A 55,188-nucleotide genomic window follows, 5' to 3' on the forward strand; every position below is an offset into this window, starting at 1 on the left:
GTGTCCGAGCGCGCGTTGTCGGCCTTCTGCCCCGACCGGGTGTCGATGCCCAGCATCAGGATGTCGAACGCGCCCTTGAGCGCCGACGCGTCGGGTGCGGCCGACCCCGACGGCCCCGCGAGCACCTCCGGCGCGGCGACCTCGACGCTGTCACGCAGCGTGTCGGCGAAGGACTTGACCGCGATCAGGCTGCCACCGGAGATCATCATCAGCAGCGCCCCGAAGGTCACGGCGAGCTTGCTCCACAGCGGCGCGCGGCGGCGGGCAGGAGGCGGGGCGGCTTTGGCGGATGCACGGCGGCGGCGCTGGGACACAGGTCGCTCCTCTCGACGGGCGACGCGCCGCGCCGCCCACTCCTCTTGAGGACGGGTCCACCACCGCCGGATGTTGCCGCGATCCGGGAACGAATCTGTGCCGTCCACACCGGATGATCGGGGTGACGCGACCTGACCGGCGTCGATACGGCATTCTCGATGTGGAGCCGGACGAGGGAGGATCGACGTGGCGAAGGTGCGCATCGCGGTGCAGGACCCCGACGACGACGTGTCGCGGGAGCTGACCGCCGAGTTCCTCGCCGACATCGGCGAACGTTACGAACGGTCCGGCACGACCTCGGCACCGGCCCTGGACCTCTCGGAACTGCGCGCACCCGATGGCACCTGGCTGGTGATGTACGACGGCGACGAACCGATCGGCTGCGGCGGCCTGCGCCGCTGCGACGACCACAGCGCCGAGGTGCGGCGGGTGTTCCTGCGCCCCGCCGCGCGCGGACGCAACCTGGCCCGCACCATGATGGTCGAGCTGGAGGACGTCGCCCGGCGGCGCGGCTACCGGCGCATCCGCCTCGACACCGGCGACCGCCAGCCCGAAGCCCTCCAGCTGTACCGGACCGGTGGCTACCACGAGATCGGCGACTACAACGGCAACCCGTACGCCCGGCACTGGCTGGAGAAGGACCTCGCGCCGCGGCCCGGCGACGTGCGGTTGGTGGCCCGCAAGTACGACGGCCGCCTGCACTGGCACGCCACCATGCCCCGGCTCGGCGAGGACGAGCACGGGGTGTGGCTGGGCGCGACGACGCACACGCCGTGGCGGCGCGGCGCGGAGCCGGCCGTGTTCTTCCCGGTCGCGCACGTGGTGCTGATCCCGCACGAGGGCGACTGGGTGGCCGCGTTCAACGCCGCCCCGCACCGCACCGAGCTCTACATCGACGTGTCCGACCGGCCCGTATGGCACGGCCCTGACGAGGTCGTCTCCATCGACCTGGACCTCGACGTGGTGCGCCGCCGCGAGACCGGCGAGGTGGAACTGCTCGACGAGGACGAGTTCGACGAGCACCGGGTCCTGTTCGCCTACCCCGACGACGTCGTCGCCGGAGCCCGGCGCAACGCCGAAGAGCTGCTCGCGGCGGTACGCGCGCACGCCGAGCCCTTCGGCGAGGCGAGCCGACCTTGGCTGGAGCGGATGACCTGAGACCGCCGCAGCGCGCGAAGCCCGGCCGTCACGAGAAAAGCCCTCTGTCCACGCAATCCCAGAGGGCTTCCCAGGAGAGGTGACCGCATTCGCCGGTTCTCAGATCGACCGTGATCGGCGGGTTGCCCCCCAGCTCGGCGTCCTTGATGCCGTGATCGATGCGATCGACGGTGTCGTACGGCACGACGAGCTGGTGGCCGTCGAGAAAGGCGTGCTCCGGCCAGACCCGGATCTCGCCGACGCTGTCCGGATCCTGCTCTGCGAGATATCGGGCGGCCGCTTCGATCGCACTTTGTCGGTCCAGCATCCGGCGATCCTCGCACCCGTCCGCGAACACGATGTCGCAGGCCCGCGACCGCTCATTCGGCGGTGAGGTAGCGCTGGATCGTCGGGCCGAGCCAGGTCACCAGGTCCTCCTCCGACATGGCCACCACCGGCGGGAACTGCAGGATGTAGCGGGCCAGGCCGATACCGAGCATCTGCGCGCTGACCATCGCAGCACGTACGGGTGCGCTCGCCGGGTCGCCGGTGAGCTGGGCGATCTTCGGGGCGAGCTGCCCGGCGAAGATCTCGCGCATGCGTTCGGCCGCGCCGTCGTTGGTGATGCCGGTCCGCAGCAGCACCTGCAGGGATTCACCGGCCTGCCATTGGCGCAGGAAGTGCCGCACGAACTCCGCTCCGAGCTGCTCGCGCGGCACGTCGGCCAGGGCGTCGAACCGCAGGTCGAACTCGGCCGCCGCCGCGAACAGCTTCTCCTTGCTGCCGAAGTAGCGCATCACCATCGCCGGGTCGATCTTCGCGTCGGCGGCGATGGACCGGATGGTGGCGCGCTCGTAGCCGTCCGCGGCGAAGCGCTCCCGAGCCGCCGCCAGGATGATCGACTTTGTTTCCTCCGAGGTGCGCCGCATGTCAACAACTGTAGGCCAACACGTGTTGACAATCAACTCGACCCAGGGCTAACGTTGAAGTCAACAAGTGTTGGCCAACGATCGTTGACCTGGAGGAAAAGATGTCCACCCCGACCGTCGACGTCCTGATCGTCGGAGCCGGCCCCGCCGGGCTCACCGCCGCCGTCGTGCTGACCCAGCGCGGACACACCGTCACCGTCGTCGACACGCAGGCCGAGGGCGCGAACACGTCCCGCGCCGCGGTCGTGCACGCCCGGACCCTGGAGGTGCTCCAGCCCTACGGCGTCACCGAGGAGCTGACGGCCCGCGGCATCCACGCGGGGCGGTTCACCATCCGCGACCGCGACCGGCTGCTCGTGCCGGTGCCGTTCGGCGGGCTGCCGACGCCGTTCCCGTACACGCTGATGATCTCCCAGGCCGAGACCGAGGCCGTGCTGCTGGCCCGGCTCAAGGAACTCGGCGGCACGGTGCTGCGCCCCGCCACGGTGGCCGCCGTCCGGCAGGACGACACCGGCGTCACCGCCACCCTCGACGGCGGACGCCAGATCCGGGCGACCTACCTCATCGGGGCCGACGGCATGCACAGCACGGTCCGCCAGAACGCCGGGATCGGCTTCACCGGCAGCACGTACGCCGAGTCGTTCACGCTGGCCGACGTCCGGCTCGACGGCGCGGTCTCCGACGCCGAGGTCGTCCTGTACTTCTCCCCCGCCGGAATGGTCGTCGTCGCGCCGCTGCCCGACGGGACGTTTCGGATCGTCGCCACCGTGGACAGCGCCCCGGAGGTGCCCGACGTCGCGTTCGTGCAGCACCTGCTCGACACCCGCGGGCCGAAGGCCGCGCCGGTCGCGGTGCGCGAGGTGGTGTGGGGCTCCCGGTTCCGGGTGCACCACCGGGTCGCCGACACGTTCCGCGACCGCCGGGTGCTGCTGGCCGGCGACGCCGCCCACGTCCACTCCCCGGCCGGCGGGCAGGGCATGAACCTCGGCATCGACGACGCGGCCGCGCTCGGTGACGCGCTGTCCCGCGTGCTCCAGGGAGCCTCGCCCGAGATCCTCGACGAGTACGCCGCCACGCACCGCGCGCACGCGCAGAAGGTCGTCGCCTTCGCCGGGCGGCTCACCACGCTGGCGACCATGCCCGCATTCGTGCGGCCCGCCCGCAACCTGGTGCTCGGGCTGCTCGGCCGCAGCGCCGCCTTCCGCCGCCGCCTGGCCTGGCAGCTCGCCGGCCTGGACCGCCGCCGGTGACCCGGCCCGCTTCAGCAGTGCGAAGTTGGGAAGGGCACCTTCTACAACGCGGAGCGTTGTGAAGGTGCCCTTCCTTTCTACAACTGCAGGCGAAGGCTGGGGTGGGCGAGGATGACGGGGCAGTTCGCGTGGCGGGCGGCCTCGTCGAGCAGGCGGCCGTGGTCCAGCCAGGAACGCAGGTGGGTCAGCACCAGCAGCTTGGCTCCGGCGCGGGACGCGAGCCGGCCCGCGTCGCCCGCGGTGAGGTGGCGTGGCACACCGGTGTCGTCGAAGCCGGCACCCTCGGCCAGCAGCACCTCGCAGCCCTGGGCCAGCTTGTCCAGCGCCTCGCAGGGGGCGGTGTCGCCGGTGTAGCACAGGGCGTCGCCGACCCGGTACGCGTACGACTCCATGCCGTGCTCGACCGCCGCGAACGAGACCTCCAGCGAACCGAGGCGGGGCAGCTCCGAGGGCAGATCGTGGAACACGAACTGCGGGGCCGGGTGCCGCCAGTTCAGCTCGGCGCGCAGGTTCGCGGGGCCGTACACGTTCAGCGGCGCGGCCTTGACACGGTCTCGCAGATAGGCGATCGGGGCCAGGTCGGAACAGTGGTCGCCGTGCGCGTGTGAGATCAGCACCGTGTCCAGGAGCGCGGGGTCGCAATAGCGTTGCAATGGCCCGACCGCGCCCGTGCCCACGTCCAGAAGCAACCGGCGCCCGTCGTGCTCTACCAGGTAGCAGGACCCGGCGCTGTCCGGGCCGGGCACCGACCCAGCACACCCCACCACCGTCAGCTTCATCGTTCGACCTCTCCGCCGGTGCCACCAAATGCCTCGCTCAGTGTTGTCGATCGCTCCCACAACACCGCACAGTGACTGCTCCCCCGTTGAAGGCGAGGGGTTCGCGCAAGCCGGTCAAGGCTTGGGCAGAGACGCCAGCCCGCGCCTCAGGATGTTGATCGCAGCCACCATGTCGGCATGACCAGCATGCCCACACTCTTGGCAGCAGAACTCCGCCTGCGACTGACGGTTGGCTGCCGCTACGTGACCACAGTTCGGGCAGGTACGAGACGTGTTGGTCGGGTTCACTGCGATCGCCGTCCGTCCGGTACTCTCAGCCTTGGCGAACAGGATCGCAATGAACGATGACCAACCGGCGTCGAGGATGCTCCGGTTGAGCCCAGATTTTTGGGACACGTTGGTGCCTGGCTCGTCGAGCGTGCCAGACGCGCTGCGGGTCATGCTTCCGACTGAAAGGTGTTCTACAACGATCAAGTCGTGGTCCCGCACGAGAGCGAGCGCCGTCTTGTGGTGGAAGTCGTTTCGCTGACGGCGCACTTTGCTATGAATTGCCGCAACTCGGGCGCGCGCACGACGACGGTTGTTCGACCCGTGTTTCTTTCGCGCGAGCACCTGCTGTGCAGCCGCGAGATTTTCGGCGGCGTTCGCAAGGAATCTCGGATTTAGGACCTGGGCCCCATCGGAGGTGGTAAGGAACGACGCCACACCCATATCCACTCCGATAACCACCCCAGCTGCGGGCAGCGCCTGGACAGGCATGTCATCGCAGGACACGATCACAAACCACTTCGCGCGCCGGCCGACACCCTCACGCTTGACGCTGATTGTCTTTACCCGCCCTTGCACGTTCCGGTGAGCACGGACCTTGACGTGTCCCACACCCGGCAAGTAGACACGCAGATGTTCGCCATCGGGCCGACTATCCCACTTGCAGCCGTCGCCGTTCTTGGGCCATTCAACGGAATGAAACCAGCCCACCCCTTTGAACCGGGGACACCCGCCCCGATGGCCCTTCCTTACACGGCTAAAGAACGCGTTGAACACCTTATTGAGACGACGCAGCGTTGCCTGCTGAGAAGAGAACGACCATCGACCCTGACCGTCCAGGTCACCCGAACGGATCTCCTTCAATTGCCCCGATTGGCTCTCGTAACTGATTGATAACCGGGCTCTGCTCCACGCATCGCGTCGCTCCTGCAGCGCAGCGTTGTAGAGCATACGATGATCGGTGAGACACGCCTGCAGGCGAGCGGACTGACCGCATGTCGGATTGAGACGAATTTGAAAGAACGCCTCATCCAATCGCCAGATCTGCGGGTCCGGACGGCAAGCGCTCGCTGGTCCTGCGCCAGGGACGCTCATACTGCGTCTGGATGTAGCGCTGAACCGTTTCCCCGGACACAACGCCGACCGAACCCACAAAGTACGACGACGACCATAGGGTCGGCAGTTTCGAACGCAGGTGCGAGAACTCATGTCGCAGGACTCGCGAGGTTCGGCTCTTCACCTGGCTTGCCACCAGGGATGGCGCGGACTTCGGATCGGGCCTCACCACGAGGTGAACGAAGTCGGACATGACCTCTAGCGCAACGACATCCCATCCACGCTCGCCGCAGACACCACGTACCAGCTCGTCACACCTAGCTGCAACGTCACCGGTGAGGACAGGGCGACGGTATTTCGAGCACCACACGACGTGCAGGCCAAGGTCGTAGACCCCGCCCGCGAACTTCCGGACGCGTCGTGTCGTCATCGGACAAGTATAAGACGGCTACCCATATACTCAAGTCCAAGGGCCTCCACGGTGGCGATCCGGAGCTTCGCTCCTGGCTGATGACATGCAGCCCTACCCTCGGTCTGTTGCACCAACTAACGAAAGGACCTTGGCCATGTCCCGGTTCCCTGAGGTCGTCGAGCGGATGGCGATCGACCCCGAGTTCGCCGCGTTCGCCCGCACCAACCCCGACGAGGTCAGCGCCGAGTACGGCCTGAGCCCAGAGGAGGCCGCTCAGATGCTGGCGTTGACCGACGCCGGTTCGGGTGGCCCGACCGAGCTGGACCAGCGCCTTTCCAAGAGCGGCATCGGCAGCGGCGGCCTGGCCGGCCTGCTGGCGGGACTCGACCGGTCCAAGAAGGACGACGCTGAGAACGCCACCGACCGGCCGCTGGGCCGCTGGGTCGGGCCGGGCGCCAACGACAAGTGACCGGAGGTCACAGGCTGCGTTTGAGCATCGCGTCGGCGAGTGCGTCGGCGCACTCGGCCAGGCGCAGCCCGACCACGTCCAGGCGGCGCAGCAGCTCGCGCTGCTTGAGCACGGGGCCGGTGACCTCGCCGCTGAGCAGCTCGGCGAGTTCCTGGGCGTAGAGGTGGCGCACCCGGCCGGAGCGCTTGTGCGCGGCCAGCGCCGCCTCGGCGGCCTCGGCCGGGCGGTCGACGAGCCGGTCGAGTGCCCGGCGCAGGTCGCGCAGGCCGATGGCGACCTGCTCCAGCATCGCGACCGCGTGGTGGTCCAGGCGTACGCCGTAGAGGTCCGTCTCGCGCACGTAGTCGCGCAGGTGGTCGAGCACGTCGTCGACGGAGCGGGACAGCCGGAACAGGTCCTCGCGGTCGATCGGGGTGGCCAGTGTCGCGGCGAGTTCGGCGACCAGCCGGCCGCGGTGGGCGTCGCCGTCGTGCTCGATCTCGGCGATACGCAGCCGGGCCAGCGGCGGCTCGATCTCGCCGATGGTCACCATCACCGCCAGCGCCACCCCTTCCAGGGCGGCGTCGATCTGCGCCAGCACGATCGCCAGCACCCGTTTCGGGGCCCGCCCCGCGAGGTCGTCGAGCACCCGCCGCAGCCTGATCACAGCGTGCTCCGCAGCGCCAGGCCGGCGGCGTAGCCGAGGGTGAGGCTCGCCGGGACGGTGACCAGCCAGGCCGTCAGCACGGGGGTGGCGAACTGCCAGCGGATGCGGCGTACGCCGGTGCTGGCGCCCGCGCCGACCAGGCCCGCCGTGGCGGACTGGGTCATGCTGACGGGCACGCCCATGCCCGCGCTGCCGAACACCGCGGTCGCCGACGCGACCCCGGCCGTGACCAGGGTCCACGGACGCTGCGGGGTGAGCCCGCCGGTCGCGCCCCGGGCCATGCGGCGCAGGCTCAGCACCGCCCCGGCTGCGAACACCAGCGCCGTCGCGCACAGCAGCAGCAGGGGCGGGGCCTGCATGCCGGGGGCCCGGTGGGCGACGCCGAGCGCGACCCCGACCACGGCGAACATCTTCTGCCCGTCGTTGGCGGCGTAGGCCAGGCTCTGCCCGGCGAACGCGGTGACGTGCGCGTACCGCATCGCGCGGGGCAGCCGGGACGTCGTGGGAAGGCGCCGGGCGGCCAGTCCGAGCAGGTAGCCGAGGCCGCCGCCGAGCAGCGGCGCGAGTGCGGCGACCGCGAGCACGACGGCCAGTGTGGACCAGGCGGGCGGCACGCCCAACCCGGCGCCGACCCCGGCGAGGCCGCCGAGCACGGCCAGGGTCACGCTGGTCGGCACGCCGCGCCAGGCCAGTGTCAGGACGAGGGCGAGCGCGACGCCGACCCCGGCCAGCACGACCAGGGGTCCCCGGACGCCGCCGGCGTCGACGAGGCGGTCGGTGAAGGTGTGCGCGACGGCGAGGCCGAACAGCGCGGGACCGGCGATGATCGCGGCGAGCAGCACGGCCAGTACGCCGTAGAGGGGCAGTTCGCGCTGGCGCAGGGCGAGGGCGAGCAGGGCCGCGCCGTCGTTGGCGCCGCAGACGAAGACGAACCCGGTGGCCAGCATCGCAAAGCCGATCACCACGGCCGACCACCCCCGACTCCACCAGGAGTTCACCGTACTTGATCAACTGAGTTCGCGCGGTCGGAATCCCGATTGCCGCTCGACCGGGTGATCGTCTAGCGTCACTCGCCGGGAGGAACACTGATGGCGAAGCTGAACCAGATCATCGCGGTCGAGAAGGGCATCAAGAGCCGCTCGTTCCAGGACCTGACCGAGGCCCACCACGCCGTGCAGAAGCCGGCGCTGCTGTCGGGCATCTCGCGGACGTACCAGGCCAAGGACGAGGAGGGCGAGCAGCTGCCGCCGGAGTCCACGAAGGTGCAGACCCGCGCCGAGGACGTGCTGCGCCAGATCGGCACCACCCTGACGCGGCTGTTCGACGTGACCGCGACCAAGGACGCGACCAACTGCACGGCCCGCGCCGACGTGGTCGTCGACGACCGGGTGCTGCTGTCCGACGTGCCGGTGACGTACCTGCTGTTCCTGGAGAAGCAGCTCACCGACCTGCACACCTTCGTCAAGAAGCTGCCGGTGCTCGACGCCGCCGAGTCGTGGGTGTTCAGCGACTCCGCCGACTGCTGGTCCACCGAGCCGGTGCGCACCATCCGCACCAAGAAGGTGCCGCGCAACCACGTCAAGGCCGAGGCGACCGAGAAGCACCCGGCGCAGGTCGAGGTGTACTACGAGGACATCGCGGTGGGTTACTGGACCACGGTGAAGTTCTCCGGCGCGCTGCCGGCCAAGCGGGTGTCGACGCTGCTGGAGCGGGTGGAGAAGCTGCAGCAGGCGGTCAAGTTCGCTCGCGAGGAGGCCAACAACGCCGAGGCGGTCGACAAGCACGTCGGCGACCGCGTCTTCGGTTACCTGTTCGCCTGACCACCAGACTCCCCCGCCGGAGGGCGGGGGTGCGCGAGGAGCGCAAGCTGAAGCTGAAGCCGAAGCTGAACAACGCGGTGACAGTGTGGGTTCGAGTCCCACCCCCTGCACCACCTGCGGGGGTAGCCCAACTGGCAGAGGCAGCCGCGATCAATCTCAGATTCTCGCTCCAGACTCAGCATTCGCCACCGATCACCAGGTCGACCGCGTACGGGCGAAATCCCCGAGGTGCCGGTTCGAGCCCGGCCCGCTCCTCTTCCTGGGGCGGTAGTCCAAACGGTAGAGACGCGGGGTCTTGATACTGACCCGTTCGCTTAAACGTACTGGTGTGTGCAATTCGGTGGCACCCCGAGGCCCGGGAGAAGGACAGTCTCCCGGGCCTCACCATGTCCGGCGGCAGGCCGTGTCGGCGAATCCCTTGGCCGCGCCCGTGACCGTGTTGTCGCAGGCGACGACGTTGCCGGCGACGGGTACGAGGTGGAAGCCCCAGCCGGGGCCGTCGACGGCGGCGCTGTTGGCGGTGAACACGTTGCGATCACCCCAGCCGTCGGCGACGCGGTGGGTCTGGAAGCCGTCGCCGCGCGAGTGCCGGCCGGTGTTGGCCTTGATCAGCCAGCCGTTGCCTTTCACGTCGACCCACGAGTCGGCGTACGAGCCGGTCATGGCCGCGCCGTCGAACGTGTTGGCCTCGACGGTCCCGCCGGTGGTGCCCTCCTTGACGTCGACGGGTTCGGCGGTGGTGCCGCTGATCCGGTTGCCGCGGATCACGTTGCGGTCGCTGCGGTCGGGCTCGCAGGCGGTGACGTCGCACCAGTTGCTCTCGGCACTGCCGACGTAGACGCCCTCGCCGAACTTCGCCCGGCGCAGGCCGGTGTCGCGGACGACGCTGTCGCGCACCAGGTTGTCGGAGCTGAAGGCGCGCAGGTGGATCGCCTCGTCGCCGATGTGCTCCACGATCAGGCCGGTGAGCACGGCGTGGCTGGTCCGGTCGAGCATGACGCCCTTCTGCGCGTTGCGCACCGTGAACCCGGTCAGCCGCCAGTGGTCCGCGCCGTCGAGGTGCAGCCCGTACCCGTGGCCGGTGCCGCCGCCGTCGAGCACCGCGCCGCGGCCGCCGCACAGGTGCACGGGTTTGGAGGCGGTGCCGGACGTGGTGGCGGCGAAGCGGCCCGCGTACACCCCGTCCTTGAGCCTGATGCTGTCCCCCGGCTTGGCCCGCGCCAGGGCGGTGGCCAGCGCCGACGCGTCCGCCACCGTCACCGTGGCGGGCGGGCAGGCCACTGCGGCTCGGCTCGGTGACGGGGCCGCGGCGGAGCCGGAGCGGGAGACGTCCGGGGTCGGGCCGGCACTGGATGCCGCGCCGACGTCCGGTCCCAGGCAGCCGGCCATTGCCATGAGCACCAGCACGACGATCCCCGCCAGCAGGGACGTCGCCGCGAACGGCAGGATCGGACCCCAGCCGTGGTGGCGTGCCCGAGGGCGGACCGCGCCGGGCAGGGCCGGGCGGGGCGTCGCGGGCCGGGGACTCGGTCGGCGCGGAGTCGGCGCGGTCACTCGGCCATCACCACCCGGGCGCGGCCGCGGGCCGTCTCGCGCGGGCTGGGTCTACCGGGGCCGGACCGCGCCGGGGGCGGCTCGCCGGGGAACAGCGGTTTCGTCGCCGCGTACGGGTGCCCGTGGTCCTCGCGCCGGCGGCGGAACGCCAGCACGACGATGAGCAGCAGGATCGTGGTCCACAGCAGCGTCATCGGGCTGGCGTAGTGGCGCACCCGCGCCCAGAGCGTGCTGGTGTCCAGCCACGCGTCGGTCTGGTTGTCGCGCACCGTGAGCTTGCCCTCGGCGCGGCCGGTGTCCACGGCGCTGGGGCCGATGCCGGTGATCGCGTTGCCCGCGGCGACCGAGCCGCCGACCGCGCCGACGAAGGTGACGCCGTGGCTGTTGGCGTCGTGGATCGTGTTGCCACGCACCTCGGCGACGGAGTCGCGCACGTACACCCCGGTCTGGGTGCTCTCGATGAGGTTGCCGTTGACGCGGGCCCCGGCGACGCCGTCGCGGATCGCGATGGCCTGGCGGCGCTGGTCGGAGAGCCGGTTGGCGGTCAGCGTCAGGTCGCGTACGCCGAGCCGGGCCACGATGCCCATGTCGCCGCCCTCGATCTGGTTCTCCTGGATGCTGACGGACAGGCCGCCGAGGATCTCGAAGCCGTAGTGGCCGTTGCCGCGGGCGGTGCTGTGCGAGACGGTGTTCGCGCCGTAGCTGGCGGTCGACTGCCCCGACGCCGAAGGGCCGTCGGCCAGCGGCCGGCCGCTGAGGGTGAACCCGTTGCCGCCGTTGCGTTCGGCGGTCGTGTTGGTGATCCGGACCTGCTGCGTGGCGCGCGAGAGCAGGAAGCCGTCGCCGCCGTTGTGCTGGGACACGGTCCGTTCGATGACCGCGTTGGTGGCGAAGCGGTGCAGCACGACGCCGTGCTGCATGCTGTCGCGCACCTTCGTATCGGTGATCTTTATGCCGTCGGCGCTGGACACGAACAGCCCGTACGCGTTGCCGACGAACTCGCTGTCGCTGATGGTCCCGGACACGTAGGACAGGCTCGGCACGGTGAAGCGGCTGTCCGGGCTGGCGACCCGGCCCCCGGACAGCACCCGCACCTCGCCGGGCAGGATGCGGCCGGGCGTCGCCGCCGACGGGCCCTCGACCGCGCCGGTGTCGGGCCGGTCGGTGCCGGTCAGGCTGACCCCGCCGGTGCGGCCGCTCCAGAACCCGAGGTGGGCGGCGCGGGCATGGCTCATCGCGAAGTTGCCGCCGATCGCCCGCAGGTAGGCCCGGCCGTCGCGGACGTCGGTGTCGGGTTTGCCGGTCCGCGGATCCCAGCTCGTGACACGTACCGGCGCCTGCTTGGTGCCCTCCAGGGTCAGGCCGCCGCCGAACGACACGATCGCCACGAACCCGCTGCTGCGGCTGGCCAGGCGCAGTTCCAGGCCGCCGGGGTGGGCCAGCTTCAGCCGCGCCCCGGAGTTGATGTAGATGTTCTCGGTCAGCAGGTAGGCGCCCTGCTGCTGCCGGACGAACGTCTGCGGCGCGAGCCGCAGCAGGTCGTCGACCGTGTACGCGGCCGTGCGCGCGGTCAGCACCAGCGTGTAGCCACCGGCGGTGTCGAGCCGGTAGGGCCGGTCCCACCTCTGCGTGGTGCTGCCCGGCGGGCGGCTGAGCAGGTCGCGCAGCGGAGCCACCGCGGTCACCGCCCGGACCTGGTTGAGCCACCGGTCCTCGGCGGCCACCAGCGCGGCCTGCCGCTCGGCATCGGCCGGCGCGGCTTCGGCGGCGGCGGCGCGATGGGCCGCGGGTCGGGCCGCGGCCGCGGGCATGGCGGACGCGCCTGCCGTGGCGGCGAGCAGGACGGCGGTGGCGGCGGCGGCACGGACGAGCACGGACCCGACCCGCCGAAAGGGCGCGGCTGCCCAGGGCCGGTTCACGCGATCTCCGACGAGACGGCCACAGCCCGACGCCGGGCGGGGGTGGGCGCCGACAGGGTGCTCGCGCCCTGGCCGTCGCCGCCGATGCGGTCCGCGCCGCGGGTCAGCCAGCCCTGCCGGTTCATGGTCGCGAACGCGTACAGCTTGATCGGCAGCGAGATCCCGATGACCACCGCCGCGATCAGCGGCAGCATCAGCAGTTCCCGGGGATGGCGGCGCAGGTGCGACCAGCCGCGGATGCCGCGCCCGGCCAGCAGCCAGAACAGCACCACCACCGCCCCGCGCGGGCTCAGCTCCAGCCGGGACAGCAGCAGGTAGCCCAGGGCCATGCCCATGGTGACCGGGGTCAGCAGGATCTGCAGCACGGTGATCTTCGTGACCAGCGGGGTCCGCCACAGCCAGCCCTTCCACAGCGCGGTCAGGTAGCAGCGGTAGGAGTTGCGGCTCCACCGCACCCGCTGCTTGACGAACGCCCGCAGCGTCGACGGGAACATCGACATCGCCCGCGCCGAGGACTGGTGCACGGTGCGGTAGCCCGAGGCCAGCACCAGCCAGGTCAGCCTGCCGTCGTCCCCGGCCACGCAGCGCCGGCCGAGGAAGAACTCGTTCTCCAGGTGGTCGAGCACCGGCAGGACCACCGAGCGCCGGTACGCCGCGGTGCGTCCCGACAGGCAGGCCACCGCCCCGGCCCGGCCCATCGCCGGCACGTAGTCGTAGTAGCGCAGGTTGACAAGCCAGTCCGCGACGCGCCGCCAGACGCTGGTGGTGCGCTGGTGCACGTTCTGCTGGGTGCCGACGCCGCCGACGGCCGGGTCGGCGAACGGCATCTGCACCGCTGCCAGCAGCCCGCGCTGCCAGCGCGTGTCGGAGTCGACCAGCACGACGAGCTCGCCGCGGGCGGCGCGGATGCCGACGCCCAGCGCCGAGCGCTTGCCCCGGTGCGTGAACGGCAGCACCCGCAGGCGCGGGTCGTCGACAGCGGCCAGCCGCCGCAGCACCTCGGTGTCGCCGACGTCGGGCACGAGCACGACCTCGTCGGGGTTCTGGGCGAGCCAGCTGTGCAGGCACTCCAGCAGGATGTCCGGGTCCTCGCGGTAGGACGGCACCACCACCGACACCGACGTGCGGTAGTCGTTGAGGACCGGCCGGTCCAGCCGGGACAGCAGCACCCGGTAGAACCACAGCCCCCATACGAACGCGCCGGCCAGGCCCAGCGGCATCAGCTCGCGCCACGAGGTCTCAGCGGCCGCGGCCACCAGCCACGACCAGACGCCGTCGAAGAACCGGGACAAGGGCCGCCTCCAGCGATCCGGCGGGCCGCCGCGGCCCGCTCCACCGCTGTAAACCGGCGTACGCCCGGAAACGGGCCGCCCCGTCCGGGCGTTTCTCATCCGTCCGCGCCGTCGCGCCTGATCGTTCGACTTGCCGGGCACCTGTGCGTATCTTGAGCGCGGTTTCGCCCATGTGCCGGGCAAGTCGAGCGATCTTGAGCGGCATGGGTCAGGGCTACCGGCCGGAATTAGCTCCGCATTAGCCCCGCTATGTGGTGGTCTGGAGTAAATTCATGTTATGACCGAACCCGCGAGGGCGCGGCATGGCGTGCCGGGCCTCGCTCTCGGCGCCGCGATGCTCGTCGCCGAACGACTCCGCAGGCTCACCGGCCCGGTCGACCCGGCCGAACAGGCCCGCATCGAAGACCTGCTCACCAGCGGCGTCGAGCCCTCGCCCGCCGACGCCCGCTCACCGGTCGCCATCGCCGTCGGCCTCACCCAGCAGAGCTACGACCTCGCCAGACGCACCGGAGCCCGGGTCGGCGAGGCCACCCGCAGTCAGGCCCGCAAGCTCGCCGGGGCCACCCGCGCCGCGCTGCCGGCGAACTCCCCGATCGACACCGCCCGCGACGTCGTCACCGCCGCCGGTCTGCGCGGACGCGACACCCTGGTCTCCAGCCGCGCCGCCGCGGCCGTCGCGCTGCGCGACACCGTCGACGAGAGCCTGACCTGGGTCGAGAAGTCGATCGTGCCGCGCATGGTGGACAACCTGATGCCATACCTGATCAACAGCGTGGTGCCGCGGCTGGTCGAGGGCGCCATCCCCGAGATCAGGCGCAAGGTCATCCCCGTCGTCATCGACGACATGACCCGTGACCCCCGGCTCCAGGAGCTGATCACCGAGCAGAGCCGCGGCGTGCTCGCCAGCGCCACCGACGAGCTGCGCGAGACCTCCGCGACCGCCGACGACCGGATCGAGTCCTCGTTCCGGCGGGTGTTCCACCGCCACCACACGAACGGTGAGCGGTGACCGCGGCTGGTCACCATCCACCGTACGCAGGCATGGTCTCCCGGGTCTCCGGGCTGGCCATCGACGCCGGGATGCTCGCGATCGCCTCGTCGCTGGCCGTCTCCGGCGTCCCCGCGGTCTGGTCGGCGCTGGCCGGCCAGGCCCCCGGCTGGCTCAAGGCGGCCTCGGCGGTGGTCGCCGCGGTGCTGCCGATCGTCTACTTCACCGCCTGCTGGTGGATGACCGGCCAGACGCTGGGCTCCCTGCTGTTCGGCACCGTCGTCCGCCGCACCGACGGCCGCCACGTGGGCCTGTGCCGCGCCTTCCTCCGCGCCTTCGTCGGCCTCGCCATCCCCGTCCTCTGGCTCATCGGCATGATCGGCATCCTGACAGACTCCAAACGCCGAGCCTGGCACGACCACCTCTTCGGCACCGTGGTCCTCTACATCGACCGCACTCCCTGAGGAAGGGCACCTTCTTATCGCTATTCGCAGAGGAAGGGCACCTTCTTAACATCGCAAGGCCGTGACCTGCGGCTTTCGGGCGCTGACTCAGACGGCTGGCGGGGGCGGCACGTGGCCTGCGGCCCACGCCGACCAGGCCGCGAACCAGGCATCTTCGGCGGAGGCGCGGACCTCGACCGGCAGCTCCGTCCGACGGATGGTCTCCTCCCGGTGCAGCCAAGCACGCTGGGCGGCGGCACTGGGCACGCTCTCGCCGAGTCCCGTGCCGAACAGCAGCGATTCGGCGATCGCCCGCTCCCGCAGTTCCGCGTCATCACGGAACCACCCGGCCCGGTCCTGCAGGCTCGCCAGCTGGGCCAGGATGGCGCTGACCGCCCGGTCTGCCGTCGGCTCGGGCTGGTCGGCCAGCGCCATCTGCCGCCGCACAGCCCTCCGCCACAGCACGCGCCAGTAGGTCGGCAACTGCGGCCCCGGGCCCCCGTCGTCCATCCACCGCGCGCGGTCTCGCCCCATCCGCAGCGCGATCTCCACCAGGGCGCGATGCGGCTCTCCGCTGAGGCTCGCGGGAACCTCATCGGGCTGCTCCGGCGCTGGCTCCCGCATCGCGGGCGGCCGGGTGCGCGACGGCGTCATCAACAGCGCGATGTCGGTGACGGTCCGCACGCGCGGCACCTCCGGGTGCCAGTCGAGCGCCAGCACGGTGATCTCGACATCGTCATCCGCGCAGCGCGCCGCCCACCATCGGCTGCCGGCGCGCACGATCCGCCCGGGCAGCGGCCGGCCGTCGACGAGAACGGTGGTTTCCGCCTCGGTCCAGTCGACAGCGGAGAAACGTTCCCCGTACGCCCGCAAGCCGTGCTCGACCACCGACCGCAGGGGCCCGGCCTCGACCCGGGTGCCCGCCCAGCGGGCGGTCTCCACGCTCACCCAGGGTTCGTCCGCCAGCCGATCCCCGTAGACGACGCGGACGCAGGTGATCCGGTCATCCGAGCGTTCGAACCCCGCGAGCCGTCCCTCGGTGAGCAGTTCCGGATCGTCCAGCACCAGGAGCGGGAGTCCGCTGTCAGCGAGCTTGACGAGAACACGCTCCTGATGACGCGCGACGTGATCGGGTTCTTCGCCTGACGGAACGATTCTCACGGTCGCCTCCTGCCTGACGTGTCGCCGCTGTCCAGTGTGACGCGGGCGGACGGCTGAGGGACGCCTGCCGTCGGCCCGGCATCCCTCAGCCGGTGGTGGCCTAGGTGATGGTCGTCGACGTGGTGGGCGAGTACGAGAAGCAGAGCCAGCCGGCGCCCGTGAGCGCGTAGCTGCCCCAGGTGACCGTCGCAGCCGCCCAGCCCTTTGCCAGGTTCAACGTCCGCGCGTACCCCGACCAGCCGAACCCGGACATCAACCCGTCGTACTCGTCGTAGTACTGGCTTGAGTTGCCTGCCGTGTCGTTGATGTCCACGGTCCAGTGGATGTCCCAGGGACCACCGGAGTCGGGCTCCAGGCTCATGCCCGTGGTGAGCAGGGCCCGCTTATCGCCCTTGGCGATAAGCGACACCCACGACACTCCGCAGTCGCCCTCAGCCTCGCCGTAGCCGTTCGGCGAGACCAGCCCGGACTTGCGCAGGACGCCCGCCCTCGGAACGTACGCCCCTGTGCGAGCCGCCTCAGCCTTGTCCGCCGGCGTGCGGAACTGTTCGATTGCACTCTTCCTCCCCGTGTTGAAGGCCAACCTGGTTCGGAAATTAACACATGCGAATTTATCCTACTCTCCCCTATGGACAAAGCTGACTTATACGTAAAATGCGGACACGTCTTGCACCGCGACGGAGGCACCATCGCGTCCGGGCTACGTCCACGGCCTGGCCGCCCGCCGGAGTAGGGTCGGCGGGTGCGTCTCCACCTCGTCGCGGCCGGCTTGGCGACCGCGCTCACCCTCGCCGCCTGCTCCGAACCCGTGTCCGGGCCTGCCTTCGTGCCGGCGGCCGCGCCGTCGACCGTGCCGAGCACCGCCCCGGCGACCTCGCCCACGCCCTCCCCCGCCGCCTCACCCTCGGCGACGACGGTCCGCCACGTGTTCCCCGTGCTCGGCAAGAGCTCCTACGGGCGTACGCACCACGACTACCAGGCCACGGACGTGATGGCCCCGTGCGGGGCGACCGTCGTGGCGGTCATCGACGGTGTCGTGCTGGAGACCGCGCCAGTGGACCTCTACGACCCGAAGACCGACGACGGCGCGCTGCGCGGCGGCAAGTCGGTGTCCCTGCTCGGCGACGACGGCGTGCGCTACTACGGCTCGCACTTCTCCGCGATCGACGCGAAGATCAAAGCGGGGGTACGCGTCAAGGCGGGCCAGCCGCTCGGCAAGGTCGGCCGCACCGGCCTGGCCAGCGCCTGCCACCTGCACTTCGGCATGTCCCCGGCGTGCGCGAGCACCGGCGACTGGTGGATCCGCCGCGGCGTGATCTGGCCGTGGCGCTACCTCGACGCGTGGCGCAAGGGCACCGCCAAGTCCCCGGTCACCGAGATCCAGGCCTGGGAACGCAAGAACGGCTGCTCCACGAAGCCACCCAAGGGCGCCTGACGCGCCCCCATACACAGACGTCGGCCTATCTCGTCGAAAATCCGCGGCTCGGATTCGATGAGATAGGCCGACGATTATGGCAAGCGAGACGCGTGGCGTCAGCCGACGTGGACCGCGCCCTCCGTCGGGAGGTCGGACTTGCGCACCTTGATCAGGACCGTGATCACGATCGCGGACACCACCAGCAGCCCGCCGCCCCACGCGAACGCCGTCGCGAACCCGTGCACCGCTGCCTCGGCCTGCACGAAGCCCGCCGTCTGCGGGTCCATGCCCGGCTTGAGGTGCTCGGCCGCGTAGTCCGTGGTCGCGTTGAGCGCGAAGGTGCTCAGCAGCGCCGCGCCCAGCGAGCCGCCCACCTGCTGGGTGGCGTTCAGCGTCGCGCTGGCCGCACCGGCGTCGTGCTGCGGCACGCCGACCAGCGCCAGGCTGGACAGCGGCACGAACGTGAAGCCCAGGCCCAGACCCAGCACGATCGCGCCCGGCAGCACGTGCGTGGTGTACGACGTGGTCACGCCGATCTGGGTGAGGAACAGCATCGAACCCGCGGCCAGCACCGCACCGGCGATCATCAGCGGCTTCGCGCCCAGCTTGGGCAGCAGCTGGCTGGCGACACCCGCCGAGATGAACACGCCCGCCGAGATCGGCAGCGAGGCCAGACCGGCCTCGATCGGGGTGTAGCCGAGCACGCCCTGGAAGTAGAAGGTCAGGAAGAAGAACGCGCCCATCAGGCCGGCACCGGTCAGGGTGCTGGACAGGTAAGCGCCGCCGCGGTTGCGGTCGAGCAGGATGCGCAGCGGCAGCAGCGGGTTCTTCGAGAACTTCTGGATGACCACGAACACGACCAGCAGCACCGCGCCGCCGATCATGTAGGCCAGCGCCTGCGGGGAGTCCCAGCCGTGCTCGGGCTCGGCGGCCTTGGTCAGGCCGTACACCAGGGAGATCAGGCCGAGGGTGACCACGATCGCGCCGGGGATGTCGTAGCGGGTGTTGCCCTCGGCCTTGCTCTCGGGCACGAACGGGATCGCCGCCGCGATGGCGATGACCGCGATCGGGATGTTGACCAGCAGGCACCAGCGCCAGTCGGCGTACTCGGTGAGCACACCGCCCAGCAGCAGGCCGACCGCCGCGCCGCCGCCGGCGATGGCGCCGTACACGGCGAACGCCTTGGCGCGCTCCTTGGCGTCGGTGAACAGCACCGTCAGCAGGGCCAGACCGGCCGGGGCGAGCAGCGCGCCGAACGCGCCCTGCAGGCCGCGCGCGGCGAACAGGCTCAGGCCGTCCCAGGCCAGGCCGCCGAGGGCGGACGCGGCCGCGAAGCCGATCGCACCGGCGATGAAGGTGCGCTTACGGCCCCAGTAGTCGGCGATGCGGCCGCCGAGCAGCAGCAGACCACCGAAGGTCAGGGTGTACGCGGTGAGCACCCACTGCCGCTCGGCGTCGGTGATGCCCAGGTCGCCCTGCATGGCGGGCAGCGCGATGTTCACGATGGTCGCGTCGAGCACCACCATGAGCTGCGCGATCGCGATGATCGTCAGCGCCAGCCAGCGCCGGGGGTTCGGGGCGGCGGCGGAGGGTTCCGCAGCCTCTGGTCGGGAGACCGTGGTCGTCATGGTGGTGCCTTTCGCAGGAGGGTGTTTCAGCGGGCCAGGACGGGCAGGAGGATCTCGTCGCAGACCCGGGCCAGGTACTCGTCGTCGAGCGGCCGGCCGTGTCCGAGGTGCCTCGCCATCAGCTGCGCGGTGACGAGGTCGGGGAAGAGGCTGTCGTAGGGCTGCGGCTTGATCTCGCCGCGCTGCACGGCCCGTTCCAGCAGCGCCTCGGTGTGCCGGTGGATCTCCGGGTACACCTGGCCGCGCACGATTCCGGCGAGCTCGGGGTTCGACTGCATCTCGAACGACAGCGCGTGGATCAGCGGGCCCTCGTCGACGACGCAGCGGGCCGCGGCGGCGAGCAGCTCGATCAGGTCGCCGCGCAGGGTGCCGGTGTCGTCCGGGGCGACGTCCTCGGTCTGCTGCTGGCGCAGCACCTGGGCGACCAGGTCGGGCTTGCCGGGCCAGTGCCGGTACAGGGTCGCCTTGCTCATGTGGGCGCGGGCCGCGATCGCGTCCATGGTCATCTTGTCGTAGCCGACCTCGCGCAGCAGCTCGCGCACGGCGGCGCACAGGGGCGCTCCGGCAGGCACGCGGGCACGGCTCATGACAGGCTCCGGGGGAAGGGAGATGCGAAACGGAACGGTTTCGTTTCCTGACCATACGCAGCCGACCTGCTCAGACGCGCTCCCCTGAGAGACGGATCACCCGATCGACGCCGGTCTGTCGCGCCGGCGACAGCGGGAGCGAGATGATCGGTGTAGGTGATGGACGAGATCGGACCCATCCGCGGGGGCCTCGGCGCCGAATCGTCGGTGATACACAAGTGACGGGTGAACAGATCCACGCCGGAGAGGCTGAACTGTGAACGGTGACGAACAGCCGTACCAACGGCCCGACCGCCTGGCCAGCGTGCCGGAGCCGGCCGCGCCCGCGGACGCCGAAACCCTGCTGCGGGCCGTGGCCCGCGGCGACGAGGCCGCCTTCACCAGGCTGTACGAGCTGGTCGCCCCGCGCGTCTACGGCCTGGCTCGTCGCGTCGTGCGCGATCCGGCGCAGGCCGAGGAGGTCGCGCAGGAGGCGCTGGTCGAGGTGTGGCGCACCGCGAGCCGCTTCGACCCCGCGCGCGGCTCGGCCACCGCCTGGGTCTTCACCATCACCCACCGCCGGGCCGTGGACCGGGTGCGTTCCGAGCAGGCGGCGCTGGACCGGGTGCAGCGCATGGCGCCGGAGGCGACGCAGACGCCCGCCGACGAGGTGGTCGAGCAGGCCACCGCCCGGCTGCAGCGCCAGCAGGTGCGCCGGTGCATCAAGACCCTGACCGACCTGCAGCGCGAGGCGATCACCCTGGCCTATTACGGCGGTTACACCTATCAGCAGGTCGCCCAGTTGCTGGGCGCGGGCCTGCCCACCGTGAAGACCCGCATGCGCGACGGCCTGATCCGGCTGCGCGACTGCCTCGGCGTGGAGGTGGCGGCATGAGCGAGATTCACTCCTTGGCCGGTCCGTACGTGCTGCACGCGCTGGACGAGGCCGAGCGCGAGACGTTCATCCAGCATCTGCGCGGGTGCGAGACGTGCGCGGCCGAGGTGGCCGAGCTGAACGAGACCGTGGCGCGGCTGGCCGACGACGCGTGGTCGGTCCCGCCGCCGGCCATGCGGGACAACGTGCTGGCCGCGGTGCGGCGTACCCGGCAGATCCCGCCGGCCCGGCCGGTGCGCGCCAGGCGCGAGCCGACCCGCTGGTGGCGGCATCCCGCGGCGCTGACGGCGGCGGCGTGCCTGCTCGTCGCGGCGCTGGTCGGCGGGACGACGTTCGCGGTGCAGGAGCAGCGGCTGCGCGACGAGCGGGCCGTGGCCCAGGCGGCGCAGCAGGAACTTGCGCGTACGCAGGCGGTGCTGACCGCGCAGGACGCGACGGTGCGCACCTCGAACGTCGCCGGTGGCGGCAAGGTCACCGTGGTGGCCTCGCCGAGCCAGGACGCCGCCGTGATCCTGCTGGCGACGCACTCGCCCGGGGAACAGAAGTCGTACCAGTTCTGGCTGATGGAGGGCACGACGCCGCACTCGGCCGGGGTGCTCGCCGCGGGGCAGGGCACCGCCACGCACCTGGTCAGCGGTGTCAACGCCGCTGACGCGATGGGCCTGACGGTGGAACCGGCCGGTGGCTCGGCCAGTCCCACACTGCCCATCATCGCTGAGATCCCCATGAAATAGAAAAAAACAGGCAAAAATCGCGCTAATCGCTCCAAACCATGACGGATTCAGTGTCGAATCACCGGTGGAGGTTTTCACCGGAGGAAAGGAACCACCGTCATGTACGGCAAGAGGAAGCTCACCGCGCTCGCGGCCGTCGCCGCGTTCTCGCTCTCGCTGGCGCTCAGCGCCTGCGGGGGCGAGAACACGGCGGCCACCACGCAGCCGACAGGCCTGCCGACCACCGTGCCCACCACCGTGCCGACGGCGCTGCCGTCCATGCCCGGCACCGCGGGCGGCGAGTTCGGGCCGGCCTGCGCCACCATCCCCAAGGACCCGGCCAACCCGGGCAGCCTGGAGATGATGGCAAAGCAGCCGGTGGCCACCGCGGCCGCGGCCAACCCGCAGCTGTCCACGCTGGCCGCCGCGATCCAGGCCGGCGAGCTGGCCGACACGCTCAACAACGCCGAGGCCGTCACCGTCTTCGCGCCCACCAACGAGGCCTTCGCCAAGATCCCGAAGGCCGATCTGGACAAGGTGCTCGCCGACAAGGAACTGCTCAAGAAGGTGCTCGCCTACCACGTCGTGGACGGCAAGACCGCGCCCGACGCGCTCGCCGGCACCCACAAGACCCTGGAAGGCCAGGACATCACCGTCACCGGCAGCGGCACCGAGTTCAAGGTCAACGACACCGCGATGATCGTCTGCGGCAACATCCAGACCCGCAACGGCGTGGTCTACCTCGTCGACAGCGTGCTCATGCCTCCGTCCTGACGGACGGGCAGGAAGGGCGCCCGGCGGCACGAGCCTCACCGCTTCGCGCACGCGAGGCGCCCTTCCTGACTTCCTGAGGAGGACTCCCATGCGACAGCTCATCCGTCCCGCGCTGAGCGGGCTGCTCGCCGCCGCGGGCGGCATCGCCGCCGGGGAACTCGTCGCCTCGCTGCTGCGGCCCGAGTCCTCGCCGCTGGTCGCCATCGGCGGCACCGTCATCGACGCCACGCCGACGCCGGTGAAGGAGTACGCGGTCGCGACGTTCGGCACGTACGACAAGCCTCTGCTCATCGGCACCATCCTGGTCGTGCTCGCGCTCCTGGCCGCCGCCGTCGGCGTGCTCGCGGTCCACCACCGCACCGCGGCGCTGCTGGCCATCGGCGCCCTCGGCCTCGTCGGCGCGACCGCCGCGCTGACCCGCCCCACCGCGCGCCCGCTCGACGCCCTGCCCGCCCTGCTCGCCGGAGCCGTCTCCGCCGGACTGCTGGCCTGGCTGGCCCCGAAGACCGCCCCCGCGTCCCCGGCCGCGGAGCCCCGCCCCGCTGAGCAGACCGCCGGCACCGGCCGCGCCGGACGGCGCACGTTCCTGATCGCGGCCGGTCTGGTCGCGCTCGGCACCGCGCTCGCGGGCGGACTCGCCGCGATCATCCGGCGCACCGGGGAGCAGGCCGCCGACGAGGCCCGCGAGGCGATCACGCTGCCCGCTCCCGCCGACCCCGGGCCGCCGCCGGAGAAGACGCCCGGCTTCTACACGCCCAACCAGGACTTCTACCGCGTCGACATCGCGCTGACCGTGCCGCGCGTCGACCCGCGCCAGTGGACCCTGCAGATCACCGGCATGGTCGACCGGCCTACCGAGCTGACCTTCGACGACCTGCTCAAGCAGCAGCTCATCGAACGCGACATCACGCTCAACTGTGTGTCCAACGAGGTCGGCGGGCCGTACGTCGGCAACGCGCGCTGGCTCGGCGTGCCGCTCGCGCCGCTGCTGCGGGCCGCGGGCGTGCAGGCCGGCGCGGACCAGATCGTCGCCCGCGGCGCGGACGGCATCACCATCGGCACCCCCGTCGCCACCGTGCTCGACGGCCGTGACGCGATGCTGGCGCTGGGCATGAACGGCCGACCCCTGCCGCCCGAGCACGGCTTCCCGGTGCGCATGCTCACCCCCGGCCTGTACGGCTACGTCGGCGCCGCCAAGTGGATCACCTCATTGGAGCTGGCCACCTTCAGCAGCTTCGACGCGTACTGGGTGCAGCGCGGCTGGGCCGCGATGGGCCCGGTCAAGACCGCCTCGCGCATCGACCGGCCCAAGGCGTTCGCCCGGCTCGCGGCGGGCACGGTGCCCGTGGCCGGGGTCGCCTGGGCGCAGCACCGCGGCATCAGCGCGGTCGAGGTCCAGGTCGACGACGCGCCGTGGCAGCAGGCCACGCTGCTGCCGGTGCCGTCCGCCGACACCTGGGTCCAGTGGACCTGGAACTGGCCGGCCGCCACCGCCGGCAGCCACACGCTGCGGGTACGCGCCGTCGACGGCACCGGGGCCCTGCAGACCGAGCAGCGGGCCGATCCGTTCCCCGACGGGGCGTCGGGCTGGCAGAGCGTCCTGGTGACCGTGGCGTGACACCGCCCGGTCCCGGACCGAATCACCGCTCGGAGTGAGGTGCCCCGAGATGACCCGCGAAGCTGACATCATGTGTGGCGTGACCGGAGAACGCGACCTCGGTGCGCTGCTGCACGGGCTGCAGCCCCAGCGCCACCCGTACGAGTACGTCTTCACCACGGTCACCGGCGCGGTGCCGCCGGGCGTGCACCCGGTCGTCATGGTCGCCGAGCCGGAGGGCACCACGCTGGTGGTGATGCGCGCCGAGGCCGACGCGGCAGGGCTGCCGTACGACTTCGTGGCCGCGTGGATCACGCTGCGGGTGCACTCGGCGCTGGACGCCGTCGGGCTCACCGCGGCCGTCTCCGGCGCCCTGGCCGACGTCGGCATCAGCTGCAACGTGGTGGCCGGCTACTTCCACGACCACCTGTTCGTCGGCTGCGCCGACGCCGACCAGGCGATGGCCGTGCTGGCCGGCCTGTCCACCGCCACCCGCCCGATCAACGCCTGACCGCGACCGCCCCACCGGCAAATACCGTGCCGGGTCTCGAAGGCCCGGCTAAGGTCCCCGGGTGAGTTTTTCCACGGCGGCCCGGCAGGTGCGCGACGCGTCGCTCCCGGCGTCGCGACGTGCGGCGGCGTTCCGCAGGTGCGTTACCGTCTACGCCCCGCTCGGCTACGGGCGCACCCTGGCATTTCTCGCCGACCGCCATGGTGACCTCCGGACACCGGACGCGATGCTCGCCGCGCTGGCCACCCTGGCACTGAGCCGCGACGCGTGGCTCGCCGAACTGGACGCCTACGCCCGCCGCCGCAGGACCGCCAAGGCGGCGGGATGTCGGCAGGTCGGCCGGGCGGAACTGCTCCGCGCCATGGACTACGGCTGGCCGGGCGAGGACGACCCCGCCACCGGACCGTTGGACGCGCGTTTCCTCGTCCGCCACGGCCGGGCGCCCGCCCACCTCGTCCACGGGCTGCGCACGTACGCCCTGATCCGCAACGGGCTGGTGACGCCGCCGCCGACCGCGCCCGCCGTGGCGACCGGAACGGCTGCCACGATCGGGACCCTGGCCGCCGCGATCGCCGTCCTGGCAGGCGGAGTGCTGTGGGCACCGCGTACCGCGTTCGTCGCGCTCTCGTCGGTCGGCGGCGCGATGATGGCGGGTGCGGTGATCGAACGGTTCCGCGGTCGAGGCAGCCGGAGCGGGCAGCCGCGCCGCTGACGTCCCACCCGCCCGACTACTCCCGGCGGAGTAGCCCCGAGCACTCCCGGTGTGCGACGACAGGACGGCGGCGGCGGGCCTAGCGTGGGGGCATGACCTGGGATCACGACTACCCGCGCCGCCGACGGTGGCTGTTTCCGCTGCTCATCGCCTTCATCCAGGTGGTCGGGGTGACGTTCGCGAGCCGGGTGGCCGCCACAGAGATCGACGTCGACTTCCGGCCGCTGAACTGGCTCGGGTACGCGCTGCTGGTGGGCTCGGCGGCGGCGATGTGGCTGTGGCGGGTGCACATGGTCGCCGCACTGGCCGCGGTGGCCGCGCTGACCGGCGCGTACGTCGCGATCGGTTACCCGCCGGGGCCGTTCTTCCTCGCTTTCCTGTTCACGCTGGTCGGAGCCGTGGTGCTCGGCCACCGGGTCGCCGCCTGGAGCACCGCCGCCGCCGGCTGGCTCGTGTTCGTGTTCCTCGGCTGGACGAACCACGCGCTGCCGTGGCGCGGTGTGGTGGCCGGGGCGGTGCTGGTCGGCGTACTGCTGATCGCGCAGGTCGTCGCCGCCAACCGGGACCGGATCATCGAGCAGCGCCGCCGCCGCATCGGCGACGAGCGGCTGCGCATGGCCCGCGAGGTGCACGACGTCGTCGCCCACCACATCTCCCTGATCAACGTGCAGGCGGGTGTGGCGTTGCACCTGCTCGACGACGATCCGGAGCAGGCCCGCACCGCGCTGGCCGCGATCAAGACGGCCAGCCGGGACACCCTGCGCGAACTGCGCGCCACCCTCGGCGTGCTGCGCGCCGTCGACGAGCAGGCCCCGCGCAGCCCCGCGCCGAGCATCGACCGGCTCGACGAGCTGGTCGCCCGGTTCGCCGGGGCCGGACTGCGGGTCGACGTGCGGGTCACCGGCACGCCCCGGGAGCTGCCCACGCCGGTGGACCTGGCCGCCTACCGGATCGTGCAGGAGTCGCTGACCAACGTGCACCGCCACGCCGGCGTCGACAGCGCCCAGGTGAGCATCGGCTACGACACCGACGAACTGGTCCTCGACGTCACCGACCGGGGCCGCGGCGGCGAGACCGCCGACGGCAACGGCCTGTCCGGCATCCGCGAGCGGGTCGCCTCGCTGGGCGGCACGGTCGCGATCGGACCGCGCCCCGAGGGCGGCTTCACCGTCTGCGCGGTCCTGCCCACCGGAGGAACCCCATGATCAACGTGTTGCTGGTGGACGACCAGGCACTGGTCCGCGCCGGATTCCGGGCGCTGCTGTCCGCGCAGGACGACATCACCGTCGTGGGCGAGGCCGCCGACGGCGAGGACGCGGTGCGCCAGACCGCCGCGCTGCGCCCCGACGTCGTGCTCATGGACATCCGCATGCCGCGCCTGGACGGCATCGAGGCCACCCGCCGCATCGCCGCCGACCCGGCCCTGACCGAGGTGAAGGTCGTCATCCTGACCACGTTCGACCTCGACGAGTACGTGTTCGACGCGCTGCGCGACGGGGCCAGCGGCTTCCTGGTCAAGGACACCGAACCCGCCGACCTGATCCAGGCCGTGCGGGTGGTCGCCCGCGGCGACGCGCTGCTGTCACCCGGCGTCACCCGGCGGCTCATCGCCGAGTACGCCCAGCGTTCGCGGCGGCCCAAGGACTCCGCCCGGCTCGCCGCGCTGGACGCGCTCACCGACCGGGAACGCGAGGTGATGGCCCTGGTCGCCGCCGGGCTGTCCAACGACGAGATCGGCGAGCGGCTGTTCGTCAGCCCCGCCACCGCCAAGACCCACGTCAGCCGGGCCATGGTCAAACTCGGCGCGCGCGACCGCGCCCACCTGGTCGTCGAAGCGTACGAATCGGGCCTGGTCCGGCCCGGCTGGACAGGAGAAGCCCCATGACCGCCGTCGACACCCCCACCCGGCGCACGCCGCGCACCCGGCCCGGCCCGCCGCGGCTGCCCCGCAACGCCCGCCGCTTCCTGCTCACCGCGCACATCGTCACCTCGGTCGGCTGGCTCGGCGTCGCCTACGCGCTGCTCGTCATGGCCCTGACCGCGCAGGCCGCCGACGACCCGGCCACCCGCGCCACGACGTACGCCCTGATGCTTTCCTTCGACACCGCCGCGATGCTGCCGTTGGGCCTGGCCGCCCTGGTCACCGGCGTGATCCTAGGCCTGGGCAGCCACTGGGGCCTGCTGCGGCACTGGTGGGTCGCCGTCAAACTCGTGCTGAACATCGCCGTGCTCGTCGTGCCGATGCTCACCCGCCACCCCGCCCTCGTCGACGCCGTCGACGCCGCCCGCGCCGGCCTGCTCACCGACCCCGCCCAGCAGGTCCTCGACGGCTCCATCGCCTCCGTCATCGTCCTCACCGTCGCCACAGTCCTCTCCACCTACAAACCCTGGGGCAAAACCCGCTGAAGGAGAGGAAGGAAAAGCATGCGAAGACGCGCTCCGGGTTCGCCTAGCATCGCGGCATGCACCCCGATCTGCAGGCAGCCGTGGAGCATCTCTACACCGTGTTCGCCCGGCACCCGCGCGCTGAGCGGATCGGCTACTGCGGTCACTGTGTGAGCGACGAGGAGGCCCTGGTCCTGCAGCGGACGCCGCTGCGCCGGCTGACCGCGGCCGATCTGCAGCGGTTCACCTTCAAGCTGCTGTCCACCTGGGGTGACGAGGCGGATCTACGGCACTTCCTGCCCCGCATCCTGGAGCTGTTCGCGACCGGCGAGCAGCCCGACGACCACCTGCTGACCAAGACCCTCAGCAACGTCCGGTACCACGGGTCGATCTGGGGAGCCGACGAGCTCGCGGCCGTCGAGGCATATCTGACGGCGCTGATCCGGCAGATCCTCACCGACCGCGGCTCGGCCCTCAGCGTCGACGCCGTGCTCCGGGGCGCCGCCGAGAACGGGCACACCGTCGAGCCTTACCTCACGGTCTGGGCGAGCGAGCCCGGCGAGACCGCGACGATGCACCTGGCCTGGTTCATCGAGGCCTTCGGCTGGACCTTCTCCCGCGACGACCGCTATCACCACGAGGTCGGCGAGTGGTTGCGTACGGGCGTTCCCGCGCACCGGCTGGAGGCGGCGTTCCTGGCCACCACCGACCCCGAGGCGGCGGCCTGGTTCGGTCAAGCCCTCGAACAGCTCGAATTCCTGGTGGCCTGACCGGCTCCGGTCGCCCACCCGCGGACGGTTAACCCGCATGCAACAGGCGGTCGCTAGCATCGGCGACCATCAACGCGGCAGACGACGGCGTCAGTCCGGGCCGCTTCGAGGAAAACTCGGGAGCTCGCTATGGCACAGCACCTCCTGGTTGTCGACTTCGGCACGTACCAGACCACGGCCGCGCTGGTCGTCGGCGCGCAGGTCCATCCCGTGCCCTGCCCGGTGACCGGCGCGCTCAGCTGGCCGTCGGCGGTCTGCCTCGACGGGGACACCCTGCTCGTGGGCACGGCCGCGGTGCGCCGGCGCGAGGCGCTGCCCCGCTGCTTCGCCACCGGGCCGCGGCAGTCGCTGGACAGCGGCGAACCGGTCCGCCTCGGCGAACGGCAGGCCTCCGGTCAGGAGGTCCTGGCTGCCTTCCTGCACACGGTGCGGCAGGAGGCCGAGCGCCGGTTCGGCGTCACCGTCGACCGGCTGGCGCTGACCGTGCCCGCCGCCTACTCCGCGCACGACGTACGCCGCAGCGCCCTGATCGCGCTGGCCGGCGACGCCGGCTTCCCGGACGTGGAACTGGTCGCCGACGCCACCGCCGCGGTCATGGACCCCTACACCCACGGCGACCAGCCGGACGGCGCCCTGGTGCTGGTCTGCGACCTGGGCGCGTCGTGGACGGTGACGCTGGCCCGGGTGCACGGCGAGCGTCCCGACGTGCTCGCCCACGAGACCTCGGGCAGCGGCCAGGACTTCGACCGGCTGCTCGTCGACGACCTGCGGGCGGCGCTGCACGACTGGCTCGCCCCGGCGCTGCAGTCCGGCGGCGACACCGGCCTGCACGCCCGGTTCGCGGCAGCGTAGTTCGTCCGCTCGGTCAAGCACCGGCTGGCCGAGGCCGACGAGGTCGTGGACCGGATGACCCCGCACGCCCCGCCGTACCGGCTGAACCGGGCCGTCCTGGACCGGCTGGCCGAACCGGCGCTGCGCTGGCTCGTCGCGAGCTGCCGCGCGGTCGTCGCCCGCGCCGGGTTCACCCTCGCCGACGTCGGCGGTGTGCTGCTGGTCGGCGGAGCGTCACGGCTGCCCACGGCCCGTGCGGTGCTGCACGCCGAGCTGGGCCGCCCCGTACGGCAGCCGAGCGAGCCCGAGTACGCGGTGATCCGCGGCGCGGCGCGCTGGGCCGGGCGGGTCGTCGCGCGGCGGGTGCCGGCCAACACCGCGTCGTGGCGCATGGAGCCGCTGAGCTGGGACCTGCCCGACGGCCGGGCCCGGCTGGTGCGCTGGCTGGCCGGCCCGGGACAGCAGTACGGCCCCGGCGCGGCGCTGGCCCAGGTGCGCACCGCCGACGACCGGGTGTACGACCTCACCGCGCAGCGCGAAGGCATCCTCCTGGAGCACCGCGTCGCGGCTGGGGACTTCCTGACCTCCGACACCGTCGCGGCGGTGGCCCGCTCGGCGAAGCTGATCAGCGGTGACCGGGCCGCCAAGCGGCATCAGATGCGCGTCGCCGGGGACTGGCTGCTCACCCCCGACCACGAGCTGCTCGTGGAGTGCGAGCGTTCCGGCGCGTACGTGCGGATGCGCTCCATCGCCACCGGCGCGGTCGTCAACGAGGTGCGCCCGAAGCAGCATGTCGGCGACGGCACGGGCAAGGTGTTCGTCGGCCCCGGCGGCCGGCTGGCGCTGGTCGCCTGGAACCCCGACGGGCAGTTCTCCGTCTGGGACGTCGCCAGCGGGCACCTGACCAGCAGCTTCAAAGCCGCGTCGAACAACAAGCCGGTGAAGGTGCTGGTGCACGAGGGCCAGTGGCGGCTCATCGCCGAAGCCGACCGCAAGGTCCACGTCGGACGGTACGTGCGTGACGTGGCGACGATGTGGGACCTGGGCACAGGCCGGGTCGTCGAGGAGATGGTCGGCGAAGACCTGCACCGCCGCTACGACGGCTACACCGAGCACAGCCCGTACGACGGCTTCGCACCGCAGTGCGACAGCCCCGACGGGCGGCTGCGGGCCGGGGCCGCGGGCAACGCGGTGTGGCTGCACGAGTCGGGCACCGACGAGGAGGTGTTCCGCGCCGACATCGCCGCCGCGCGTTCGGTGCGCACCGCGTTCAGCGCCGACGGCCACCACCTGCTGGCCCGCTGGTCCACCGCCGACACCACCTGCGTCGACGTCTGGCAGGTCTGACGTGGCCGCCGGTCGTCGGGCAGGCTACCGGCCTGACTCGCTCGCGCCGTGCGGAACCGGCTGCGCCGCCGTCGCGGTGCCCAGCCGCAGTCCCAGCTGGAACCGGTTGATCACGTCGTACCTGTCCATGAGCGTGGACACGGTGTAGGCGATGGTGCGGACGCTGAGGTTGAGCCGCGCCGCGACGGCGGCGTCGGTCATGCCCTCGGCGAGTAGCGCCATCACCGCGCCTTCCCGCGAACTCAGGCCCGGCGGTGGCGTCCACTCCCAGTGCGGTTCCTTCGCGAGGCTCCAATCCTGGAGAAACAGAGCGAGAAGTTCAGCGACCAGCGCGGGATCGCTGATCTCCCACATGCCGTGGCTGGGGTCGAAGGGCTTCTTCCGGACCAGTGCCGTGGTGCGGTCGTAGATCATGTATCGTCCCGGCAGCTCGGGCAACTCGCGGTACTGCGCCCCGCGAGCGTGCATCTCGACGTCGTGCCAGCCCGACTCGTGCTCGTCGGAGGCCGGCACACCCAGGTTGATCAGAGTGACGCCGCGCTCGGCCATGGCGCGGCCGCCCGGTGCGCCCGCCTTGATTGCGGCGGCGCTGTAGGCCGGGTCGCCGCTGACCGAGATGGCTTCCCGGCACCCCTTGCTGATCGCGGCTATCCGTGCCTGGGCCTGCCTGCCCGCGGTCAGCGGGCGGGCACCGCTGGCGAGGATACGTAGGTGGTCGGTGATTAGCTCTGGGGACAGCGCCCGCGACATGCGCCGGTTCAAACGGTATCGGGCCACCGCGTTGCGGTGGTGCCGGTCACGCAGCATCGCGGAGACGTGCGCGGGCTGCGTGCCGGACCACATCCGCCCGTCGCCGCCGCGCGCGGCCGGAGCCGGACCGTGTGCGGCCGCGCCCAGCGCGGCCAGCTCTTCCAGAGCGCCGCGCACCTGGCGGCTCTGCATCGTGAGCGAGCGGCTGATGTCGCCGGCGGTCAGGGGTCCGAAAGCGACGAGGGTGCGGTAGACGAGGTCTGCCTGCGGCGAGACTCCCCACTTCATCAGTGAGGGAACGACTTGCACCTGAAGCATGAGGACCTCCCCGAGTCCGCCGCACGGGCGCGGTCCCGCCGACCGGCCACTCGCAATCTAGCCAACGGAATCTGGCCAGAAAGCCCCCTGCTGCCGGGTTGCATGTTTCCGCAATCGCGTACGTCGATGGGAGTTGCGTAAACATGCAATCCCGACGGAAATGGCTGGCCGCCGTTGATCGGGTTTTCTACGGTTCCTTCAGTCGGCCCGGCGAGTGCGGCCGACCGCGAACACCGCAGGACCATCTCAGACGGGGGAACTCTAGTGAACATCCGATCCGCAGTGGGCTCCGCCCACGCCCGGCGCGCGCTGGCCGTCCTGGTCGCCGCCACCGCCGCGCTGGCGGTCGCCGGCCCGGCCCGGGCGGCCGACACGCGTACCCCGGTGGGCCGCTGGCTCCTGGAGGCGATGCCCGGCATCTCCACCGATGCCGCGCTGGCCGACGAGGCGGCGGCACCTCAGGACTCACCGCTCACCGCGACCGGCACCACCTGGCTCGCCGACGCCCACCTGATCGGGGGCCAGGCGCTGAGCTTCAACGGCACGTCCAGCGTCGCCGCGACGGCCGCGCCGGTGCTCGACACCACCACCTCGTTCAGCGTCGCCGCCTGGGTCAGCCCCGCCGACCTGGCCACCGACCGCGACTTCCTCGGCCAGGACCAGGCGGCCACCGCCGACCCCACGCGCCGGGGCGGATTCTCCGTCGGCATCCGGCACCAGGGCCGGGCCGCCCACTGGACCTTCCGCATGGGCAACGGGCCCAGCCGCCGCACCGCCGTCGTGGCGGCGACCGACCCCCGTACCCTGACCGCCGCCGACCTCGGACGCTGGACGCATGTCGCGGCCTCCTACGACGCCGCCACGCGCGTCATGTCCCTGTACGTCGACGGTGCCCGCGTCGCCCAGGCCCGCCGGACGGCCACGCCGTGGGCGGCCGGCGGCCCGTTCACCGTCGGCCGCTCCGACGACGGCGGCCCGGCGCACTTCTGGAAGGGCGAGGTGACCCGCGCGTACGCCTACGACCGGGTGCTCACCGACCACGACCTGTTCGGCGGCACCGTCGACGGGTTCACCGAACCCGGCATGCTCGACGCCGTCAGCGTCGGATCCTGGGACTTCAACGCCGCCGTCCCCTGCTTCCTGCCCGAGATCCCCGACACCTGCAACGCCCCGGACAGCCGGGCGTTCAACCGCACGCTGCAGCTGACCCTCGGCACCGACATCGCGACCGACCGCACCGCCCTGGCGTTCGACGGCTCGGCCTACGTCTTCGACGCCGACTTCAACCAGGTCTTCAACCCCGACGGCACCCCGGCCACCCAGCCCTCCACCGAGTACGGCTACTTCGACGGCCCGGTCGTGCACACCGACGACGCGTTCGGCGTCACCGCGTCGGCCCGGGTCGACGACCCGGCCCGGCCCGGTCCGCAGACCGTCGTCAGCCTCGGCGCGGCCGGCGCGCCACCCGCGTTCTCGCTGTTCTACGCCGACGGCGCCTACACCGCGACGCTGGCCCGCTCGGCGACGCCCGGCGACACCGTGACCGTCAGCGCGGCCGTCGCCGACGCCACCGCCTGGCACCGGCTGACCGTGGTGTATGACCCGCACCAGGCCGGCCTGCGCCTGCTCGTGGACGGTGTGCAGGCCGCATCCGCCGCCGTGGACACGGCATACGACGGCGGCGGACGGCTCGAGGTCGGCCGGGCGACCAGCGGCGACGGGTACCTGTTCGGCGCGGTCGACAACCTCGACCTGTGGCAGGGTGCCCTGACCGAGCGCCAGCTCGCCGCGCTGGCCGGCTGACCCGACCGCCGCAACTCCTGAAGACTTGTGCCCTCGGCTGCTCGCCGAGGGCACAAGTCTTCAACAGTTGCGGCAGGTGCGGCAGGACTGGCCAGGGGTGGACGGCAGGTCAGCAGGCGCTTACGGGGCGGATGTTGGCCACGGTGGTGAGGTGGACCTCCAGGGTCTCGCCGGCGGTGGTGTTGAGCCACATCGCGCCGGCGGGGGCGCCCTCGGCGACCTGGCCGCAGGCCTTGCCGCCGTTGCCGAGGCTGACCTCGACCGACGGGGCCGCCTCGGTGGGCCACCACGCGGACAGGCCCGCGAACGCCATCAGCGCCACCGAGACGATGGTGGTGCGGATGCCGGAACGCAGCTGACCGCTCATCTCGGCCGGATCCGCGGGCGCGGCGGGGTCGCCGACCGGCCAGGCCACCCGGCCGACCATCACGATCGACCACAGGGCCGTGCCGAACGCGCCCACGGTGCCGCCGGTGGCCAGCCACTGCAGCCAGTCGGGGCCGGGCGCCTGCGCGCCCATCTTCAGCACGCCGCAGAAGCCGATGAAACCGAGCACGCCGAGTTGTACGCCGTGCCAGCCGCGCGCCGAGTCGATCAGCTTGGCCAGCGGATCGGCACTGTCGGCTGTGGACACGGCGGAGGGGAGGATGCCGTCGGGTTGCATGCCGACAGTCATACCGCATACACGGAGGTGGTGGTGTGTCGGCCTTCCGTCGCCGCGCTCAGATGCGGTCCAGGTGCGGCATCGCGATCTTCCGCATGGTCAGCTGCACCCCGGCCACGACCGGGATCGCGATCAATGCGCCCAGCGCGCCCAGCAGCACCGCCCCGATCAGCGCGGACAGGATCACGGCCAGGTCGGAGACGTCGACCGAGCGCCGCAGCACGCGCGGTGCGATGACCCAGTTCTCCAGCTGCTGGTACAGGATGAAGAAGATCACGCAGGCGATGCCCGCCTCGGGCGAGTGCGCGAACCCGGCGATGACCACCACCACCGCGCCCAGCGTCGCCCCGATCTGCGGGATCAGGTCGCACACGGCGACGACCATGGCCAGCGCGAACGCGTACGACACCCCGAGGATGAGCAGGAACACGAACGTGCTCACCCCCGCGACGAACGCGATCGCCAGCGAGCCGAGCAGGTACGCGCCGATCTTCTCGAAGATCTCGTCGCCGATCTCCCGGGCGGTGTCCCGGCGCGAGGCCGGGAACAGCCGGTAGAAGCCCTCCTTGAGCCGGGTCCAGGCGGCCAGGAAGTAGATGGTGAGGATGAACACGGTCAGCACGTTGAAGATGACGCCGAAGACCGCCTGCACCCCGCCCAGCGCGCCGCCCAGCGCCTTGGTGATGTTCTCGTTGGTGGCGGCGTCCTTGAGCCGGTCGATCACGTCGAAGCGCTGGTTGAAGTCGGCGATCTGCGGATTGCGGTTCAGCTCGTCGAGGTAGCCGGGCAGGTTGGTGATCAGCTCGCCGGTCTGCGTGATCAGCGGCGGGGCCAGCGCGCCCAGGCCGCCGCATGCGACCAGCACCACACCGAGCGCGACCACGGTCACCGCGAGGCCGCGCGGCAACCCGCGCCGCTGCAGCCAGGCCACGGCCGGGTGCAGGCCGATCGCCAGGAACAGGGCCGCGAACATCAGCAGCAGCACCGACAGCGTCTCGCGCACCGCCCAGGTGAGGATGATGGCGCACATCAGGCCGAGCCCGCCCAGGAACCCGACGACGAACACGTGCCGGTTGCGGCGGGCGGCCTGCGCGTCCGGGGTGTCCGGGTCCACCTCCGGCCGCCGCTGAGCCGGTGCCTGCTGCGCCGTGTCCTGCGCCGTGTCCTGCTCGCTCATCGCGCACCTCCGCGAAGAGACTGCCACACCGGCGGGCGTCGCCGCAGCGCCCGGATGGCCAGGGGTGGACCGTCGTGGATAGGCTCCGGCAGGTGCGCACCCCTCTCCGCAGCACTTCCCGACCCGTGCTCGCCCTCGGCACGGTGCTCCTGCTGACCTCGCTGACCGCGGCGTCCTGTGAGGACAGCCTCGACGTGACCGTGGCCGAGGTCGGCCGATCGACGGTCACCGAGGTCGTCGACGCCCCCGCCTCGGTCACCGCGCGGGCCGCCGCGACCCTGACCGCGCCCGCCGAGGGCACCCTGGCCCGGCTCGCCGTCACCCCCGGCCAGCAGGTCGCCAAGGGCCAACTGCTGGCCGTGGTCGACTCCCCCGCCACCCGCACCCGGCTGCGCCAGGCCAAGCAGGCGCTGGACGCCGCGAAGCGCTCGGGCGGCGGTGGGGTGCGGGTGGACCTGTCCGCCGCGCGGAAAAAGCTGGACCGCTCCGCGAAGGAGGCGTTCGACCACGCCCGGGACGCCGCCGAGCAGGTCGCCGAGCCTTCGACCAGGGACGCGCTGCTCGCGCACATCACCGCCGCCGAGGCGGGCTACCGGCAGGCTTCGGCGGGCGGGGCCGCGGCCGCCGCCGCGGGCCAGCGCGGCGTGGCGAGCCTCGGTTCGGCGATGCAGGCGCTCGGATCCGCGCAGCGGTTGCAGGCCCAGCAGGCTTACGACCTGGCGAAGGCGAGCGTCGACGCGCTGACCCTGCGCGCCCCCATCGCCGGGGTCGTGCAGCTGGGCGGCACCTCGTCCGCGTCGGCGAGCCCCGACCTGAGCCGGCTGCTCGGCGGCCTGAGCACCGCCGCGCCGACCGGGGTGTCCGGCCCCGTCGCGGCGCCCGCCGGGGTCGCCTCCGCACCGGCCGTCGGCGCGCCGGTCAGCGCGGGCACCGCGATCGTCACGGTGGTCGACACGAGCGTGCTCGGCATCGTCGCCGACGTCGACGAGACCGACATCCTGCTGGTGCGCACCGGGATCAGCGCCGAGGTGGAGCTCGACGCCGCACCGGGCGTGCAGTATCCGGCCCGGGTCGGCGCGGTCGACGTGCTGCCGACCCCGAACAGCCGCGGCGCGGTCGCCTACCGGGTGCACCTCACGCTGGAGACGCCCGCGGACGCGCCGACGCCGCGACCGGGCATGAGCGCGGTGGCCCGGCTGAAGGTACGCGAGGCCGCCGGTGCCATCGCGGTGCCCGCCGCGGCCGTGTTCACCGGCGACGGCGGCGACAGCGTCTGGGTACGCGGGCCCGACGGCAAGGCGCAGCGGCGGGCCGTCGTCGTCGGCGCGTCCGGGATGGACACCCTGCAGATCACCGACGGGCTGACCGAGGGCGAGCGCATCGTGGTACGCGGCGTGGACCGGGTCACCGAGGGAACGGACCTGCCGTGACCGGCGACGCCGCGATCGAGGCGATCGACGTGGCGCGCACGTACGCCCTGGACGGGGTGAGCGTGCCGGCGCTGCGCGGGGTGACGCTGACCGTGGAGCACGGCGAGTACACCGCCGTCGTCGGGCCGTCGGGCTCGGGCAAGTCCACGCTGATGCACCTGCTCGGCGGCCTGGACCAGCCGACGTCGGGCCGGCTGCGCATCGGCGGGCGTGAGGTGGCCGGGCTGACCGCGGCCGAGATGGCGCACCTGCGCAACGCCACCATCGGCTTCGTCTTCCAGTCGTTCCACCTGCTGTCGCGCACCAGCGCGCTGGACAACGTGGCGCTGCCGCTGGTCTACCGCGGGCTGGGCGCGCGTGAACGCCGCGAACGGGCCGCTCGGATGCTGGAGCGGGTGGGCCTGTCACACCGCATCGGGCACCGGCCCAACCAGCTCTCCGGCGGCGAGCAGCAGCGCGTGGCGATAGCGCGAGCGCTGGTCACCGAACCGGCGGTGCTGCTGGCCGACGAACCGACGGGCAACCTGGACCAGACCACCGGCCAGGCGGTGCTGGAACTGCTGGAGCAGCTCAACACCGCCGAAGGCGTGGCGGTCGTGCTGGTCACCCACGACCGGGAGGTCGCCGCGCGGGCCCGCCGCCAGATCACCATGCGCGACGGCCGCGTTGTCTCCGACACCGCCGCCGGCGCGAGCGCTGAGCGGGCCGACGACACCGGGCCAGACAGCCCGGCCCACGACGGGGAGGCCGGGCGATGAGGCTGGCGGAGGCATGGCGCGTCGCGTTGGACGCGTTACGGGCCAACCGGCTGCGCAGCGGGCTGACCATGCTGGGCATGGTGATCGGCGTCGGCGCGGTGGTGATCCTGGTCGCGTTGGGCACCGGCACCAAGAACGAGGTGCAGGCCCAGGTCGAAGGGTTGGGCTCGAACCTGCTGCTGGTGGTCCCCGGCCAGGTGAGCCTCAACGCCGCCCCGGCGGTGTCGCGGCTCGACCAGTCCGATCTGGACGCCGTGATCCGCATCGCCGGCGACCGGGACCGGGTCGCCGTGTCGCTGACCTCGGGCGAGAACGTGCGCGCGGGCAAGGAGCAGGTGTTCACCAGCCTGCTCGGCGTGCTGGAGACGACCCCGAAGGTGTTCCTGCGCGACGTGCGCGCCGGGGCGTACCTGACCCGCACCGATGTGGAGACCGGCCGCCGGGTCGCGGTGCTCGGCAGCTCCGTGGCCAGGACCCTGTTCGGCGAACGCGACCCGATCGGGCAGCAGGTCACCATCGCGGGCGTGCGGTTCCGGGTGATCGGGGTGTTCGCGCCGCTGGGGCAGAGCCTGGGCGTCGACCGCGACAACGAGGTGCACGTGCCGCTGTCCACGGCGCAGCGGCTGCTGGCGACCAAGCGGGTGGACGCGTTCGCGGTGAAGGCCCCCGACGCCGAGACCATCGACCGGCTCGGCCGCGACATCGTCGCCGAACTCCACCGCCGCCACCCCGACGAGGAGTTCAGCGCCGTCACGCAGGAGCAGATCCTCGGCGTGCTCGGCGACATCCTGGGCGTGCTGACCGCCGTGCTGGCCGCGATCGCGGGCATCTCGCTGCTGGTCGGCGGCGTCGGCGTGTCCAATATCATGCTTGTCTCGGTGCGCGAACGCACCCGCGAGATCGGGCTGCGCATGGCGCTGGGCGCACGCCCCCGCGACATCGGGCTGCAGTTCCTGCTGGAGGCGGTGCTGCTGACGACGATCGGCGGACTGCTCGGCATCGCGTTCGGCGTCGGGGCGTCGCTGGCCACGGCCGCGCTGAGCCCGGTGCCCGCCGCGCTGACCTGGTGGTCCATCGCGCTGGCGTTCGGGGTCAGCTGCGCGGTCGGCATCGTGTTCGGCGTGGTGCCCGCCCAGCGGGCGGGCCGCCTCGATCCGGTCGTGGCGCTGCGCAGCGAGTGACGGGCCCCGGTCAGCGCAGGTAGCTCCAGCTCACCATCTCGCCGTCGCGGTAGGGCATGACGCCGTGGAACGGGCGCGGGTCGTCGTCGAACACCATCGGCAGCCACTCGCGGTCGCTGGCCCACATCGGCACCTCGTACAGCCGCTCGCGCGGCACCCAGCCCAGGGTGCCCTCGTGGTTGCCCTGGTGCGGCTCGCCGTCGAACTCGTCGACGCGGAACACGAAGCCGAACCAGTCCTCGCCGCGCTTGCCGAAGCCGGGCCAGGACACCGTGCCGCGCAGCGACAGCCGCCGGGCGATCAGCCCGGACTCCTCCTCGACCTCGCGTTTGACGCCGGTGAGCACGTCCTCGTCGCGCTCGACCCGCCCGCCCAGGCCGATGTGTTTGCCGAAGTGGATGTCGTCGGGCCGCTTGTCGCGGTGCAGCAGCAGCACGCTGCCGCCGTCGGGCGACAGCACGTAGGCGAGGGTGGCGATGATCGGCGTGAGCGGCATCAGGCGATGGTCGCACGCCCGGCGGCCGATGCCCCGTCTGCCCCATTAACACAAAAAGGTGGTAAATGAGTACCGAATGATTACGTTTTCATTCACGATGGACATACCACTCTTATCGGACGTTCAGGAGGTGGTGTCCATGCGTGATGTCGTCAACCGCGGGGGCGTGCTGGTGGTGACCACCGACCAGCTGCCGGGCCACGTGGTCCGGGCCGTCTACGGCGAGGTGCTGGGGCTGTCCGCGCGGACGCTCAGCGCGTACACCGAGGGCTTCAAGTCGGCGATGGACGGCAGCGGGGTCAGCATGGCCGAGCGCATCCACATGCTGACCGAGTGCCGGCTGGAGGCCGTCGACCGCATGGCGCGTGTCGCCGCGCGGATGGGCGCGAACGCCGTGCTGGCGATGCGCTTCGACCACCGGCCGATCACCGAGTCGTGGATCGAGATCTGCGCGTACGGCACGGCGGTGCAGGCGGAGGTGGCACGGTTGCCGCGCCCTAGAAAGCCGGCAACCCCGGCCACCGAAGCTGACATGTCGTTAAAATCCGCTTAGTGAGTCTGACTGCTGAAGGCCGGTGACCCGATGCCGCGTGGGGCGGCGCGACCGGCAGGACCAGCGGATGGCGGCGATGAGCACCCATGCGGACGCGTTGAGGATCGATGCTGTGCTGAACGCGGGCTCCCCGGAGCCCGCGGGTGAGGTGTGGAACGCCGAGCGGGACCGCCGCGTGTCCGTGGCCCTGGCCCGGCTGCACCGGCTGGCACCGGACGACCCGGCCCGGGAACGCGCCCGCGCCGCGGTGATCCACGCCGGCATGCCGCTGGCCCGGCGGCTGGCCCGGCGGTTCAGCTTCCGCGGCGAAGACCCCGACGACCTGGTCCAGGTCGCACTGCTGGGCCTGATCAAGTCGGTGGACCGCTACGACAGCAGCCACGGCGTGCGGTTCGAGCACTTCGCCGGGCCCACCATGCTCGGCGAGCTGCGCCGGCACTTCCGCGACCGGGGCTGGGCGCTGCGCGTGCACCGCCGGCTGCAGGAGCTGCACCTGGAGATCAGCCGGGCGGTGCCGCAGCTGTCGCAGACCCTGCAGCGGACCCCCGACATCCGCGACCTGGCCGCGCACCTGGACCGCGACGAGGGCGACATCCGCGACGGGCTGGAGTGCGCGCACGCGTACGCCATCGGCTCCCTCAACAGCGTCGTGCGCAGCGGCAACGGCTTCGCCGAGCTGGGCGAGCTGCTCGGCGAGCACGACCGGCGGCTGGAGTCGCTGCCCGACCGCCACGCCATCGGCCGGGCCGTGGCCGGGCTGTCGCAGCGCGACCGGCACATCCTCGCGCTGCGCTTCGCCGCCGACCTCACGCAGGCCGAGATCGCCCAGCGGCTCGGTCTGTCCCAGATGCACGTGTCCCGCCTGCTCACCCGCTGCCTGCAGCACCTGCGCCAGTCCCTGGCCGCCCAGGGAATGGTGGGGTGAGCTCAACTGATGACGGTGGACGGCTCCGGCAGGCCGTGGACCTCGGCGTCGCTGCCTGATGCGGTGATCTTCAGCAGCGAGCCGGCGAACGGCAGCCGGTCGACCGTCACGGTGCCCCACTCCTGCGGCAGCCGCGGCCGCAGCACCAGGCTGCGCTTGGGCACGTCCAGGTCCAGGCCGAGGAAGGCTCGCACGATCAGCAGCGGCGCGCCGCTGGCCCACGCCTGCGGCGAGCACGAGGTCGGGTACGGCACCGGCGGGCGGAAGCGGTCGGCCGAGAACCCGCAGAACAGCTCGGGCAGCCGCCCGCCGAACGACATCGCGGCCCGCAGCAGCCCGTCGGTGAGCCGGTGGGCCAGTTCGACCGCGCCCGGGATGTGGGCGTAGCGCATCAGCCCGGCCACGCACAGCGCGGTGTCGTGCGGCCACACCGATCCGTTGTGGTAGCTCATCGGGTTGTACGCGCCCATCCGGTCCGACAGGGTGCGCAGCCCGTAGCCGCTGTCCATGTCCGGCTCGGACAGCCGGGCGACCAGCTGCGCGGCGTGCTCGTCGGTGACGATGCCGGTCCACAGGCAGTGCCCGACGTTGCTGGACATGGCGTCCATGCGGCGCTTGCGACCGTCCAGCGCGATCGCGAAGTAGCCCTCGTCGGGCAGCCAGAACGCCTCGGCGAACAGCGAACGCAGCTTGTCGGCCCGCGCCCGGCAGGACTCGGCCAGCGCCGGCTCGCCGAACGCGTCGGCCAGGTCGGCCCGGGCCAGCCAGGCCGCGTACGCGTAACCCTGCACCTCGGCCAGCGCGACCGGCGGTTCGGCGAGCTGGCCCGCCGCGTCGTTGACCCCGTCCCAGCTGTCCTTCCAGCCCTGGTTGAACAGGCCCCGGTCGGTGGCCCGCTGGTATTCGACGAAGCCGTCGCCGTCGCGGTCGCCGAAGCCGTCGATCCAGGCCAGCACCGCGTCGGCGGCCGGCAGCAGCGCCCGCACGTCCGACTCGGCCGCGCCCCACTTCCACGCCTCACCCAGCAGCGCGACGAACAGCGGGCTGGCGTCGATGGTGCCGTAGTAGTGCGAACCGCCCAGCGCGGACGTGCTCTGCGGGCCCAGCCGCAGCTCGTGCAGGATGCGACCCGGCTCCTCCTCGGTGCACGGGTCGACCTGGCGGCCCTGCAGCGCCGCCAGGGTGTAGAGGGTGCCGACGGCCAGCGACGGGTCCAGCGGCAGGGCCATCCACGAGGTCAGCAGGCTGTCCCGGCCGAACAGAGTCATGAACCAGGGCGCGCCCGCGGCCACGAAGGTGTGCGCGGAGTCCTCCCCCGCCGCGATGCGCAGCGCGTCGAGGTCACGCACGCTGCGCCGCAGCACCAGTCCCAGCTGGTCGTTCTGGGTCCGGATCGAGGTGACCTGGCGCCGCCACGAGTGCTCCTCGGCCTCCTCGGGCGTCAGGTGCTCGCGGAAGCGCGGTTCGATACGCCTGCTGTCCACCACCGGATGCACGATGATCTCGGTGCGCCACTCGTCCCGGGCCGGGATGACGACCTGCCAGCTCAGCCCGTTGTGGCTGCTGACGGGCTCGCCGGTGGCGTGCACGAGCAACCCGCGCGAGTTGTCGGGCCGACTGAACACCAGGTTGACCCCGCTGGCCTGAGCGTGGGTGGCCGTGCCCGCGGCGTGGCCCTCCTTGACCGCGAACAGGTCGGCGAAGTCGGCGTCGACGTGCAGCTCCAGGTGCACCAGGGTGGCCTCGCGGCCGACGTTGGTCAGCGTGATGACCTCGCGCATGCCCTCGCCGACGATGCGCTGGCGCACCACCAGCAGGGTGCTGTCGGCGTGCCCGGCGGCGGGCGCGCGGCGCAGCATGAACCGGGACGCGAAGGTGTCGGTGTCGGCCACCGACAGCGGCTGCGGCGGCTGGCCGTCGATGCGCAGCTGCCAGCGCGAGATGATCCGGGTGTCGCGGAAGAACAGGCCCTGCGCGCCCCCCGGGTCCATGTCCCCGTTGGGCGCGCAGATGCTGAACGTGGTGCCTTCGACGATGGTGACCTGACCCTGGCCGAGCGGCTGCGGGTCGCCTGCGTTGAGCGGTGAGGGCTGGGCGGGCACTGTCACCGCTCACCCGCCGACGTCAGCCGCCCGGCGCGCGCCATCGCCCGCCCGGCCCGGCCGGCCAGCCGCGGCCTGCGCCGCTCCGCCAGGGCCGCCCGGTATGCCTGCACGTAGCCGACCGCCATCCGCTCGTCGCTGAACCGGCGCACCACCTGCTCGCGACACTCCGCGGGGTCGAGTTCGGACACCGCGCGCAGCGCGGCCGGCAACTCGGCCGGATCGTCGCAGAGCAAGCCGCTGACGCCGTGCTCGACCACCTCGGGCACCGCGCCGCGGCGCAGCGCCACCACGGGCGTGCCGCAGATCATCGCCTCGATCATCACCATGCCGAACGGTTCCTCCCATTGGATAGGAAACAGCAGACAGCGGGCATTTGCCAGCAACTCACGCTTGAGTGCCGCGTCGGCGATGCCGATCATCTGGTCATTCGGCCCGAGCAGCGGCTCGACCTGCTCGGCGTAGTACTTCTGCTCGGCCGGCTCGGCGCACTTGCCGGCCAGGATCAGCGGCAGCCCGGCGGCATGCGCGGCGTGCACGGCGGTGTGCGCGCCCTTGTCGGGGCTGAACCGGCCCAGGAACAGCGCATAGTCCTTCTTCTCGCGCTGGAACGGCCAGTCGGCCGGGCACAGTCCGTTGTGGACCACACCGATCCAGTTCAGCTCCGGCGCCAGCGAGCGCTGTCGTCGGCTGATGCCGACCAGCGACAGGTCGCGGTCCAGGGTCTGGTAGTAGCCGCGCAGCTCCGAGTCCACCGGGCCGTGCACGGTCGCGACCGTCGGCAGACCCATCGCGTCGTACGCGGGAGCGTTGAGCGGCCCGGCGAACGTGTGGTCGTGGACCACGTCCACCTCACCCGCGGCGGCCAGGTTCTCCACCACCCGGCGGGTCAGCGTGGCATAGATGATCTCGGGCCCGGGCTCGCCCAGCCGTTCCGGTACGGCCCGATCCCACACCTGCCAGAACCTCGCCCTCGTGCCGTCCCGCCCAGCACCGATCATGGTGACCTGGTGACCCAGGTCGACCAGCGCGTTGGACAGGTCAGCGAGCACCGCCTCGATCCCCCCGTACGCGGGCGGCGGCACGTCGAAGTAGGGCGGCGCCACCATCGCGATCTTCAACGGGGCGGTGCCGTTGGCAGGCAGGGTGCTCTGCACCCTGGCGAGATGTTCGGGCGTGGGTACACCCTTCACCAGCGTGGTTATCACGACGGCTGATATACCCGCAGTGACCGGGTTTCATGCCTGCCCCGCCGGCCGGTATGCCGTCGGGGCAGGTCAGGCGGTCAGGATGCCAGCCGCCAGCGCCGGACCACACCCGGCCGGACGATCGCCAGGGACATCGCGGTCGCAGCCAGTGACAACAGCCCCGCCCCGTAGAACGCCGCGGCGTACGAGCCGCTGCTGTCCCGGACCAGGCCCGCGACCAGGGCGATGCCGGCCGCCCCGAACTGGTGCGAGGCGAAGACCCAGCCGAACACGATCGCCCCGGACGCGCCGAAGTGCTTGCGGCACAGCGCGATCGTCGGCGGCACGGTGGCCACCCAGTCCAGGCCGTAGAACAGGATGAAGACCAGCATGCTCGGGTGCGGGTCGGCGGCGAACAGCCCCGGCAGGATCATCAGCGACAGTCCGCGCAGCGCGTAGTAGATCCCCAGCAGCCAGCGCGGGTCGAAGCGGTCGGTGAGCCAGCCCGAGGCGATGGTGCCGACGATGTCGAAAATGCCGACCAGTGCCAGCAGGCTCGCCGCGGTCGTGGTGGGCATGCCGTGGTCGTGCGCGGCGGGGATGAAGTGCGTGCCCACGAGGCCGTTGGTCGTCGCGCCGCAGATCGCGAAGCCGCCCGCCAGCAGCCAGAACGTACGCGTCTTCGCGGCGTCGCGCAGCGCGCCCAGCGCCCGGCGGGCCGCGCCCGTGCTCACCGTCGGGGCGGCGGGCGGGGTGTCGGGCGGGGTGTCGGGGCCGCTGGTGAGGAGTCCGCGGCTGTCCGCCGTCCAGGCGGGCTGCCGGGACGAGTCACTAGCCGAGGCGCCGTACGCGGTGATGCCCAGGTCGGCGGGGTCGTCGCGGAGCAGCCAAAGTACGAGCGGCACCACCAGCAGCGCCGACCCGGCGACGGTCAGCGCCGCCACCCGCCAGTCGTAGGCCTGCACCAGGTTCGCCAGCAGCGGCAGGAACACCAGCTGCCCCGCCGCGCCGCCTGCGGTCAGCACCCCGGTCACCAGGCCCCGGTGCTTGACGAACCAGCGGCTGGTGAACGTGGCCACGAACGCCAGCGCCATCGAGCCGGTGCCCAGCCCGACCAGCACGCCCCACAGCAGCATCAGCTGCCAGCTCGCCGTCATGAACACGGTCAACCCGCTGCCCGCGGCGACCAGCAGCAGCGCCCCGGCGACCACCCGGCGCATGCCGAAGCGCTCCATCAGCGCGGCGGCGAAGGGCGAGGTCAGCCCGTACAGCACCAGGTTGATCGACACGGCGGCCGAGATGGTGCCGCGCGACCAGCCGAACGCCTGCTCCAGCGGCTCGATGAGCACGCCGGGCGTGGCCCGGAAACCGGCCGCCCCGACGATCGACACCAGCGCCACGGCGGCCACCGCCCAGGCGAGGTTCTGGCTCCGCGTCCTGTTCACCCTGTTTTCCAGCAACGTCACGTGCCCATCGTGCGCGATCTCTCCAGCCGCAAACAGTGGCCTGAATGCCACTATGTGAAAGAATCGAGCCATGACCGCTCGCCACCGGATAGCCGTGCTCGCCCTCGACGGGGTGATGGCCCTCGACCTCGGCATCCCCAGCCAGGTGTTCGGCTGCGCCACCGACAGCGCCGGCCGCAGGCTCTACGAGACCCGGATCTGCACCCCCGACGGCGGCCCGATCCGCGCCAGCGCCGGCTTCTCCGTGCAGCCCGACTACGGCCTCGACCTGCTCGACTGGGCCGACACCGTGATCGTGCCCGGCGTCCACCGCGAGCGCCTGGCCGCCCCCACCACGATCCAGGCCGTCACCGCGCTGCGCGCCGCCCGCGCCGCCGGAAAACGGATCATGTCCATCTGCACCGGCGCGTACGTGCTGGCCGCCGCCGGCCTGCTCGACGGCCGCCCCGCCGCCACCCACTGGGCCTACGCCGAGGACTTCCGCGGCCGCTTCCCGCAGGTCGAACTCGACGCCGACGTGCTGTTCATCGACGACGGCGACGTGCTCACCTCGGCGGGCGTCGCCGCCGGGCTCGACCTGTGCCTGCACGTGGTCCGCCGCGACCACGGCAGCGAGGTCGCCAACCGGGCCGCCCGCCGCTGCGTCGTAGCCCCGTGGCGCGACGGCGGCCAGTCCCAGTTCATCGAACGACCGCTGCCCGCCCCCGGCGACGCCTCCACCGCCGCGACCCGCGAATGGGTGCTGGCCCGCCTCGGCGAACCCCTCGACCTGGACCAGCTCGCCCGCCACGCGCGCATGAGCGTACGCACCTTCACCAGGCGGTTCCGGGAGGAGACCGGGCTGTCACCGGGCCGCTGGCTCATCAGCCAGCGCGTCGAGCACGCCCGCCACCTGCTGGAGAGCACCGACCTGACCATCGACCAGGTCGCCGACCAGGCCGGTTTCGGCACCGCCGTCTCGCTGCGCCAGCATCTGCGCGCCACGGTCGGCACCGCCCCGCTCGCCTACCGCCGCACCTTCCGCACCCCCGCCTGACCCCCACGCCACCCACACCGCGGCGGCGGGTCAGCGGGTGGCGGTCGTCGGGGCCGGGTCGGACTGGGCGGCAGGAGCCGGCGGGGTGAAGTGGCCGTTGCGACCCGCGCGCCACAGTCCCCACAGCGCCAGCAACGCCGCCACCAGCAGCGGGCCGCCGTCGCGGACCAGCCCATCCACGCCGAGCAGCGCCAGGCACAGCGGCAGGTGCACCACCAGCACCAGCAGGGTCAGCAGCACCAGCTGCAGCCGTACCCACCGCTTGCCCTTCACCAGGAAGATGCTCAGGAACAGCGCGACGTAGCTGACCATCAGCGCGAACACGAACCAGCCCACGATCACGGGCAGCAGGGTCACGTCACCGTCGAACAGCCGCCCCACCGCGACCACGCAGGCGACCAGCATCAGGGCGCTGTAACTGAACACGGCGACCCGGGTCGTCAGCACCCAGCCGGGCACCTGCGGGCGGGCGGGCATCGACTTGCGGGTCAGCCCGTCGCGGCTGATCCACCAGCGAAGCTTCGGCCGGGCCAGGTACTCCCGCACGCTCACCGACCGGTACAGCAGCAGCACCACGGTCAGGCACAGCACCGCCACCACACCGAACCCGATGACCCCGGGCACCGCCGGCGCGCCCTGCTTCGGCACCACGAGCCGCGCCAGCGAGAACAGCGTCGTCACCGCCAGGATCAGCCCGAACGGCGCCGCGCCGTGCCTACCGCGCCACAGGTGGAAGATCAGCACCAGGAACAGCAGCGAGCGCAGCAGCGCCCAGCCGGTGCGCACGAACAGGGGGTAACCGCCGTCGGGGGCGTAGTACCAGTTCAGCCACTCGACCGACGCCGTGGCCAGCGCGGTCAAGGCGAGCAGGACCGCCAGCACGCGTACGGCGGCGGGTCGGCTCTCGGTCATCGGCACGGCTGCGGACACCCGTCCATGATGCCCATGGGCGCACAATGGCAACCATGTGCCGCAGTATCAAGACCCTTCGCCCGCCGTTCACCGAGATCGTCACCGAGGAGGACATGCAGGCCGCCGCGCTGCAGTACGTCCGCAAGATCTCCGGTTTCCGCGCCCCGGCCGCGCACAACGCCGAGGCCTTCGACAAGGCGGTGGCCGCCGTCGCCGCCGCGACCGCCGAACTCCTGGCCACCCTGCAGGTGCGCCGCTAGCCCGATGCCGCGTCCGTTCCCCGCCAGCGTGGCGGCCGGCCGCCGGGCAGGCTCGGGAGCGGCCCCGGCACCGCGGGGCACGGACGCGACATCAGGACGGCGGCAGTGCACCAGACCCTCGACCTCAAGGTGCTGTACTTCGGCACCCCAGTAGTGATCATCAGTTCCCGCAACCCGGACGGCACGACGAACCTGGCCCCGATGTCGTCGGCGTGGTGGCTGGGCAGCACCTGCGTGCTCGGCCTGGGCGACAGCGCGCAGACCGCCGCCAACCTGCGGCGCGAGCGCGAATGCGTGCTCAACCTGGTGCCGTCGACGCTGGTCGACGCCGTGGACCGGCTCGCGCTGACCACCGGGGCGCCGTCGCCCTCACCGCGCAAGCTGGCGATGGGCTACCGCCACGTGCCCGACAAGTTCGCCGCCGCCGGGCTGAGCCCGATGGCCTCGGACCTGGTCCGGCCCGACCGGGTCGCGCAGTGCCCGATCCAGCTCGAATGCGAGATCAGCGGCACCTTCCCGATCGGCGGCCCGGATCCGTTCGCGACCGCGTTCACCGCCGAGGTCCGCCGCGCCCACGTCGAGCAGGACCTGATCATCCCCGGTACGCACCACGTCGACCCGGTCGCCTGGGACCCGCTGATCATGAAGTTCTGCGAGTTCTTCGGCGGCGGCGACAACGTGCACCCCTCCCGCCTGGCCGAAGGCTGGCAGATGCCCCACGGCAGCCGCCTCACCCCCGCCTGACCTCCGCCGCGCCCATCGGGCACTCCCAGCGCCCGCCACCCGAAGAGACCGCGCGGACCCCTCAAGATCGCCCGACTTGCCAGGCACCTGTGCGTAAGCACGGTCAAGATACGCACAGGTGCCTGGCAAGTTCGCAGATCTTGGGAGCGGCACAGCGGCATGATGGAGGGCATGGTCCTGCGGCGCATTCTCAGCAGCCTGGGCTTCGGCGGGGTCGACGTCGACACCGTGCTGTCCACCCCCGCGACCCGGCCGGGCGGCGCGTTCTCCGGGCAGGTCCGCCTGCACGCCAAGGGCGACGTCGAGATCACCTCGGTGTGGCTGCTGCTGGTCGCCGACGCGGGCGGCGCGCAGACGGAACTGGCCCGCTACCCGGTCGCCGACCGGGTGCCGCTGACCGGCGGCACCGGCCACGCCCTCGGGTTCCACCTGGCCACGCCGTACGCCGTGCCGGTCACGCTCGTCTACGGGCACCCGATGCCCGGCGTCGCCGTCGGAGTCCGCACCGAGGTCGCCGTCGCCCAGGGCTCGGCGAAGACCGACTTCGACCCGCTCGGCGTCGAACCGACCGAGATCCAGCAGTCGGTGCTCGACGCGCTGGGCACGATCGGCTGCCGCTTCGTACGCAGCGAACTGCGCCCCGGCTCGCCGGTCACCCAGGCGATCACGTTCTACGCCCCGGTCCCGCAGGGCCAGCCCGTCGGCCCGCACATCCCGCAGCTCGCGTTCACCTTCGCCGCCGACCCGCAGGGGCTCACCGTGGTCGCCGACCTGGCCGGACGCCCCGGACCCGGCGAGGTGCACCGGGTGGGCGAGCCGGAGTACCGGCAGCTCATCGCGCAGCCCGCCCAGTGGATCGAGCTGGTCGACGGCTGGGTCCGCCGCGCCCTGGACCGGGTCGCGGCGCTGCCCGACCAGGACCCGGGATCGTTCATGCGGCCGCCGGTGCAGGCCGGCCCGGCCGCGCCCGGCCGGCCCCGCAAGCCGTACGCCTATCCCGCGCAGGGCTTCGGCGGCTACCGCTACGGCGGCTACCGGGGCACCGGCACGATGATCGGCGCGGGACTGGGCGGCGCCGCCCTCGGCTTCCTGGGCGGGATGATCGTCGGCGACATGATCCACGACGCGCTCACCCCGGACGTCGCCGACACCACGGCCGCCGACGCCCAGGACCCCGGCGCAGCCGACGCTCAGGACACGGGCGACACCTATGCCGACACCGGCTACGCCGACCAGGGCCAGGGCGTCGCGGACTCCGGCGGCGGCTACGAAGCGGGCGGTTACGACCCCGGCGGCTACGACTCGGGCGGGTTCGACTCCGGCTTCGGCGACTTCGGCGACTTCTGACCGTCAGGCGTCGTAGAAGGCCTGGCCGGTCACCGCGCGGGTGTGCGGTGTCTGGTCGGCCGGTGGGAACGGGCGGTCGGGAACGGCGGCGGTCGGGCCCTCCGGAGCGGCGTGGCGGCCGATGCTGGCGCGGCGGCTCGCGTACACGTCGATCAGGGCGATGACCAGCGACAGCACCACGAAGCCGATGGTCACCCACAGGCCGTGCCGGAACCCGAGGGCGAAATCGCCGCCGCTGTCCGCGATCAAGGCGAAGAAGACCGCGCCGACCACGGCGATGCCCACCGCCGCGCCGATGCGCTGGCCCGTCTGCAGCACTCCCCCGGCGCTGCCCGCTCCGGCGACGGGCACCTCGGCCAGCGTCAGCGTCTGGTTCGGCGCGATGACCAGTCCGCTGCCGATACCGGCGACGAGCAGCGGCAACGCCGTCGCCCAACCGTCGTGGCTGCCCGGCACCAGCTCGACGGCGATCTCGACGCCGACCAGCCCGATCAGGACCAGGCCCAGTCCGATCGCGATCAGGGTGCGGCCCACCCGGGTCACGATCGGGCCGCCGAGGCTCGCCGACGCCGCCGAGCCGAGCGCGAACGGCACCGTCGCCAAGCCGGCCTGCAACGCGGTGTAGTGCAGGCCCTGCTGCAGATAGAGGGTGTAGATGAAGAAGATCGCGGTGAACCCGGCGAAGTAGGCGAGCCCCAGCAGCGCGCCGAGGGCGTACGAGCGGCGGCGGAACAGGTTCAGGTCGACCATGGGATGCGCGTGGCGGGCGTATCGGCGCTCCCAGGCGACGAAACCGGCCAGCACCGCCAGCCCTGCCGCCAGCAGCAGCCACTTGCTCTGCCCGACCCACGCCTCCTCCTGGATCAGCGGCAGCAGCACCAGCACCACACCCGCGGCCAGCAGCACGACCCCGACCGGGTCGAAGCTCTCCCTGCGCCGCTGGTCGTCGCAGAACTTCGGGATGAAGCGGTACGCCAGCGCGATCGCCAGCGCCCCGACCGGAACGTTGACATAGAAGACCCAGCGCCAGCCCTCGGCCGTCCCGGCGGCCTGGATCAGCAGGCCGCCGAGCAGCGGCCCGATCGCGGTGGAGATGCCGACGGTCGCGCCGAGCATGCCGAACGCGCGGCCCCGCTCGGCCCCCCGGAACAGCTGCTGGATGAGCCCGCTGATCTGCGGGTTGATGATGCCGCCCGCGGCGCCCTGCACGATGCGCGCGATCACCAGCCACAACGCGCTCTGGGCCAGCCCGGCCGCGGCGCTGGCCAGGGTGAACAGTGCGACTCCCGCAACGAACGCGTTGCGCCGCCCCTTCATGTCACCGAATCGCCCGGCGGGCACCAGCAGCAGTCCGAAAGCGAGGGCGTATCCGGACACCACCCACTGCAATGCGCTGTCGGAGGCGTCGAGGCCCTCGCGGATCGACGGCAGCGCGACGTTGACGATGCTGACGTCGAGCAGCGCCATGAACCCGCCCACCAGGCACACGCTCAGTGCACGCCAGCGGCGCGGGTCCGGCGTGTAACCGTCGCCCCCACCACCCGTACGCACAGGTCAGAGCCTATCGGCGAACCATGCCCGCAAGTCGGCTTTCGCCCGTCACCGCCCGGTTTCGGCGGTGACCCAGTCCAGGTAGGCGGGGTTGCCGGTGAGCACCGGCGTGCAGACGATCTCGGGGGTGTCGTACGGGTGCCGGTCGAGGATGTGCCGTTCCAGCGCCGGATAGCCGGCCGTGGTGGTCTTGAAGACGAGCGGGAACTCCTCGGCCTCCTCGATGGCACCCTGCCAGCGGTACACGCTGCGGATCGGGCCGCCGAGCTGGGCGCAGGCCGCCACCCGCGCCTCGACCGCCGACCGGGCCAGTGCCAGAGCCGCGTCCCGGTCGTCCAGAGTCGTGACGACCTGGACGTACTTCGCGTCGCCCATCTCCACCTCCGTCATCGCCGCGTACCGGTCACGCTAACGCCCACCCCGTGCGCGGTCACGACGCGGCACCGCATACTCGTCCTGGTCGCGTTCCTGCTGTACCCGCGTCGGCGGCCGGCGCCGCCGTCGCCGGGCCGGGACCGGCCCGACGAGGCGGATCAGGCCTGACAGCCGGTCTCCGGTCGCGCCCCGCGGGGTGCGGTCGGAGACCGGCTGTCATCGGGTCAGGCGATGGCGCAGGCGCTGCCGTTCAGGGTGAACGACGACGGTTTGCCGGTGTTGCCGGTGTGGTTGGCGTTGAACCCGATCGTGGTGCTCGCACCCGGGGCGAGGGTGCCGTTGTAGCTCAGGTTGCGGGCGGTCACCGCGCCGCTGGTCGGCGAGTAGGTCGCGTTCCAGCCGGAGGTGATCGCCTGCCCGCCGGGCAGGGTGAACGCCAGCGCCCAGCCGTTGACCGTGGACGATCCGGTGTTCGTGATGGTGATGTTCGCGGTCAGGCCCGTGTTCCACGGATTGACCGTGTACGCGATCCGGCACGCGCCCTGCGGCTGCGGGCTCGGTGACACGCTCGGCGACGGCGGTGCGCTGGGCGACGGCTGCGTACTCGGCGACGGCGACGGCTGCGTGCTGGGCGACGGGCTCGGCGGCGCGGAGGTGAGGCCGAAGAACTGGATCGCCATCAGAGCCTGGCCGCTCAGGGGCAGGTTGTGGCCGACCCCGGCGAGGCTGACGCCCTCGACCGCGACGTTGACACCCGAGCCGCCGTAGCGGGTGCGGGTCCAGCCGGACTGCGGGGTGTCGGTGTACGTCGGGGTCTGGCTCAGGCCGTGCACGTTGGTCCACTGCTTGATCGCCTCGCCGAAGTTCGGGTAGCGCAGTGTCGTGTCGTCGGTGCCGTGGAACAGCTGCATGCGCGGCCGGGGGCCGGTGTAGCCGGGGTAGGCCGCGCGGACCTGGTCACCCCACTGCTGGGCCGTCTTGATCAGCTGGCCGTTGGCGCAGGTGCTGTTCCACATCGAGCCGTCGGTGGTGGCGAAGCACCCGAACGGCACGCCCATGAACGACGAGCCCGCCTTGAAGACGTCCGGGTACGCCCCCAGCAGCACGTTGGTCATCATGCCGCCGGACGACGCGCCGGTGGCGTAGACGCGGTTCGCGTCGCCGTCGCGGTTGGCGACGACCCAGCGCACCATCGACACGATGCTGAGCGAGTCGCTGCCGCCGTTGTGGGTCAGCGACGCCGACGACGACACGTCGAAGCACGCGCCGCTGCGCGTCGCCGACGGGTAGATCACGATGAACTTGTACTGGTCGGCGAGCTGCGCGAACTGGGTTCCCGAGTAGAAGGCCGGGCCGGTGCCGGTGCAGTAGTGCACGGCGACCACGACCGCGGGCCGGGTGCCGATGTTGTCGGGCACGTACAGGTGCATCCGCAGGTTGCTGGGGTTGGTCCCGAAGTTGGTGACCTCGGTCAGCGTCGCCGCCTGGGCCGGTGGTGAGGCGACGACGAGTCCCCCCACGACGGCCAGGGCCGAGGCGGCGACCGCCAGCAGTGTCCTGACTCCTTTGCGCATGGTGTCTCCTCCCGCGGCGGGGCAGCGCCGCTGAGAAACGTTTCCAATATGTAATCGAATGCATTCGCTCGAACCATAGGCGTCGATACGAAGCGGGTCAAGCGGAGCCGCCGGCCGGTAGTTTCGGCACACTCACCGCGCACGTCCACCCGCGTTGATCATGAACTTGTGGCACCGACACGCCGTCGAGCCGTGCCATAAGTTCATGATCAACGCGGCAGGGGTGGGGCGGTGCTGGCGCGGATGACTAGGTCGGTGGCCAGTTCGATGCGCAGGCGGGGTGGGGTGTCGGCGGCGGCGAGGGTGAGGGCGAGGTCGGCGGCGGCGGCGCCCATGTCGGCCAGGGGCTGGCGGATCGTGGTCAGGGCCGGGCCGCTCCAGCGGGCGAACTCGAGGTCGTCAAAGCCGACCACGCTCAGGTCGTCGGGCACGCGGCGGCCGGCTCGGCGGGCCGCCTCGTACACGCCGAGGGCCAGCAGGTCGTTGCAGCAGAAGGCGGCCGTCGGCGGGGTTGTCAGGGCCAGCAGGTCGCGGCCGTGGCGCAGGCCGTCCTCGTAGGACAGCGAACCGGTGCGCAGGAGCGCCGGCTCGACCGGCACTCCCGCTGCGTCCATCGCGGCCCGGTAGCCGTCGAGGCGGGCGCGGGCGGCGAGGAAGCCGGGCGGTCCGCCGATCATCGCGATCCGGTGGTGGCCCAGTTCCAGCAGGTGGCGGGTGGCGGTCAGGCCGCCGTTCCAGTTCGCCGCGCCGACCGAGGGCACGCTGTGCACCGGCTCGCCGGTCGGGTCCAGCGCCACCAGCGGGATGCCGCTGGCCGCGAGCCGGGCGTGCTCGCGGCGCATGGCCGCGCCGTACACCGCGATGACCGCGACGGGACGCCGGCGCAGCACCTGGTCGAGCCAGCCGGGTGCCGACGCGGTCTCGGTGAATCCGACCGCGAGCTGCCGCGCGCCCGCGACCTGCGCGACCCCTCGCATGATCTCGATGGCCAGGTGGCTCTCCAGCGCCTGGAACACGACCTCCAGCATCGGCGCCTGGGTGACCGCGTCCGGGCGGCGGTAGTCCTGCTCCCGCAGCACCCGCTCGACCCGGGCCCGGGTCTCGGCGGCCACCCCGGGGTGCCCGTTGAGTACTTTGGACACCGTCGGCGCGGACACCCCGGCCAGTCGTGCGACGACCGCGACCGTGGTCTCCCCGCGCCGCCGCCCCCGCCGCGCGGCGGGCACGCCCTTCTCGGCGCGCGCCGGGGCGAGTTCCTTGGCCCTGCGCGCTGGGGCGGGGACGGCCTCGCCGGGATACCCGGAACCGCCGGGCAAGGCCGGCGGTTCGGGCAGGTCGCGGCCTGTCACGGCCGGGTCGGTAGTGGTCACTGCGGGGCCGGGCGCTGGTGCGGCACGGCGGTCAGGGTCGGCGACCGGTACAGGTTGATCGCGCGGGAGGCCAGGTCGTTGACGGTCGAGGCGTTCGCCCACGCGCCGAACACGATCGCGGCGAACGGAATCGCCTTCGCGGCGACCTTGCGCACCGCCCGCATCCCTGCCATCTGCGCGAGCTTCCAGCTCAACCGGCCCAGCGCGCGGCCGACAGGTGCGCGGCTCGTGGTCGTGCCGACGCCCTTGGCCAGCGCCGTGCCGATGCCCTCGCGTCCCTGGGCGACGCCCAGCGCCAGCCGGGCCGCCTCGGTCGCCTTGTGCACCCGCTGCAGCACCAGCAGGTCGGTGGCACGGTCGGGGTGGGTCGGGTCGACGCCGTACACGGCGGCCAGGTGCAGCACCAGGCGGCTCTGCGTCCAGGCCAGGGTGGCCAGGTCGGCGATCGCGCCGGGCAGCCCGACCGAGCCCGACACCGCCCCGGTGAACCGGGCGTGCCGCCGGAACCGCCTGACCGCGAGCTGTGCCAGGCCGTCGGGGTGCATGTGCGGGTATCTGGTGCGCATGCGCGCGACCCAGGCCGCGGCCTGCGGCCCGATCCGGGCCACCGCCTCCAGCGCCAGGTG

The 55,188-nt window shown here is 72.1% G+C and carries 56 protein-coding genes and 1 pseudogene (1 of these 57 only partly in view); 29 read left to right on the forward strand and 28 right to left on the reverse strand.

The annotated features are described in order from the left end of the window. Window positions 1-314, reverse strand: a pseudogene (locus tag ACFQO7_RS30325) (hypothetical protein); the annotation flags it as partial. A 187-nt stretch (window positions 315-501) separates the two neighbouring features. On the opposite strand from ACFQO7_RS30325, the gene ACFQO7_RS30330 reads away from it, so the two are divergent. Further along, on the forward strand, window positions 502-1,473 hold the full coding sequence (locus ACFQO7_RS30330; protein WP_376809583.1) for a GNAT family N-acetyltransferase: 972 nt from the start codon (window positions 502-504) through the stop codon (window positions 1,471-1,473). Window positions 1,474-1,501: 28 nt separating this feature from the next. Here the strand turns inward: ACFQO7_RS30330 and ACFQO7_RS30335 are convergent, their stop codons facing one another. After that, entirely contained in the window at window positions 1,502-1,780 is a 279-nt protein-coding gene (locus ACFQO7_RS30335) for a hypothetical protein (protein ID WP_376809584.1), read from the reverse strand. A 52-nt stretch (window positions 1,781-1,832) separates the two neighbouring features. Continuing rightward, on the reverse strand, window positions 1,833-2,381 hold the full coding sequence (locus ACFQO7_RS30340) for a TetR/AcrR family transcriptional regulator (protein WP_376809585.1): 549 nt from the start codon (window positions 2,379-2,381) through the stop codon (window positions 1,833-1,835). 101 nt (window positions 2,382-2,482) lie between these two features. Here ACFQO7_RS30340 and ACFQO7_RS30345 point away from each other — a divergent pair, with 101 nt between their 5' ends. Beyond that, the gene (locus ACFQO7_RS30345) at window positions 2,483-3,631 is read left to right on the forward strand and encodes an FAD-dependent oxidoreductase (protein WP_376809586.1); all 1,149 of its coding nucleotides are present in this window, start codon (window positions 2,483-2,485) and stop codon (window positions 3,629-3,631) included. A 77-nt stretch (window positions 3,632-3,708) separates the two neighbouring features. On the opposite strand, the gene ACFQO7_RS30350 is transcribed toward ACFQO7_RS30345, so the two are convergent. From ACFQO7_RS30350 to tnpA, 3 genes are all read right to left on the reverse strand, one after another. Then, on the reverse strand, window positions 3,709-4,410 hold the full coding sequence (locus ACFQO7_RS30350; RefSeq protein WP_376809587.1) for an MBL fold metallo-hydrolase: 702 nt from the start codon (window positions 4,408-4,410) through the stop codon (window positions 3,709-3,711). A gap of 114 nt (window positions 4,411-4,524) precedes the next feature. Then, window positions 4,525-5,712 (reverse strand): RNA-guided endonuclease InsQ/TnpB family protein, encoded by a 1,188-nt coding sequence (locus tag ACFQO7_RS30355; protein WP_376809588.1) that lies wholly within the window; start codon window positions 5,710-5,712, stop codon window positions 4,525-4,527. After that, a complete protein-coding gene (gene tnpA / locus ACFQO7_RS30360) occupies window positions 5,705-6,163 on the reverse strand; it encodes an IS200/IS605 family transposase (RefSeq protein ID WP_376809589.1) in 459 nt (152 codons plus the stop codon). Before tnpA ends, ACFQO7_RS30355 begins: the two co-directional genes overlap by 8 nt. A gap of 136 nt (window positions 6,164-6,299) precedes the next feature. Here tnpA and ACFQO7_RS30365 point away from each other — a divergent pair, with 136 nt between their 5' ends. Continuing rightward, window positions 6,300-6,614 (forward strand): hypothetical protein, encoded by a 315-nt coding sequence (locus tag ACFQO7_RS30365; RefSeq protein ID WP_376809590.1) that lies wholly within the window; start codon window positions 6,300-6,302, stop codon window positions 6,612-6,614. A 7-nt stretch (window positions 6,615-6,621) separates the two neighbouring features. On the opposite strand, the gene ACFQO7_RS30370 is transcribed toward ACFQO7_RS30365, so the two are convergent. Next, window positions 6,622-7,260 (reverse strand): DUF47 domain-containing protein, encoded by a 639-nt coding sequence (locus tag ACFQO7_RS30370; RefSeq protein WP_376809591.1) that lies wholly within the window; start codon window positions 7,258-7,260, stop codon window positions 6,622-6,624. Then, a complete protein-coding gene (locus ACFQO7_RS30375; protein ID WP_376809592.1) occupies window positions 7,257-8,225 on the reverse strand; it encodes an inorganic phosphate transporter in 969 nt (322 codons plus the stop codon). Before ACFQO7_RS30375 ends, ACFQO7_RS30370 begins: the two co-directional genes overlap by 4 nt. Before the next feature lie 123 nt (window positions 8,226-8,348). Here ACFQO7_RS30375 and ACFQO7_RS30380 point away from each other — a divergent pair, with 123 nt between their 5' ends. After that, on the forward strand, window positions 8,349-9,080 hold the full coding sequence (locus ACFQO7_RS30380; protein WP_376809593.1) for a DUF7873 family protein: 732 nt from the start codon (window positions 8,349-8,351) through the stop codon (window positions 9,078-9,080). A 381-nt stretch (window positions 9,081-9,461) separates the two neighbouring features. Here the strand turns inward: ACFQO7_RS30380 and ACFQO7_RS30385 are convergent, their stop codons facing one another. Genes ACFQO7_RS30385 through ACFQO7_RS30395 form a run of 3 tightly spaced genes read right to left on the reverse strand, consistent with a single transcriptional unit; the run spans window position 9,462 to window position 13,845 of the window. After that, the gene (locus tag ACFQO7_RS30385; RefSeq protein WP_376809594.1) at window positions 9,462-10,634 is read right to left on the reverse strand and encodes a right-handed parallel beta-helix repeat-containing protein; all 1,173 of its coding nucleotides are present in this window, start codon (window positions 10,632-10,634) and stop codon (window positions 9,462-9,464) included. Further along, window positions 10,631-12,553, reverse strand: a complete 1,923-nt coding sequence (locus ACFQO7_RS30390; RefSeq protein WP_376809595.1) for a right-handed parallel beta-helix repeat-containing protein — start codon at window positions 12,551-12,553, stop codon at window positions 10,631-10,633. Before ACFQO7_RS30390 ends, ACFQO7_RS30385 begins: the two co-directional genes overlap by 4 nt. After that, the gene (locus ACFQO7_RS30395; RefSeq protein ID WP_376809596.1) at window positions 12,550-13,845 is read right to left on the reverse strand and encodes a glycosyltransferase; all 1,296 of its coding nucleotides are present in this window, start codon (window positions 13,843-13,845) and stop codon (window positions 12,550-12,552) included. Before ACFQO7_RS30395 ends, ACFQO7_RS30390 begins: the two co-directional genes overlap by 4 nt. Window positions 13,846-14,122: 277 nt before the next feature. Between ACFQO7_RS30395 and ACFQO7_RS30400 the strand changes: the two genes are divergently transcribed. Both ACFQO7_RS30400 and ACFQO7_RS30405 read left to right on the forward strand, forming a co-directional pair. Beyond that, window positions 14,123-14,854, forward strand: a complete 732-nt coding sequence (locus ACFQO7_RS30400) for a hypothetical protein (protein ID WP_376809597.1) — start codon at window positions 14,123-14,125, stop codon at window positions 14,852-14,854. A gap of 32 nt (window positions 14,855-14,886) precedes the next feature. Beyond that, window positions 14,887-15,297, forward strand: a complete 411-nt coding sequence (locus ACFQO7_RS30405; protein WP_376809598.1) for an RDD family protein — start codon at window positions 14,887-14,889, stop codon at window positions 15,295-15,297. Between the two features lie 87 nt (window positions 15,298-15,384). Here ACFQO7_RS30405 and ACFQO7_RS30410 read toward each other — a convergent pair whose 3' ends face one another. Together ACFQO7_RS30410 and ACFQO7_RS30415 are read right to left on the reverse strand one after the other, a co-directional pair. After that, the gene (locus tag ACFQO7_RS30410; RefSeq protein ID WP_376809599.1) at window positions 15,385-16,437 is read right to left on the reverse strand and encodes a hypothetical protein; all 1,053 of its coding nucleotides are present in this window, start codon (window positions 16,435-16,437) and stop codon (window positions 15,385-15,387) included. Between the two features lie 100 nt (window positions 16,438-16,537). Continuing rightward, the gene (locus tag ACFQO7_RS30415) at window positions 16,538-16,846 is read right to left on the reverse strand and encodes a hypothetical protein (protein WP_376809600.1); all 309 of its coding nucleotides are present in this window, start codon (window positions 16,844-16,846) and stop codon (window positions 16,538-16,540) included. 333 nt (window positions 16,847-17,179) lie between these two features. Here ACFQO7_RS30415 and ACFQO7_RS30420 point away from each other — a divergent pair, with 333 nt between their 5' ends. Beyond that, the gene (locus ACFQO7_RS30420; protein ID WP_376809601.1) at window positions 17,180-17,872 is read left to right on the forward strand and encodes a M23 family metallopeptidase; all 693 of its coding nucleotides are present in this window, start codon (window positions 17,180-17,182) and stop codon (window positions 17,870-17,872) included. 98 nt (window positions 17,873-17,970) lie between these two features. Here ACFQO7_RS30420 and ACFQO7_RS30425 read toward each other — a convergent pair whose 3' ends face one another. Both ACFQO7_RS30425 and ACFQO7_RS30430 read right to left on the reverse strand, forming a co-directional pair. Continuing rightward, complete coding sequence (locus ACFQO7_RS30425; protein ID WP_376809602.1) at window positions 17,971-19,482, reverse strand: MFS transporter; 1,512 nt, start codon at window positions 19,480-19,482, stop codon at window positions 17,971-17,973. Window positions 19,483-19,508: 26 nt separating this feature from the next. Next, a complete protein-coding gene (locus tag ACFQO7_RS30430) occupies window positions 19,509-20,069 on the reverse strand; it encodes a TetR/AcrR family transcriptional regulator (RefSeq protein ID WP_376809603.1) in 561 nt (186 codons plus the stop codon). Between the two features lie 256 nt (window positions 20,070-20,325). On the opposite strand from ACFQO7_RS30430, the gene sigK reads away from it, so the two are divergent. From sigK to ACFQO7_RS30490, 12 genes are all read left to right on the forward strand, one after another. Beyond that, a complete protein-coding gene (sigK, locus tag ACFQO7_RS30435; RefSeq protein WP_360524318.1) occupies window positions 20,326-20,943 on the forward strand; it encodes an ECF RNA polymerase sigma factor SigK in 618 nt (205 codons plus the stop codon). Next, the gene (locus ACFQO7_RS30440; RefSeq protein ID WP_376809604.1) at window positions 20,940-21,677 is read left to right on the forward strand and encodes an anti-sigma factor; all 738 of its coding nucleotides are present in this window, start codon (window positions 20,940-20,942) and stop codon (window positions 21,675-21,677) included. Before sigK ends, ACFQO7_RS30440 begins: the two co-directional genes overlap by 4 nt. Before the next feature lie 99 nt (window positions 21,678-21,776). Then, window positions 21,777-22,430 (forward strand): fasciclin domain-containing protein, encoded by a 654-nt coding sequence (locus tag ACFQO7_RS30445; protein ID WP_376809605.1) that lies wholly within the window; start codon window positions 21,777-21,779, stop codon window positions 22,428-22,430. 88 nt (window positions 22,431-22,518) lie between these two features. Then, a complete protein-coding gene (locus tag ACFQO7_RS30450; protein ID WP_376809606.1) occupies window positions 22,519-24,048 on the forward strand; it encodes a molybdopterin-dependent oxidoreductase in 1,530 nt (509 codons plus the stop codon). Between the two features lie 79 nt (window positions 24,049-24,127). After that, a complete protein-coding gene (locus ACFQO7_RS30455; RefSeq protein ID WP_203693354.1) occupies window positions 24,128-24,538 on the forward strand; it encodes an ACT domain-containing protein in 411 nt (136 codons plus the stop codon). 61 nt (window positions 24,539-24,599) lie between these two features. Then, window positions 24,600-25,250 (forward strand): hypothetical protein, encoded by a 651-nt coding sequence (locus ACFQO7_RS30460; RefSeq protein WP_376809607.1) that lies wholly within the window; start codon window positions 24,600-24,602, stop codon window positions 25,248-25,250. Between the two features lie 92 nt (window positions 25,251-25,342). Next, window positions 25,343-26,455, forward strand: a complete 1,113-nt coding sequence (locus tag ACFQO7_RS30465; protein ID WP_376809608.1) for a sensor histidine kinase — start codon at window positions 25,343-25,345, stop codon at window positions 26,453-26,455. Continuing rightward, window positions 26,452-27,135, forward strand: a complete 684-nt coding sequence (locus tag ACFQO7_RS30470; RefSeq protein WP_376809609.1) for a response regulator transcription factor — start codon at window positions 26,452-26,454, stop codon at window positions 27,133-27,135. The genes ACFQO7_RS30465 and ACFQO7_RS30470 overlap by 4 nt, the downstream gene beginning before the upstream one ends. Beyond that, entirely contained in the window at window positions 27,132-27,656 is a 525-nt protein-coding gene (locus ACFQO7_RS30475; protein WP_376809610.1) for a DUF2269 family protein, read from the forward strand. The genes ACFQO7_RS30470 and ACFQO7_RS30475 overlap by 4 nt, the downstream gene beginning before the upstream one ends. 56 nt (window positions 27,657-27,712) lie before the next feature. Then, the gene (locus ACFQO7_RS30480; protein WP_376809611.1) at window positions 27,713-28,405 is read left to right on the forward strand and encodes a hypothetical protein; all 693 of its coding nucleotides are present in this window, start codon (window positions 27,713-27,715) and stop codon (window positions 28,403-28,405) included. Window positions 28,406-28,534: 129 nt separating this feature from the next. Next, window positions 28,535-29,257: an Hsp70 family protein gene (locus tag ACFQO7_RS30485; protein ID WP_376809612.1), complete on the forward strand. Its 723-nt coding sequence runs from the start codon at window positions 28,535-28,537 to the stop codon at window positions 29,255-29,257. A gap of 54 nt (window positions 29,258-29,311) precedes the next feature. Continuing rightward, a complete protein-coding gene (locus ACFQO7_RS30490) occupies window positions 29,312-30,583 on the forward strand; it encodes an Hsp70 family protein (protein WP_376809613.1) in 1,272 nt (423 codons plus the stop codon). Window positions 30,584-30,607: 24 nt separating this feature from the next. Here ACFQO7_RS30490 and ACFQO7_RS30495 read toward each other — a convergent pair whose 3' ends face one another. Continuing rightward, window positions 30,608-31,651 carry a helix-turn-helix transcriptional regulator gene (locus ACFQO7_RS30495; RefSeq protein ID WP_376809614.1) on the reverse strand — a complete coding sequence of 348 codons (1,044 nt, stop codon included), beginning with the start codon at window positions 31,649-31,651 and terminating at the stop codon, window positions 30,608-30,610. Between the two features lie 264 nt (window positions 31,652-31,915). On the opposite strand from ACFQO7_RS30495, the gene ACFQO7_RS30500 reads away from it, so the two are divergent. Further along, window positions 31,916-33,454: a LamG domain-containing protein gene (locus tag ACFQO7_RS30500; RefSeq protein ID WP_376809615.1), complete on the forward strand. Its 1,539-nt coding sequence runs from the start codon at window positions 31,916-31,918 to the stop codon at window positions 33,452-33,454. A gap of 109 nt (window positions 33,455-33,563) precedes the next feature. Here ACFQO7_RS30500 and ACFQO7_RS30505 read toward each other — a convergent pair whose 3' ends face one another. Both ACFQO7_RS30505 and ACFQO7_RS30510 read right to left on the reverse strand, forming a co-directional pair. After that, window positions 33,564-34,118 (reverse strand): hypothetical protein, encoded by a 555-nt coding sequence (locus ACFQO7_RS30505; RefSeq protein WP_376809616.1) that lies wholly within the window; start codon window positions 34,116-34,118, stop codon window positions 33,564-33,566. 58 nt (window positions 34,119-34,176) lie between these two features. Beyond that, window positions 34,177-35,295, reverse strand: coding sequence for an AI-2E family transporter (locus tag ACFQO7_RS30510; RefSeq protein WP_376809617.1), 1,119 nt, complete (start codon window positions 35,293-35,295; stop codon window positions 34,177-34,179). Between the two features lie 92 nt (window positions 35,296-35,387). Between ACFQO7_RS30510 and ACFQO7_RS30515 the strand changes: the two genes are divergently transcribed. From ACFQO7_RS30515 to ACFQO7_RS30525, 3 genes are read left to right on the forward strand one after another with little or no spacing between them, the layout of a single operon-like run. Further along, window positions 35,388-36,725, forward strand: coding sequence for an efflux RND transporter periplasmic adaptor subunit (locus ACFQO7_RS30515; protein WP_376809618.1), 1,338 nt, complete (start codon window positions 35,388-35,390; stop codon window positions 36,723-36,725). After that, a complete protein-coding gene (locus ACFQO7_RS30520; protein WP_376809619.1) occupies window positions 36,722-37,483 on the forward strand; it encodes an ABC transporter ATP-binding protein in 762 nt (253 codons plus the stop codon). Before ACFQO7_RS30515 ends, ACFQO7_RS30520 begins: the two co-directional genes overlap by 4 nt. Further along, entirely contained in the window at window positions 37,480-38,664 is a 1,185-nt protein-coding gene (locus ACFQO7_RS30525; RefSeq protein ID WP_361047917.1) for an ABC transporter permease, read from the forward strand. The genes ACFQO7_RS30520 and ACFQO7_RS30525 overlap by 4 nt, the downstream gene beginning before the upstream one ends. A gap of 10 nt (window positions 38,665-38,674) precedes the next feature. On the opposite strand, the gene ACFQO7_RS30530 is transcribed toward ACFQO7_RS30525, so the two are convergent. Then, window positions 38,675-39,160 (reverse strand): NUDIX hydrolase, encoded by a 486-nt coding sequence (locus ACFQO7_RS30530; protein ID WP_376809620.1) that lies wholly within the window; start codon window positions 39,158-39,160, stop codon window positions 38,675-38,677. 139 nt (window positions 39,161-39,299) lie between these two features. On the opposite strand from ACFQO7_RS30530, the gene ACFQO7_RS30535 reads away from it, so the two are divergent. Both ACFQO7_RS30535 and ACFQO7_RS30540 read left to right on the forward strand, forming a co-directional pair. Next, window positions 39,300-39,713 (forward strand): heavy metal-binding domain-containing protein, encoded by a 414-nt coding sequence (locus ACFQO7_RS30535; RefSeq protein ID WP_360524260.1) that lies wholly within the window; start codon window positions 39,300-39,302, stop codon window positions 39,711-39,713. 76 nt (window positions 39,714-39,789) lie between these two features. After that, window positions 39,790-40,638: a SigB/SigF/SigG family RNA polymerase sigma factor gene (locus ACFQO7_RS30540; RefSeq protein WP_376809621.1), complete on the forward strand. Its 849-nt coding sequence runs from the start codon at window positions 39,790-39,792 to the stop codon at window positions 40,636-40,638. A 2-nt stretch (window positions 40,639-40,640) separates the two neighbouring features. Here ACFQO7_RS30540 and ACFQO7_RS30545 read toward each other — a convergent pair whose 3' ends face one another. The 3 genes from ACFQO7_RS30545 to ACFQO7_RS30555 form a co-directional block, all read right to left on the reverse strand. After that, the gene (locus tag ACFQO7_RS30545) at window positions 40,641-42,746 is read right to left on the reverse strand and encodes an amylo-alpha-1,6-glucosidase (RefSeq protein WP_376809622.1); all 2,106 of its coding nucleotides are present in this window, start codon (window positions 42,744-42,746) and stop codon (window positions 40,641-40,643) included. After that, entirely contained in the window at window positions 42,743-43,933 is a 1,191-nt protein-coding gene (locus ACFQO7_RS30550) for a glycosyltransferase family 4 protein (RefSeq protein WP_376809623.1), read from the reverse strand. Before ACFQO7_RS30550 ends, ACFQO7_RS30545 begins: the two co-directional genes overlap by 4 nt. Before the next feature lie 92 nt (window positions 43,934-44,025). Then, window positions 44,026-45,444, reverse strand: coding sequence for an MFS transporter (locus ACFQO7_RS30555; protein WP_376809624.1), 1,419 nt, complete (start codon window positions 45,442-45,444; stop codon window positions 44,026-44,028). A 19-nt stretch (window positions 45,445-45,463) separates the two neighbouring features. Here ACFQO7_RS30555 and ACFQO7_RS30560 point away from each other — a divergent pair, with 19 nt between their 5' ends. Then, on the forward strand, window positions 45,464-46,429 hold the full coding sequence (locus ACFQO7_RS30560) for a GlxA family transcriptional regulator (protein ID WP_376809625.1): 966 nt from the start codon (window positions 45,464-45,466) through the stop codon (window positions 46,427-46,429). A 30-nt stretch (window positions 46,430-46,459) separates the two neighbouring features. Here ACFQO7_RS30560 and ACFQO7_RS30565 read toward each other — a convergent pair whose 3' ends face one another. Further along, complete coding sequence (locus ACFQO7_RS30565; RefSeq protein WP_376809626.1) at window positions 46,460-47,359, reverse strand: hypothetical protein; 900 nt, start codon at window positions 47,357-47,359, stop codon at window positions 46,460-46,462. A gap of 35 nt (window positions 47,360-47,394) precedes the next feature. On the opposite strand from ACFQO7_RS30565, the gene ACFQO7_RS30570 reads away from it, so the two are divergent. From ACFQO7_RS30570 to ACFQO7_RS30580, 3 genes are all read left to right on the forward strand, one after another. Next, window positions 47,395-47,601: a DUF2277 family protein gene (locus ACFQO7_RS30570; protein WP_360524239.1), complete on the forward strand. Its 207-nt coding sequence runs from the start codon at window positions 47,395-47,397 to the stop codon at window positions 47,599-47,601. Between the two features lie 105 nt (window positions 47,602-47,706). After that, entirely contained in the window at window positions 47,707-48,345 is a 639-nt protein-coding gene (locus tag ACFQO7_RS30575; RefSeq protein WP_376809627.1) for a flavin reductase family protein, read from the forward strand. Window positions 48,346-48,516: 171 nt separating this feature from the next. Further along, the gene (locus tag ACFQO7_RS30580; protein ID WP_376809628.1) at window positions 48,517-49,692 is read left to right on the forward strand and encodes a sporulation protein; all 1,176 of its coding nucleotides are present in this window, start codon (window positions 48,517-48,519) and stop codon (window positions 49,690-49,692) included. Between the two features lie 3 nt (window positions 49,693-49,695). Here ACFQO7_RS30580 and ACFQO7_RS30585 read toward each other — a convergent pair whose 3' ends face one another. The 5 genes from ACFQO7_RS30585 to ACFQO7_RS30605 form a co-directional block, all read right to left on the reverse strand. Then, window positions 49,696-51,243: an MFS transporter gene (locus ACFQO7_RS30585; protein WP_376809629.1), complete on the reverse strand. Its 1,548-nt coding sequence runs from the start codon at window positions 51,241-51,243 to the stop codon at window positions 49,696-49,698. A gap of 48 nt (window positions 51,244-51,291) precedes the next feature. After that, window positions 51,292-51,633 (reverse strand): divalent-cation tolerance protein CutA, encoded by a 342-nt coding sequence (gene cutA / locus ACFQO7_RS30590; protein ID WP_376809630.1) that lies wholly within the window; start codon window positions 51,631-51,633, stop codon window positions 51,292-51,294. A gap of 209 nt (window positions 51,634-51,842) precedes the next feature. Continuing rightward, window positions 51,843-53,192 (reverse strand): extracellular catalytic domain type 1 short-chain-length polyhydroxyalkanoate depolymerase, encoded by a 1,350-nt coding sequence (locus ACFQO7_RS30595; RefSeq protein WP_376809631.1) that lies wholly within the window; start codon window positions 53,190-53,192, stop codon window positions 51,843-51,845. Window positions 53,193-53,401: 209 nt separating this feature from the next. Continuing rightward, window positions 53,402-54,541 (reverse strand): LacI family DNA-binding transcriptional regulator, encoded by a 1,140-nt coding sequence (locus ACFQO7_RS30600; RefSeq protein WP_376809632.1) that lies wholly within the window; start codon window positions 54,539-54,541, stop codon window positions 53,402-53,404. Window positions 54,542-54,558: 17 nt separating this feature from the next. Continuing rightward, a protein-coding gene (locus ACFQO7_RS30605) for an EcsC family protein (protein ID WP_376809633.1) crosses the window boundary here: on the reverse strand, window positions 54,559-55,188 show its 3' portion. It continues 111 nt past the right edge of the window; the window shows 630 of its 741 coding nt (coding positions 112-741); its start codon lies beyond the right edge, outside the window — the gene reads right to left on this strand; its stop codon occupies window positions 54,559-54,561.

It is taken from the genome of Catellatospora aurea (assembly GCF_042663325.1).
GTDB classification, from domain to species: Bacteria; Actinomycetota; Actinomycetes; order Mycobacteriales; family Micromonosporaceae; genus Catellatospora; species Catellatospora aurea.

Bases quoted from the DNA above. Each gene is read 5' to 3' on its own strand.
- ACFQO7_RS30335 (WP_376809584.1), bottom strand. From the start codon at position 1,780: ATGCTGGACCGACAAAGTGCGATCGAAGCGGCCGCCCGATATCTCGCA.
- ACFQO7_RS30340 (WP_376809585.1), bottom strand. From the start codon at position 2,381: ATGCGGCGCACCTCGGAGGAAACAAAGTCGATCATCCTGGCGGCGGCT.
- ACFQO7_RS30345 (WP_376809586.1), top strand. From the start codon at position 2,483: ATGTCCACCCCGACCGTCGACGTCCTGATCGTCGGAGCCGGCCCCGCC.
- ACFQO7_RS30350 (WP_376809587.1), bottom strand. From the start codon at position 4,410: ATGAAGCTGACGGTGGTGGGGTGTGCTGGGTCGGTGCCCGGCCCGGAC.
- tnpA (WP_376809589.1), bottom strand. From the start codon at position 6,163: ATGACGACACGACGCGTCCGGAAGTTCGCGGGCGGGGTCTACGACCTT.
- ACFQO7_RS30365 (WP_376809590.1), top strand. From the start codon at position 6,300: ATGTCCCGGTTCCCTGAGGTCGTCGAGCGGATGGCGATCGACCCCGAG.
- ACFQO7_RS30380 (WP_376809593.1), top strand. From the start codon at position 8,349: ATGGCGAAGCTGAACCAGATCATCGCGGTCGAGAAGGGCATCAAGAGC.
- ACFQO7_RS30400 (WP_376809597.1), top strand. From the start codon at position 14,123: ATGACCGAACCCGCGAGGGCGCGGCATGGCGTGCCGGGCCTCGCTCTC.
- ACFQO7_RS30405 (WP_376809598.1), top strand. From the start codon at position 14,887: ATGGTCTCCCGGGTCTCCGGGCTGGCCATCGACGCCGGGATGCTCGCG.
- ACFQO7_RS30425 (WP_376809602.1), bottom strand. From the start codon at position 19,482: ATGACGACCACGGTCTCCCGACCAGAGGCTGCGGAACCCTCCGCCGCC.
- ACFQO7_RS30430 (WP_376809603.1), bottom strand. From the start codon at position 20,069: ATGAGCCGTGCCCGCGTGCCTGCCGGAGCGCCCCTGTGCGCCGCCGTG.
- ACFQO7_RS30440 (WP_376809604.1), top strand. From the start codon at position 20,940: ATGAGCGAGATTCACTCCTTGGCCGGTCCGTACGTGCTGCACGCGCTG.
- ACFQO7_RS30445 (WP_376809605.1), top strand. From the start codon at position 21,777: ATGTACGGCAAGAGGAAGCTCACCGCGCTCGCGGCCGTCGCCGCGTTC.
- ACFQO7_RS30450 (WP_376809606.1), top strand. From the start codon at position 22,519: ATGCGACAGCTCATCCGTCCCGCGCTGAGCGGGCTGCTCGCCGCCGCG.
- ACFQO7_RS30465 (WP_376809608.1), top strand. From the start codon at position 25,343: ATGACCTGGGATCACGACTACCCGCGCCGCCGACGGTGGCTGTTTCCG.
- ACFQO7_RS30470 (WP_376809609.1), top strand. From the start codon at position 26,452: ATGATCAACGTGTTGCTGGTGGACGACCAGGCACTGGTCCGCGCCGGA.
- ACFQO7_RS30475 (WP_376809610.1), top strand. From the start codon at position 27,132: ATGACCGCCGTCGACACCCCCACCCGGCGCACGCCGCGCACCCGGCCC.
- ACFQO7_RS30480 (WP_376809611.1), top strand. From the start codon at position 27,713: ATGCACCCCGATCTGCAGGCAGCCGTGGAGCATCTCTACACCGTGTTC.
- ACFQO7_RS30485 (WP_376809612.1), top strand. From the start codon at position 28,535: ATGGCACAGCACCTCCTGGTTGTCGACTTCGGCACGTACCAGACCACG.
- ACFQO7_RS30490 (WP_376809613.1), top strand. From the start codon at position 29,312: ATGACCCCGCACGCCCCGCCGTACCGGCTGAACCGGGCCGTCCTGGAC.
- ACFQO7_RS30495 (WP_376809614.1), bottom strand. From the start codon at position 31,651: ATGCTTCAGGTGCAAGTCGTTCCCTCACTGATGAAGTGGGGAGTCTCG.
- ACFQO7_RS30505 (WP_376809616.1), bottom strand. From the start codon at position 34,118: ATGCAACCCGACGGCATCCTCCCCTCCGCCGTGTCCACAGCCGACAGT.
- ACFQO7_RS30510 (WP_376809617.1), bottom strand. From the start codon at position 35,295: ATGAGCGAGCAGGACACGGCGCAGGACACGGCGCAGCAGGCACCGGCT.
- ACFQO7_RS30525 (WP_361047917.1), top strand. From the start codon at position 37,480: ATGAGGCTGGCGGAGGCATGGCGCGTCGCGTTGGACGCGTTACGGGCC.
- ACFQO7_RS30530 (WP_376809620.1), bottom strand. From the start codon at position 39,160: ATGCCGCTCACGCCGATCATCGCCACCCTCGCCTACGTGCTGTCGCCC.
- ACFQO7_RS30535 (WP_360524260.1), top strand. From the start codon at position 39,300: ATGCGTGATGTCGTCAACCGCGGGGGCGTGCTGGTGGTGACCACCGAC.
- ACFQO7_RS30540 (WP_376809621.1), top strand. From the start codon at position 39,790: ATGAGCACCCATGCGGACGCGTTGAGGATCGATGCTGTGCTGAACGCG.
- ACFQO7_RS30560 (WP_376809625.1), top strand. From the start codon at position 45,464: ATGACCGCTCGCCACCGGATAGCCGTGCTCGCCCTCGACGGGGTGATG.
- ACFQO7_RS30570 (WP_360524239.1), top strand. From the start codon at position 47,395: ATGTGCCGCAGTATCAAGACCCTTCGCCCGCCGTTCACCGAGATCGTC.
- ACFQO7_RS30580 (WP_376809628.1), top strand. From the start codon at position 48,517: ATGGTCCTGCGGCGCATTCTCAGCAGCCTGGGCTTCGGCGGGGTCGAC.
- cutA (WP_376809630.1), bottom strand. From the start codon at position 51,633: ATGACGGAGGTGGAGATGGGCGACGCGAAGTACGTCCAGGTCGTCACG.
- ACFQO7_RS30595 (WP_376809631.1), bottom strand. From the start codon at position 53,192: ATGCGCAAAGGAGTCAGGACACTGCTGGCGGTCGCCGCCTCGGCCCTG.